Genomic DNA, 44,821 nt, shown 5'->3' on the forward strand with positions numbered 1-44,821 from the left:
ACCATAATTCTTCTCTCAATGGAATGATCCTTACAGTCCTACCTGGGGAGTTACGAATTGCTGGCAAAAGATAATTTAGACAAAAAACTGGAGAAAGAACCTGCCCTCAGAAGTGAATTTGAACATGCACTTTTTGTAGCAATTAACGCTGCTTACCAAAATGATTCTGGTGATGATGCGGCTCATAGCTTTCTCCAACGTATACTCTACCGAATAAATCGCCTAAATTTATTTTGGTATGACGATTTACGGCACTATACGAATGAGCGATCGCTCTATTTATCTCAGGTACGGAATCAAATAGAGACTGCTTGGCAAAAATGGGAACTCGACCAAATCGACGTTGTAGAATTGCAAAAATTGGATGTCAAGCAAGCACTCATAGATCATGCTGCTGAAGATTTAGATCCACCACTGTCTCCAGAAAGCCGTTATCTGCGTGAACAAATGAGCGAGGCTGGCTATCGGCATTTGCTAGCTATTGCTTCCTTTGATGGCTTAGTTGAAGGTAGTCGCCTTTCCCGCATTCTTGGTGGTACAGCGAATGAAGTCCAATGTACACTCATACGGGTACTACTAGAAGAATACGGCAATGGTCGCTTCTCTCGCAAGCATTCGACATTTTTTGCTCAAATGCTCAACGAATTCGGCATGAACACCGAACCAGAAGGATATTTTGACTTAGTACCTTGGCAAGTATTAGCTTGTGCCAACCACAACTTTTTGATGACAGAATGCAAGCGTCATTATTTGCGTTACGGTGGCGGACTAACATACTTTGAAGTGGCTGGCCCTGCGGCTTACAAAAATTATCTTGCAGCAGCGCAACGATTGGGATTATCGGATGCAGCAATGGGTTATTGGGAGTTGCATATCCGTGAGGATGAACGTCATGGTCGTTGGATGTTAGATGATGTGGCTTTACCTTTAGTAGATATGTACCGTGATTTGGCGTGGGAAATAGTTTTGGGGTACGACCAAGAAAAAATCATGAGCGATCGCGCTGCTAAAGCTGTGGTGCAAGCTATACGTCAAGCAGAACAAACCGATTCTTAAAATTCATCTCTGCAAGACGCTCAATACTTTTATTTACATTTTGCAAGCAAGTAGGTAAAGCATATGCCTTACCTACAAATATTCTATTTTCCCTAATTTCACATACCAATGAAAGACATATTTTTTTGTCCAGAAGAATCTAACTTCTATTCAAATTGTTTAGAAAATTTTGCTCTCAGAAATTGCAAAAAATCTGAATGTATAGTCGAGTTCGGCTCAGGAGATGGTAGTCCAATCATCAATTCTCTATTGAGAAATAAATTTGATGGCATGATCCAAGGTTTTGAATTAAATACCTCTGCTTGGAAAGTTGCAAATTCAACAATTGACGAATACAATCTAGCTCATAAATACGTCATTCACAACTCATCTTTTTTTGAGTCGTCTCAGCCAGAAGCAGAATATTTAGTTGCCAATCCACCTTATATTCCTGCACCAGATAATGATATTTACATGCCACTCTTATTTGGGGGTATAGATGGAGCCGCAGTTACGAATGAACTTTTGTCACTTGACTATGAAAATGTTGTACTTTTAATTTCTAGCTTTTCCAATCCTAAAAGTACAGTAGACCATGCCACAGCAAATGGTTATTGTGTGAGTAGTTTTCTGATTTTACCCTTGCAATTTGGCTACTATAGCTCTGAACCCAAAGTCAAAAAACACATCGAAGAATTACGCAAGCAAAAAATGGCCTTTTATTCGGACAATTATTACTTCTTGGCTGGTGTTTTATTCAAAAAATGTCAAGAAGTTAAAGTTGATTTATCTGATGAATTAATTCAAGCAATGACAAGTTTGTAAAATACTATAGCCATCCCATTTCCCATTTGATGTTTGAATTACTAAGATTCCTAAATCAATCTTGAATAAAAAGACCTCCGACTAATTAAAGAAGTCGGAGATCTAAATCTCTCAATTTTTACGAGACGTGATCATTCCTATCGACTTAACCCGCTACAGGTTCCAACAACTGAATGTTAGAAAAGATAAATTCTTGAGTTGAAGGTTGGTTTTTGGTATCAGTACTGATGAACCGACGATTCATAATAAAGTAATTGCCAACTTTTTCATATTGATCGTCAAATTCACTTCTACCACCTTTTTGTTCACCTGTTTGCGGGTCGTGGTATACGGAATCATAAGTGTGAGGTAAGTAGCCTTCCCCAGTTTCATGAACGCTAAAGGTGTGAATTGTGACAACAACACCGTGGATATGACGATGAACGAGGCTAACTATGTTATTGCGGACTTTGTATTTGTCGCCTGTAGACTTACCAGCAACTATAATTTCAACCGCCCCTGTTTCATCAGTGTCACCATAGCTAAAATTATTTGCACTGTGGGTTTCTTCAAAGGTGCGACGGACACGATGAATAGCAATTTCCCAAGCTTGATTATTAATCGCCTGCTTGGCTTGCTCATCTTCTACCTCAAGCACTTCCGCTTTGAGATTAGCGCTAACGCGAATTTTGCCTGTAAACACCTGATCATCTTGTTTGTAAGTGATATCTGCGGTGTAGCCAGGAAATTTTTTATCCCAAGTGTATCGGTTTTCGTAGGCAGCCCGGAAGAGTTCTTGAGCAGATACTTGTGTTGCAGTCATTGGTTTCTCCTATATTTTGTTAGTCTATGTTAGTTTTTTAGCTTTGCTGCTATTAGTTAGCATAGAAGTAATTCTCAAGACCGCCTAGTCCCCAAGTGGGTACACTCTATGGTTAGTTCTCTCCACAGTTTACTTGATGCGATCGCCAAAACTAATAATGAACAAGAACTACAACTTGCTGTCAAGAACACAGTCGGTAAGCATTTTGGTGTCGAACGTTGGGGTCTATATCTCTGTGATGACCTGTCTACAGGAGAAAACGTTGAACTGCAAAAAATTCCAGAGGTCTGTTTAGAAGGAAATCCGATTGGGCGCTATGTCGTTGAACGCCATGCACCAGCCCATGAACAATTGATTTTAGCGCCAGGAGATTGGCAAGATATTTGCCCACGCCATGATCACGCCCACGTCATGAGTGGGCCGATTGTCTGTGACGGGCGTTTGGTGGGAACACTCAATCTCGCTCGCGCTGATGGTTATCCTCCCTTTGACGCCAACGATTTAGCTGATTTGAGTGCTTTGTGTTTACATTTGTCGGCTAAACTTGCGACTTTGAGGGTGAAACCAAAAACCTTCAATTCCCCGTTAGTTGGTCGCCTGACACCACGAGAGTTAGAAATTGCTGAGTTAGTAGCGCAAGGGCTAACCAATGGGGAAATTGGGGAAAAGCTTTTTATTACCCAAAATTCAGTGAAGCAAGCGTTGAAGAGGATGTTTCGTAAGTTGGGGGTTTCGGCGCGAGCGGAGATGGTCGCGAAGTTACAAGATGTGATGGGGTGAACTACCCAACACCATACCCGGTAGGGTTGGTGTGGGCTTCCAACTTCACGGAGGAATGCCGCATCACAGGCTTACGCCCACGATTTGGTCTTACTTCCTCTCCATTGGCGTTAGCCTCCCCTGTCCCAGAGGAGGACAGCATTCTGATTCCTTCTGCCCTAATATTCATAGCAGCATTACCATCTCTGTCGTGATGTGTCCCGCAACTTGGACAAGTCCAAGTCCTGATATCTAGCGGTAACTCGTTGATTTGATAATGGCAATCAGAGCAAAGCTTGGAACTAGGAAACCATCGATTTATTTCTATCAACTTCCCGCCACTACGCTCTAATTTGCAGCTCAAGAAGTTGACGAAGGCTCCCCATCCAGTATCAGATATAGATGCAGCTAGTTTGTGGTTACGTACCATGCCCTTGACGTTTAAGTTTTCGACTACAACTACTTGATTGTTATCAACTATCTTTCTAGATAGCTTGTGTAAGTAATCTTGACGGACATTGCTAACCTGTTCGTATACCCTAGCTACAATCTTTGTTGCCTTTCTACGGCGATTACTGCCTTTTACTTTACGTGCAGCAATACGCTGTTTTTTGGCTAATTTCTTTTCATATTTGGCTAAGTGTTTCGGGTTTGGATATTTGGAAACTTTTTCACCGTCATAAGTAATCGCAAAATCTTTTATTCCTAGGTCAACACCAACAATCTTATCTTTATCGTTTGATGTTGAGTAATCACCCACCAACGGACAGCGCCGCTCCGCGTCTACATATTCCATCAACACAGAAGCGTAGTACTTACCAGAAGGACACCTACTGACGGTAACAGTCTTGATAGTCCCATCAAGTAGACGATGTATTTTAGCCTTTACAACACCTAGCTTTCCAGGAAATTTCAAACAATCGTTGACTTGTTTTACCTTCTGTGGATACTGAATTGACTGTCGATGATGTCTTGACTTGAACTTAGGATATTGCGCTCTACCTTCAAAAAAGTTTTGATATGCACGGCTAAGGTTGAGACTAACAGATTGCAAAACTTGCGAGTAACATTCTCCTAGCCATTCCGTCTCTTCGTCTTTTTTGAGTGCCGGCAACAAAGAATTTAGACCAGACTGAGACAAGCCTTTTCCGGTTGCTTTATAAGTTTCAATACATTTGTTCAACCCATAATTCCACCACCACCGAGCGCATCCAAAATGCTGTGCAAGTATTTCAACTTGTTGTTTTGTGGGGTACAACCTGACTTTGACAGCTTGTCGTCTCATCTAAACTTCTCCAAATATCGACCTGTTACTATTATATACATTTTTTAGTAATAGCGTTCCGGGAAAATTGACAATTCCTCATACATCTTTTTCCTCTCTTAGCATCCATGTAGGAATAAGTTGGTCAACCTTGGCAGCGCCGTACCCGGCGCTGCCCCCTCTACTCGAGAACTTGAATGAGCCGAATAAATATAAGGTTGACCAACTTATTTTTACATAACCCCTTACGAGGCAAATCTTAGAAAAAGAGGGGAGGCTTAAAGCCCCTTTATTAATAAATGGGCCAATTGGATCTCTCAATCTTATGCCTCCCCTCTTTTACACTCACGCCAAATGCGTGACCTGCGGTAAGAATTGGTCAAAGATGCAATCGTCATTGTCCGCCTTATATCCCGACACTAAACGGACTACCGTTATAGTGCGGGACGAGGGCGCGAATTAGTTAACAAGAAACAGTAACGAATCTTAAGTTACTTAAACAGAATACGATCGCATCCTCACACCAAGACGCGATCGCTCTATTTTATCGTTTGTCTTAGGTTATTACATAAGCACCAGAAAAGACTTTTGCTTGCTTTGGTTTCACATAGACGCGTTGACCCTCTTGTAAATCAAGTTGACGAAACTGTTCTCGACTGAGGAATGCATTGATTCTTTCACCAGATTGCAAAGCTAACTCAGCTCGAATCTCCCAACCTAGATGAATGATGCGGTCAACAATCACAGAGGTAGTATCATCACTTGCTTCTATTGCAATTAATACATCATGTGGTCGTAAAAATACTTTATCGGTGGGAGAAACTGTACCTCTGTTGGGTGCAATACCTGCATTACCTGGTAGAACATTCACCGGGCCAATAAAGCTCATCACAAAGGGTGTGGCTGGGTTGTCGTAGATGTAAGCTGGGCTACCAACTTGTTCGACTCGTCCCTGATTCATCACCACGATTTCGTCTGCAACTTCCATTGCTTCTTCTTGGTCATGGGTGACAAATACAGTGGTGACATGGACTTCGGAATGCAGATTACGTAACCAGGTGCGTAAATCCTTGCGGACTTTGGCGTCTAAAGCTCCAAAAGGTTCATCCAAGAGTAAGATGCGTGGTTGCACAGCTAGCGCCCGTGCTAAAGCTACCCGTTGTCGTTGACCCCCAGAAAGCTGAGAAGGATAGCGATCGCCAAATCCCGTTAACTGCACCAATTCCAAAAGTTCCTCGACTCGTTGGCGAGTACGGTGTTTGTTAGCTTTGCGGAGTTCCATTGCAAAGGCGATATTCTCTCGCACTGTCAGGTGTTTAAACAGCGCGTAATGTTGAAAAACAAAACCAATGTTACGTTCCTGGACGCTGCGATGAGTAGCATTTTCGCCCACTAACCAAATTTGACCTGCATCTGGTATTTCCAAACCAGCAATCATTCGTAGTAAGGTGGATTTACCGGAACCAGAAGGCCCTAGTAATGCTACTAAAGATCCAGTTTTAATTTCCAAACTTACATCGTCAACTGCATGGAAACTCCCATAGTGCTTGGAGACATTTTCTACTGCAATGCCCATAATTAATCAATTTTGCTTAAGTATCTGTATACGTAATCTTAACTACTATTTGCCTACCAATATTTAGTATTTTTATAAAAATCTCAAGTTTACTGTATTGATTGATACAAAAAAACTAAAATAAATATTTTGTAAGATATATTGCATAATTAGGTATATTATGCATTAGTTTTGCGGATACCAGGAAAAGTCAGATTGTTAAACAAGTGCTGACTAAAATAGATGCGATACAATTGACGACTAATGGTTATTCCATCCATTTGAAACTTCACCAATCCCATACTTTCTAATTGATGAGCGATCGTAGGTTCTAGAGAAATACTACGTTCTGAATCAATTAAACTTTCAAAAGCCTCTGCGAGGTTAGCGTTTTCTTGTAGTGTTACCAGAAGTCGCCGCAAATGAGTACGATATATCCCTAAGTCTGTAGCTGCTTCGCGCAAAAGTTCCGATAATGTTATTTTTTGACGGCAAAGGTAGTAAAGAGCAATCCGCACCAAAGCTGGATGTCCACCAACCATTTCCATCATGTGTTCAACTTCCCTGTTTTGCTGCCAATTGAGTCCATGACGTACTGCTAATTCCTCGATTTGTGAACGAGTAAACTCAGGTAAATGCAATGGTAGCCCTACGTTCCATGGAGATTGACACAGATTTAGGGGTATGTAAAACTCTGTAGAGTAAGTCATGATTAGGCGTAGTTTTTGCCAAGTCTCCTCTTGTTGAGCTTCCTCATTCCAGGAACGTAACAAGGACACAAATTCTTGAGCTAGTTCAGAATGTTCAAAAATCCGGTTTAGTTCATTGAATGCCAAAACCACAGGAGTTTCAACAGACTCTAACAGATAATTTTTGAAGTATGAGCTACAGCTTACCTTGCTACCAGTTTCTTGATCCCAGTATTCATCTAGCTTGGGTTCTAAATTTAATTGCACAGATACACTTTTACAGAACCACCGCAAGAATTTATCAAGATTTCTCAGAATAGCGACATCAACTTGATTGAAATCTAAACTGACAATCCGATAGCTCAAAGCTTTAGAGCGTGCCAAAATTCTGAACATTAGGGAGGTTTTTCCCATTTCTTTGGGAGCTTTGATGCGAATAACGCATCCTGGTAGAGTGATTTCTCGATAAGCCAACTCTTCAATTGGAGGGCGAGGAATGTAATATATTGAATCCAGAGGTACAGGACCACTAGGATATTTCAGAACAGTAGATAGAGATGAGTAAACACAAGAATTTTTGGTTGAATTGTGTATTTGTCGTCGTTCTATTTCAACCACATGATCCTGATCAGAATCAATATCTATGATCTCTTGGTTATCTAACAGATGAATATAGTCAAATCCTCGATAAAATTCGCCACTTTTGTCGCAACAGGTGTAATCTTCTTTTCTTAAATCGAGATTAAAAGCACTGAAGCAAAATTTCAGAGTACGTTGATCTAGTCCAGTAGTGACAGACCATAGGCGGCTGATACTTTTAGTAGATACTTTCATTCGCTCACTGAGTTTTTCTTGAGTAAAACGCTCTCCATTGTTTTCTTGTATTTCTGCTAACTCAATCGCAGCTTGTAAACGCTTCAGTCCTATAGCAGTTAAGATGACACCCCGAATACGTTTTGTTTTTTGGTTTTCCATATATCTGTAGATAGATGTTTATCTACTTAACTTGAAATAAATCCTGAAATTAATTGAGTTTTCAGTACACACTCATTTTAATTTCAAGCGACCTTAGTAAATAATTTTAAAACTAAAAAAATAAAAAGTTTAGAGATGATTAAAATCATCAGATGATGATTTTATAAAATTCGTTATATATTCAACTACATGTGATTCATTTGAGTATCTTAAATGAATCACATGGCTATCATTTTTATACAAAAAAACAGAAATATTTTTGCGATTACATGTCAATACGGTTCAGATAAGATAATTTACTACCGATAACCTTTTTAGAGACGTTGCACTGCAACGTCTCTACACATCGGAAAACCTACCAATAACCTTAACTGAATCGTATTGGATTACATGTAAATTAAATCAACAAGTAATTAAATATATTTATTCCCAGAGACTTTGTTATTATTTATATGTTTTGCTAAAGTAAGTATTTTAATTAATTATTTTGTTGTGATATGTGGTGGATAAATTATCTTATCAGCAAGCATATTCATTTATAGTTAATGTTAGCGACTTCCTACGAAAGCGCTAGTAATAACAAGATATTTTGGATTAAGTATTCATCCGCTCGTAAATAGCAGAAGCAGAAGGCGAAAAGCGTGTTAAATAGCTAAAAATCCAAAACTTAATACAGGAATCTATGATAACGGGGACTGTAGCGATAAACATTTTAATAACTGCTTCATTCTCTGGAAGTCCAAAATGATGAGTAAAGCTTTGCAACAGCACATTCCATCCCTCCGCAGAGTGAAATCCTACAAACATATCGGTAATTAAGATGAAGAGAAACACCTTAGTAGGATCACCCAAACTCAGAAAAGTACGATTGGAAAAACTTCTGATTGTTGTGAGTTTGGTTCGATTAAAGTAAACAAGCGCAGTGAAAGCAACTAAAGCTATACCATCAGCTAGAAGATTTTTAAGTCCATTCTGAGCTTCATTGCGTGACTCTCGCCAGAGATCGATTGCTTTTTCCTCAAGCATTTTATGTTGTTCATCTGGAGTCATTGGTGGTGCTAACCCAAGCAATTGTTCAATTTCCAGGCTCTCTTTAATACCAACAAATTCTCTGACAAAATTTTGTTTAATTTCTTGACTTAGTTCAACTTTAGTCGGATTTTTATTACTGTAATTACCAAGCATTGGTTCAAAAATCAAATTTTTAGTAATGATTTGAACTAATAGAGGTACTATTAATAATATTAATAACCAGCGAATGGCCATTCTATCTTGTTTACGGCGCAGTCTGATTTCTCTGACTACTTGTTGCTCATATTCTGGATTAAGTTCCTGATTTAAGGAAAATCCTCCCAAAAAAAAGCCAGAACGTTTTCGTTTATTAGGAACTGAATCAGCTTCAACAGTTGGGGTATCAATTGTTCTGCTAAACGCTTGTTGACTGACTTCTTGATTAGAATCAGAAGGTAGTTCAGGGTCAGTGGTAGTTGACTTCGGAACTGTAGGATTGATTGTATTAATTTCCTCTTTGATATCTGCTTCTTCTCGATATTTGCTCACAACTGAATCAATATAATTCAGCTTTTCAAAAATTACAGACTCTACACTATTGTTTGGATGGCGAGATTGTTGCTCTTCGCCACTTGAGGTGATTACAAGAGTTTGTTCTAAATGATTGGGCCTAGAATCTTGATGTCTAGATTGATGGCGCCAAAAATAGCTACCCAGACGAAATTGAGCTAAATTATAACGGACTCTCCAGAGTTGGCGATCGCGTAAACTTTTGATGTAATCAAAAACTGTTTTACTTTGGTCGAGCGTATATACAATCTTATTTCCGTTATAATATTTATCTTCTATCGCCTTAATCTTTTGCGCTCCTTGATAAGCTTCTTCGAGTAAATCCAACTGTCGCTGATTAAACCAATTATTTAATCGATGAAAATTTAGTCTATTAAAATTTAAATTCATATCTTTGAGATACTTTTACCTGTTTACAGAATTTTCTAATAGCCGTAATAAAAGTATTAATAACACATTAACTAATAGCAGCACATTTGATGAGAAAAATGATTATATATTTTGATAAACCTGTCTGTAAAATGGCTATAAGGGTTTAGGAGTGTAAGTATGTATGTAGGAGAAGTGATATTTTCATCCATTATTGGCATATACAGTTCATGATGGCTACTAAATGCAAAAATCTAGAGCTTTAACATAATTATTTAGCTATAACAATAGTTAATTCCATACCAGATAAGCCAGTTAAGGCAGTTAATGATTTACTTAAGATTAATTAATATACATAAGGCGGATTTAAACATTTGGGATGCTCTTATACCCAATCCCCAATCCCATTTGTGATTTTAATTACAGCGATTTGTTACAAAAAAGTATTCTAACGAGAGATTCACGATTGGAGGATTTATTAGATAAATTGCTAAGGAGTTGTTTTAATTCCTTGTAAGTGAAGGTTAGTCCTTCGTGAAAATCCTATTAGTTGAAGACGATCTATCTATATGTGAATTTCTCTCTGGTACACTAACCGCCTATCGATACACAGTAGATATTGCAACGGACGGTAAACTTGGTTTGGAATTAGCTCTTCAAGGAGAATATTGTGTCATTTTGCTTGATGTTATGCTTCCCAGACTCGATGGGTTGAGCATATGTCGTCAATTACGCGATCATAAATGCCAAACTCCAATCCTCATGCTGACAGCAAAAGACTCAGCTGAGGATATTGTCATGGGTCTGGATGTGGGAGCAGATGATTATGTGACGAAGCCTTGTGAATCTTCTCAACTAATAGCGCGAATTCGTGCTTTGTCGCGTCGTCAGGTAAGTGCAATGTCTTATTCAGTATTGATATGGGGAAATTTGTGTTTCGATCCAAACTTAATACAAGTAACCTATAAACAACAACTCATTGCTCTTAGCCCCAAGGAATATAGCTTACTGGAGCTTTTTTTACGGCATCCTCAACGGATCTTCAGCCGTAGCAACATTATTGATCATCTCTGGTCAATTGATGAATCCCCTACAGATGCTGCGGTGACAAACTTGATTAAAGACCTGCGACGTAAACTCAAGAGTGCAGGGATGGTGGAGGAGCTAATTGAGACGGTGTATCGCTTGGGATATCGGTTAAAGGTAGCGCTACAGAAAGAAAAACAGAAGGAAGCAGAAACAAAACAGCAAAAGCCAAGTGATCCAGAGCAAGAAGGCTTAGTATTAATTGAGGAAGCTACACAGGATTTTCAGGCTTCCTTACCAGAACGAATTAAAGTTTTGGAAACAGCCGCGCGATCGCTCCAAGTTGATTATTTCGATTCTACACAACGAGAGCGTGCTAAAGAAGAAGCACACCGATTGGCAGGTGCTTTAGGGACGTTTGGATATGCCAAAGGGTCAGAGTTAGCACGAGCGATCGAACACTTATTTAGTGATCAATCTAAGTTGGGAGAGCAGCAATTTACCCAATTTCTGCAATTGCTAACACAGTTGCAGCAGGAAATCGCCAAGCCACCTGTTTCTCCCATCATCCCAAGCCTACCAACAGTTGCTATACCTTTGGTGTTGGTCATTGATGATGATGATGATCATTCTTTCACAGAGTCATTGTGCCAAGCTGCACCAGTGCGAGGACTACAAGTAGAGGTGATTGCTGAGGAGTCAATTGCATTGGAGCAAGTGGCGAGTCATCCTCCTAGTATAATTTTACTCAGTCTGAATCCTGCTTCCATGCCAGGCAAGCTAACTCTATTGGAAAAGTTAAAATTACACTTTCCTGGGATTCCAGTGCTGACTTTGGCTGAACAAGATTGTTTAGATACTCGAATTAGTATTGCGAGTTTGGGAAGTGAGAGTTATCTTCTCAAATCCATTACAACAGAAGAAATATTTGAGGCGATCGCTCAATTTATCCCACCAACCACCCCACCGAGTCCCAGAGTCATGGTTGTTGATGATGACCCAGTGCAGCTGAAAACACTAGCACTTATGTTACAACCTTGGGGGCTTGAGGTGACATCTGTTGGCAATCCGGAGCAGTTTTGGCAAGTGCTAACTTTTACTGAGCCGGATTTGTTGCTGTTAGACTTGGAAATGCCTATATTCAATGGAATTGAATTATGTCGTGTGGTGCGGCAAGATTTAAAATACGCAGATTTACCGATAATTATTGTCACTGCTCATACTGGTGTTGACTCTATTCAACAAGTGTTTGCAGCCGGAGCAGATGAATTTATTAATAAGCCGATTGTTGGTCCAGAACTCGTAACTCGTGTGTTGAGTAGGATTGAAGGAGCTTCGCGAGTACAAGGCGCAAGACTAACGCATATGCAGCAACAACTGCTGCGATGTCAGCAACAGCAATTGCAAATATCTCAACGAGAAGCCAAGATTGATTCATTAACTCAAGTTGCAACTCGTTACCATTGTGATGAATTCCTCGAACGGGAATGGCAACGCCTGATCTCTAAACAAACTTCACTTTGTTTAATAATTTGTGATATTGATCATTTCCAGACTTATAACGATCGCTACGGCTATCAAGCTGGAAACAATTGTTTGCAACAAGTAGCTAATACAATTCGCCAATGCATTGACTCTAGTCATCATTTAGTGGCACGATCAGGTGGAGATGAATTTATGATTGTTTTATCGGATACAAGCTTAGTAGGGGCGTTGCAGGTCGTAGAGCGAATTCAGCAAGCGATCGCCACTCTCCAAATTCCTCATCAATCCCCTTCTACCAATGGCTACATCACATTGAGTTTGGGGATCACAGGTTCTGTAACAAGTCAAGATAATTCTCATAAAGATTTGATTGCGATCGCCAAGCAAGCTCTTTATACAGCAAAAGCAAGAGGATTTAATAGCTACTGTTTATACTCGTTGTAAATAAGTCGGCAGAAATAAATATAATTATGTTACGAAAAGTAAACATGTACCAAACCCTGACAAATGACAAATGACTTGATTTGTGCCGACTTCCTTAAAGTTTCCCTATTTGATATGGCTATAACAACCAAATTCTACGAAAGCGCCAATTTTCTTGTGTATCGAATAGTAAGTGAAAATGATCATATTCCTATCACACTTAATTGTTGAAGCAGAGAAAGCGCGAGTTCTGGGCCAAGTAATTGCAGCAGAAGAATATTATGAGCAAGCGATTGACACAGCGAAAGCAAATGATTCTTTAGAAGAAGAGGCTTTCGCGTATGAATTAGCCGCTCAGTATTATCTAGAACGCGGTAGACTAAGATTTGCTCGGAATTACATGAAAGAGGCACACTATGCTTACACACGCTTGAATGCAACAGCAAAGGTAAAGGAGTTAGAAACAAAATATCCACAGCTACTATTAGGATTATCAGTCAACAGCAACAATTATACGCACTCAACCAGCCCAAAACTCAGTAGTAGCTCATCAGAAGAAGCTTTGGAATTACTAGAGGCTGTCATTAGAGCAAATCTAGCTATTTCGAGCGAAATTGAACTAGAACGGCTACTGAAAGTTTTGATGAAAATCCTGATTGAGAATGCTGACGCACAAACAGGATATTTAATTTTGCCTTCCCCAAAAACGTTAGAAAATGGGGAAGAATGGCAAATTTTAGCATCTGGCACCGTAGATACTGAAGCTAGCGAAGATGCTTTAGGAAAACCTGTCATCAAAATTAGTGTACAGTCTCTTCCCATTGATTATTATATCCCAATATCAGTGATTAATGATGTAATCCACACTTTAAAAAATGTAGTTGTGGATGATGCTAGCTGGGAGGGTAAATTTATTCATGATCCTTATATTAGACAACATCAAACTAAATCGATATTGTGTGCGCCACTGCTCAATCAAGGACAACTGGTTGGGATAGTATATCTGGAAAATAATCTTACTAATGGAGTATTTACAAACAAGCGATTAGATGTATTGAAATTATTATTTGCACAAGCAGCAATTTCGATTTCTCATGCCAAAATATATAGCCAATTGCGTGAGAGTGAAAAGCAATTACGCGCCAAGGAAAGGCGAGTAAATCAGATTCTTGATGCCATTCCGATTGCGGTAACTGCACATGACCCCACTGGAAGATTCATTTATAACAATCTAAAGGCACAGCAACTACTTGGGATTAAAATTCCACTAGAAATTAAAACAGAGCAATTGCCAGAGGTTTTTCAAGCATATCAAGCGGGAACTGACCAACTTTATCCCATCGATAAACTTCCGCTTGTACGCACTTTTGCAGGTGAATCGGTGAAGATTGATGATATGGAATTGCGTCAAGCCGATCAAACTATTCCTCTGGAAGTTTTGACAGTTCCAATTTTTGATGAAACAAGCGCAATTATTTATGCGATCGCGGCTTTTAGGGATATCACCGAACACAAACAATCAGAGAAACTCTTAGCCGAATACAATCAAACTCTCGAAACTCAAATTGCAGAACGGACAGAAAAATTACAGCAGCAAAACGAAATTTTACAAGCTCTGTTTGACCACATTCCTGTAATGTTAAAACTTCGTGATCAAGCAGATCAAACGTTAGTAATTAACCGAGAATATGAGCGTGTTCTCGGTTGGACTTTAGACGAACTGCGAGACGTTGATTGGTTGGCAAAGTGCTATCCCGATACAAAACAACGTCAACAGACAAGGGAACATATTCAAGCGGCGACAGGAAAATGGTTGGATTTTAGAACTAGGTGTCGGAATGGTCGCTATGTAGACACGACCTGGGCAAATATTCGCCTCAGTACAGGTCAAATCATTGGGATTGGACAAGATATAAGCGATCGCAAACAACTAGAAAAGGCTTTGCAAGCATCACAAGCAAAACTTAACGATATTCTTAACTCCGCAGGTGCTTCAATTACCAGTTTCCGCGTTTACCCTGACTGCACTTGGGAGAATGAGTATCACTCCCTGGGTTGTGAAACCGTTTTTGGTTATACTCCCCAAGAATTAACTTCGGAACTTTGGTTATCACGAGTTCCTTCAGAAGATTTGGCAGCCATTACTAAACAAGCTTTCGCAGCGATCGCCCAAGAACAAGCAACTACAGTGGAGTATCGCTTTTATCATAAAAATTGCTCTCTGCGCTGGATTGCACACACCTTAACCTCTCGCTGGGATCAAGCAGGAGATTGCTGGATAGTCACTATGGTTGGAGTTGACATCACTGCTCGCAAACTAGCTGAAACGGCCTTGCGAGAAAGTGAAGAGCGATTTCGTGAGATTGCCGAAAATATCAATCAAATTTTCTTTGTCTGGTCTGCTGATTCTGAGCAGTTTCTTTATATCAGTCCTGGATATGAAAAAATTTATGGATTGAGTTGTGAGAGCCTCTATCAAAATCCCAAATCTTGGCTAAATGCAATACATCCAGATGACCGTAAATCAGTATGGCAATCTCTTAATGAACAGTCTCAAGGTAAATCTGCTTGGCGTGAATATCGGATTATTAAATCCGATGGCACAATTCGTTGGATGTTTGCCGAAGTGTTTCCAATTTTTGATCCAGATGGAAACCTTTTACGCTATATCGGATTAACAGAAGATATCACTGAGCGTAAACGCGCAGAACAAGCCTTGCGAGAAAGCGAACTGTTTTTACGGAGTATATATGAAGGCACGGCTGCTGCGATTTTTATCGTTGATGTGCAAGAAGATGGTGGCTTTCGTTATGTTGACATTAACCCCGCCCATGAGTGGATGTCTGGACTTTTCTCATCAGAAATGGCTGGAAAAACCCCTGAGCAGGTTTTTCCACCAGAGGATGCACAGGTGATGAGTGCGAGATTTCAGGCTTGCACCACAACCGGAAAACGAATCACTTATGAAGAACGTCTGGTAATCAGAGATAAAGAAACTTGGTGGATTAATGTCTTAACTCCTATTTACAGAGAAAATGGACAAATTTATCGTTTGATAGGTAGTTGCTTCAACATCACAAGACGCAAGAAGTTGGAGCAATCTTTGCGATCGCAAGCAGATCACGAAAGCTTGCTCGCTACCATTACCCAGCACATCCGCCAATCACTGGATTTGGAACAAATTCTGGCAACTACAGTGGTTGAGGTACAAAAAACTCTCCAGGCTGATCGAGTATTGATTTTCCGTTTAAATCAGGATGGTTCGGGAGAGATTATTAAGGAAGCTGTTCTTCCAGAGTATCTGATCACAAATCAGATGCGTTGGACTGATGAATGTTTCCCAAATGACTGCTACGACTACTATCGCCAGGGAAATCCCCGCATTTTACCAGACGTGGCAAAAGATGAGTGGGCAGAGTGTCTGGTTGAATTTATGGAACAAGTCGGCGTCAAATCAAAAGTGGTTGCGCCCATTGTTCAAACCTTGGAAGACTCCTCAACCAGGGTTTGGGGATTGCTTATAGTTCACGCCTGCTCCGATTATCGCCAGTGGCGAGCATCTGAAGCAGAGTTTTTGCAGCAAATCAGCAATCAGTTAGCGATCGCCCTTCATCAAGCAAATCTCTACCATCAGTTGCAAATTGAACTAGCTGAACGCAAACAAACTGAAAAAGCTTTGCGCCAAAATCAAGTTCATTTGGCCATGGCTCAAAAAGTTTCCCAAATCGGTAGTTGGGAATTTGATTTGAACAGCCAGAAGATTAGTTGCTCACAAACAACATTTCATCACTGGGGAATAGAACCAGTCAAAGGTGAACCAAGCTTTGCTCAACTGCTTGAAAGAGTTCATCCTGAAGATCGAGAAGTTCTACAACAATACGTTGAACAAGCGATCACAAAAGGAATTACCTACACTTTTGATCTACGAATTGTGTGGCCGGATGGTTCAATTCGTTACCTGGATTCTCGTGCAGAACCTGTATTTAATACACAAGGGCAAGTGATTCAGTTAATTGGCACATCACTTGACATCACCAAACGCAAGCAAACAGAGGATTTTTTGCGTGAGAGCGAAGAACGCTTCCGCAAGGCTTTTGATGCTGCACCAATTGGTGTAGCACTAGTTTCACCCCAAGGAAAATTCCTGATGGTGAATCGTTCCCTATGCGAAATTGTCGGATACACCGAAGCAGAAATGCTCAATCTCACCATGATAGAGATCACCCATCCTGATGATTTAGAGGCTGATTTAGAACTCATGCAAAAATTATTGGCAAATGAGATTCGTGTGTTTCAGGTGGAGAAACGATATTTGCACAACCGAGGAGATACGATCCATACTCTTTTAAATGTATCGCTCGTCAAAGATCAACACAGACAACCCCTGTATTTTATTGCTCAAATTCAAGATATTAGCGATCGCTACGAAGTTGACCGCATCAAAAATGAATTTATTTCGATTGTGAGTCACGAACTCCGCACCCCATTAACTGCTATTCGCGGTTCTGTGGGAATTTTAGAAACGGGTGTCTTTGATAATGAACCCAAACAAGCCAAAGAAATGTTGCAAATAGCTTTTAATAATAGCGATCGCCTCGTGCGTTTGGTGAACGACATTCTTGATCTCGAACGACTAGAGTCTGGCAAAATTCAGCTTGTGATGGAAACATGCGAGATTGCTAATTTAGTACAACAAGCAATTGAGACTGTGCAGGCGATCGCTAACGAAGCTGAGATTAAACTTTCCGTAATGGTTCCAAATATGCAAATTTCGGCAGCAGCAGACTCGATTATTCAAACATTAATCAATTTGTTAAGTAATGCGATTAAATTCTCGCCTGTGGGTGGTACTGTTTGGTTGAGTGCAGAGTTGATGAGTCCAGAAGAGGACGCGGGGATGAGACGAAGTGGAGGAAGTGGAGGAAATGGAGAACAAATTGCTCCCGTGTCCCCTTTGTCTCCCCTACCTTCCAAGATCCTATTTAAAGTCCGCGATCAAGGACGTGGTATTCCTCCAGAAAAGCTGGAAAGCATTTTTGGACGCTTTCAGCAAGTTGATGTCTCTGATCGTCGTCAAAAAAGGGGAACTGGGCTAGGATTAGCCATCTGTAAGAACATTGTTCAGCAACACGGTGGACATATTTGGGTTGAGAGTGTGTTGGGAGAAGGGAGTACGTTTTATTTCACATTGCCAATCATGAAAGAGGAGGATTGTCAACTGGCATGAACAAACGTATTCTGGTTGTAGACGACGAAAAGGACATTCGTAGAGTGGTTCAAATCTCGCTGGAAAATTTTGCAGGCTGGAAAGCAGTCCTAGCTGAGTCAGGAGAGGAAGGGTTACTGAAAGTAAAAACTAACAAACCCATAGATGCTATTCTCTTAGATGTGTCGATGCCAGAGATGGATGGATTTCAGGTTTTTGATTGCCTTCGCTCAAATGTAGCAACGCAATCCATTCCTGTGATACTGCTTACAGCTAAAGTGTTACCAAGCGATCGCCAACGCTTTGCCAAGATGGGAGTTGCTGGTGTCATCACCAAACCGTTTGATCCCATGAGTGTTTGGAAACAAGTTGCTGAAATTTTGGGCTGGTAGAATAAGAGGGACAAGCGGTGAGGATCTGTATAAAGAATTTTGTAGAATTGTATAACCAAACCATAGGTTTTATTCAATATTAATCATAGACTCTATGTAATAATAAAGATTAGATACTCTTATAGATTGCTTATAAGTGTCTTACTTTTCGGTTTTATGCTCTGTCTTGAGTGAGTTTAATCTTGGAAAAGCCTAGTGTCAGAGTGTAATCTATCTTCCAAATATACCTTTGGGTGCGCTTTTGAACGCCCCAAAATTAATTTAGTCATGTCCCGTAAGCTGATTTTGCTCATCGATCACGAAGCTTCTATCCGAGCGATTTTACAAGTTTGCTTAAGCCGTCTTGGTGGTTGGGATGTGCTATCAGTTTCTTCTCTCAATCAAGGGTTGGAAGTTTTAACTATTAAAGAAGCATTATTGCTCAGAAAACCTGATGCTATTGTTCTAGATGTGCCGATGCTGGAAACAGATTGTCTTGGGATTGTTCAAGAATTCATACAACATCCACTCATTGATGATATTCCAATTCTTTTGATCACCACAAAAGCAAGTTGGTTTTCGCGTCAACAGCTGCAAGAGATGAATATTGTTGGAGCGATCGCCAAGCCTTTTAACCCAACCCAACTACCAGAACAAATAGCTGAACTCTTGAAATGGAAATCTAAGCAAACTTAAAATATCTTGATTATGATTTCAGAATAATCCTATTTTTGACTCTTTTTTTATTAATTGCTTATTTTCTGCTTATTTTTTGCTGCTAAATTATTCATAGATTTGACATGTTCATCTTTTTAAACAGTCTCTTGGTTAATTGATTTACTAGGTATAATTAACCTGATTTATGACAGTTTAGAGATGGCTATTTTTTCATGCAAAATCAGAAATACTTTTAATACATTACTTTTGATTAGAGATATCTGCAATGAACAAGCTAATATCATCTTTTAACAAACTAACTGGAAAATTGCTTTGTAACAGTGACGAGACGCAAATGCAATTTCTGCATAACTCTTTAGACAAAGAAAATATTAATGACTGCGATTACTATGCTCAACAGGTAACGGTTGATCTTATTCAAGAATATGAAGATGATGCTGAGTTACTAAGCATTTTCCAGCAAGCGGTGCTTATGCGAATACGCAAAACAAACAAGACTGCTGGTAAAGCCAATATTCGCCAGTTAAAACAATAAGGGGACTGGGAATCGGGGTGATAGAGATATAGGGAAAATTTTGATGGATTCTCCTCTTTACATCCTCACACCGATTTTCAATACAGGGCTTTTTATCAGGTTACTAAAATGTTAATTATTTTGTCATTAACTCTAAGCTAGTTCAACATTATCTCAATATCAAGTATCATGTATTTGCTGGATTAAATTGCAATCAAGTTTGCAACTAAATACCTCAATAATTAAAAAGTTAAGTTGAATATAAAAATAGTGATCTTCACTAGTAAATTTTTTTCTAATCAGAGATACTTTTTTGAGAAGTAAATTGAAATTGTTTAGCAAACTCCAAAACTAAAATCAGTTTGAAGTAAAACCTACGAGACAAGCTAACAGATTGACGATATTACAGATTGGCGTTAGTATTAATGCTTTCATAAGAAAAACCCCAGTGATACTGGGGCTGGGTTGAACGTTTCCTATGTCACTATAGTCACGTAGTGATTATTCCGAAACAGTGAATTTCACCCATAAAGATGGGTAAAAATTAACCCCGGTCACACCGGGGTTAATTGTGAATCTAGTGCTAAAAAGAGTTACGAGCAAAGGATATAACGGTATTTAGCAGCCAAGAGTTGAAGTGTATAAGATATTTTTTTGTCATTTTTCAATAAAATCTCAACACGAAAAAATGACAAACCATAGCATATGGTTATCAAACACTGCCGATACAGCTGCGAAATCAACAAAGGCAGATGAATCAAAGTGTGGGAGTGTTGTAGAGGTGTAGAGGTGTAGAGGTGTGGGAGTGTAGGGGTGTAACAACGGGAGTATCCCAAATGTCCAAAAAACCCACCTGCTCATAGCTCAAGTCTGCTTAAGTAGACTGCTTGATTTTTTTGAGTCGTCTGAAGACGACTTGTGCTATTAGCTTAACTAATAGCTAACGGTTTAAACCGTTAGCGGTATATTGGGGAGCATCCCAATTTTTGAAAAAACAAGAGCGACTAGAAGTCGCCGTTAGAAAAACATAGGCGCCTGTAGAACGGGCTTCCCATTTGCCATCAGGCTACCCTACGCAGGCTACAATTAGCCCGCTCAGGAGACTTAGTTTGTCTAGTCCCAGACTTCCAGTCTGTGGGGATTTTAAACATTTGGAATGCTCTCTGATGCGATCGCAGCTTCAAGACAGAGTAATCCAAAATCCTGTTAGGGACTTGCAATTTAATAATGTACCAATCATTTATGACTTTTCTGCTTTATATCAATTACCTGACTGGTATTTTATTTTCACGCAAGTCCCTTAGCTCGACTTTATCCATTTTTACTAAACCCAAAACCTGACCCTGAAACCATTGTGGGACGGTAGTTTTAGTTTTTGAAATTTATCGAGAATCAGTGATATGGAAAAAGTATTTGCCAAAAAGCTAGGGTTTTTGCCGAATAAAGAAAGCTAGAAAGCTGAATTCTTAATTTTGGATAAAGTCGAGTTCAGAGAATGACGGAATACTACATAGCTATATGCTTTTTTCTAAAAGTGAAAAATCTTAACTGAAGCATATTGAGATTTAACGAAGAAAATTTTTGATTTTTATTAATAAAGTCATGATCATGAGAAACTTTTTCTCAGTTGTAGGGTGATACCCCTCATCAATTTACAAATACTTTCATAATATTAACCAAATACTTCTCACTCAAAACGTTCTAGTTTTTAACAGTAATATTAGGTTATTTTGTTCTTATAAATTTATTATTTGCATCTTATTTTTATAAGCTAGGATTAAACCTAACAATAAAGAATAAATGTAGTTTAATCTACATTTAATTTAGAAACAAGGAGTCTTATTAATGACAACTATTAGAAAAGTTTATGGCTATGAAACCCTAAGCAATGAAAAAAGACAAATGACGATGATGCTACAGAGTAAGCAGATTTATCAGTGGAGCCAATCCACAATCGTTCGACTGAGCGTTTCGCACTGAGCTTTCCGAAGTGCCGAAATGTCACGATGAAATCCAAAATCTAAAATTATTTGGTCCTATCTCTATCTTGATTACTATGCTCTATCAAAAATCAGTTTTAAATCCTAATTCAAAGGTTTTGTGTGTTAAAGCGAATCATGATAAGTTACACACGCAATTTCTCTATGCAGCCAAAGTGATAGCAGTAATAATCATTTTTTTGTTGTCAAATTTCTTTGGCAATAGTGTTGCCCTAGCAGCTAATTCCTCGTCCTATGGTTACTATAAATCAGTTAATCCAACACCTGGAGAAACTAAATTACCTACAGCAACCCCAACGCCTTTAGGAGTACCAAAGCAGCCTGAACATCCTAATATTTTGGTGATCATGGGCGATGATATTGGCTGGTTTAACACTAGCGCTTACAACCGAGGCATCATGGGCTACCAAACACCTAATATTGACCGTATAGCCAAGGAAGGTGTGATGTTCACTGACTACTATGGTGAAAATAGCTGTACCGCAGGTCGAGCAGCTTTTATCACTGGTCAAAGCCCCTTCCGCACGGGATTGACAAAAGTGGGATTACCTGGTGCAGACTTAGGAATTCGTCCAGAAGATCCAACTATTGCAGAATTACTCAAGCCACTGGGTTACACCACCGGACAATTTGGCAAGAACCACCTGGGCGATCGCGATGAGTTTCTACCCACCAATCACGGATTTGATGAGTTTTTCGGCAATCTCTATCACCTAAACGCAGAAGAAGAACCAGAAAACCCCGACTACCCTAAAAATCCAGAATTCCGTAAAAAGTATGGTCCTCGTGGAGTGCTTCACAGTTATGCTGATGGACGAATTGAGGATACTGGACCCCTAAACACCAAGCGTATGGAAACCATCGATCAGGAGTTTATGGACGCCACTACAAACTTCATTGATCAATCCCATGAACAAGGTAAGCCCTTCTTTGTCTGGTTTAATTCCACACGAATGCACGTCTTTACTCACCTGAAGCCAGAGTCTCAAGGCGTCACGGGTCAGGGTGTTGAAGCCGATGGCATGGTAGAACATGACGGTCATGTAGGACAATTACTGAAAAAACTCGATGACTTGGGTATCACAAATAATACACTTGTTGTCTACACTACTGATAATGGAGCCGAAGTGTTCACCTGGCCCGATGGTGGTATGACTCCGTTCCACGGTGAAAAAGATACAAACTGGGAAGGTGGCTTTCGTGTTCCTGCAATGGTGCGCTGGCCTGGTCATATTCCGGCGGGTGTAGTGTCCAATGAAATTATGTCCGCTCAAGACTGGTTTCCCACGCTTTTAGCTGTAGCTGGTGTACCTGATATTAAGGAGAAACTTCTCAAAGGCTACCGTGTTGACAAAAAAGTATTCAAAAATCATCTTGATGGCTACAACTTCCTGACATACCTTACAACTCAAGAAAAAGAAAGTCCTCGCAAAGAGTTCTTTTATTTCAGTGACGATGGTGACTTGGCTGCACTTCGATATCAAGATTGGAAAGCTTTGTTCCTAGAACAACGAGCCACAGGTTTTGATGTCTGGAGTGAGCCGTTAGTCAAGCTGCGAGTACCAAAACTTTACAACTTACGACGTGACCCATTTGAGAAAGCCAGCTATGAAGCAAACAACTATGCTGACTGGTTATTCAGACATATTTTTCTACTAGTACCAGCTCAGGGTTATGTTGGCGATTTCTTACAAAGCTTTAAAGACTTCCCACCACGTCAAAAAGCAGCTTCTTTTACTGTGGATCAGGTACTAGAGAAGCTACAGACAAAACCAGTAAAAGATTAATCTCGGTTGTTGAGGACTAGATATTTAGTATCAGTACTAACATCCCTTTAGAGCAATTAAACCTGTCAATCAACACTAATCAACACTATTAGATGCGGTCATACGTTATGAAAAATGTTGCTGAAAATCCTATTAACCTAATTGTTGCTAGATTTGCAAATCAAGAACAGGCTGTTGAAGTGCTTGAGGAGCTAAAGCATCTCAAAAAGGAAAAAATGATCGGGCTTTGGAATGCAGCAGTCATAACTAAGGATGAAAACGGTAAGCTATTCTTCAAACAGACAGTTCAGACAGTAGGAATCAAACGAAGTGTAGGTATTTGTGGGATATTAGGGGCTATTATCGGTATTTTGGCTGGTGGACCGATTGCAGGTATTGTGCTGGGTAGCACATCTGGCACTCTCTCCGGAAAATTCATGGATCTGGGGTTTGACAAACAAGAATTTAGGGAAATTGGTTACTCTCTGGGTGCTGATAGTTCTGCCATCATTGCCATTATTGAACACAAGTGGGTCAGAGAACTGGTTGATACTCTCACCGAATTAGGAGCCAAGATTACTTGTCAGCGTCTAAAGGATGAAGTAGCTGTGGCGATCGCTATTGATGCTGATTTTGAGAACGTAAATAGATTAAACCACGAGTACATGGTTTGCAAATATGGGCATCCATAATCAGAAACATCATGATTGGCTGATATCAGCATTAATCTGCATGTTCGCGATCGCTGTTTTGTCAATCACCCCAGTTGCAATTGCAGCTACAACGAGAACAGCAAACTCATCATTAACAGAATTCTCTTGTCCAGAGAAGATGGTGTTTATTCCTGGAGGAAGTTTCCACATCGGTTCGGATAATTCGGGTTTTGTCGAAGAGCAATCAGCCCAGGATGTAGTTGTCAGTAGCTTCTGCATCGACAAATACGAAATAACAAACGCCCAGTTTACTGAGTTTGTTAAAGCAACAGGATATATGACAGTTGCGGAGCGTCCCTTGTCTCAAGCACAGTTTCCCGACTTACCCGATGAACAGCGCGCTCCTGGTTCTCTAGTCTTTCAGCCACCAGATGAGAATACCAAGCAAGTAGCTTACCTAAGTTGGTGGCACTGGGTTCCGGGTGCAAATTGGCAGCATCCCTTTGGCTCCAACAGCAATATCAAAGGTAAAGAAAAATACCCAGTAGTTCACATTGCCTACGAAGATGCGATCGCCTACGCTCAATGGGCTGGTAAATCACTACCTACGGAAGCTCAGTGGGAATATGCTGCTCTTGGCAACTTAGATAACAAGAATTATATTCGTAGCAAACAGTATTCTGCAAAAAATGCCAACACCTGGCAGGGAATCTTCCCGTTTTTCAACACAAAAGCGGATGGTTATATAGGTACAGCTCCGGTCGGCTCTTTTCCACGCAATAGTTATGGATTATACGACATGACGGGCAACGTCTGGGAATGGACTTCCGACTGGTATAGTTTAGGACACGCTAACAAAGCCCACAGTATCAATCCTACAGGTCCAGCACAGAATCAGAGCTTTGATCCGAAGAAACCTCAAGAAGGTGCATTGCATGTTGTCAAAGGCGGTTCTTACCTGTGTGCAAAAAACTATTGCAGTCGCTACCGTCCAGCAGCACGGGAATCTCAAGCCCCCGATACTGGAACCACACATATTGGATTTCGCTTGGTCAAAGGAATCGGGGATCTGGAATTGGGAAGTTGACACTCCCTTTAACCTTCTTCCTTGCATTTCCCTCGACTAATGCTACTAAGTCTATTAACTATATAAATATTAAGTGATGCACGCAACTTTATTACTCAAACTCAATGCAATGCTGAGGAGATTAATCCTCTTCATACTCAGCATTTTGTTTGTATTATTGGCGATCGCACCTTTTGCATCCGCCACTGAACTTCTACCCCAACCCGATCCTAAATTTGATGGGAAGATTGGAATTACTTACCAGACTGCCAAACCAGATCCGTCTGTCCTCAAAGCACCTGAAGCCAAACAAGACGCACCCAACATTCTTCTAGTATTGTTAGATGATGTTGGCTTTGGAGCCGCCAAAACCTTTGGTGGTTCGATTGAAACCCCTACCCTAGATCGATTAGCAGCCAATGGTTTACGCTATAACCGCTTTCACACCACGGCACTTTGCTCACCCACTCGTGCAGCACTGCTTACAGGTCGCAATCATCACTCTGTTGGCTCAGGAACAATTCAGGAACTAGCAACAGCGTATCCAGGCTATACAGGTTTGATTCCCAAGAGTACCGCAACAATTGGACAAATCTTACAGCAAAACGGTTACAGCACCGCTTGGTTTGGTAAAAATCACAATGTTCCAGATAACCAAACCAGTGGGGTAGGCCCATTTGATCGCTGGCCCAATGGCTTGGGTTTTGACTATTTCTACGGTTTTATTGGTGGTGAAACCGACCAGTGGTATCCCACGCTATATGAGAACCAGAACCCTGTTAACCAACCCGCTTCACCAGAAGAAGGCTATAATCTGACCCACGACCTAGCAGACAAAGCCATTGCCTGGATTAACTACGAACAAGCGATCGCACCTGATCGCCCTTTCTTCGCTTATTTTGCACCAGGAGCCACCCACGCACCTCACCAACCACCACCAAAATATCCAGAAAAGTACAGAGGTAAGTTTGACCACGGTTGGGACAAACAAAGAGAAATTATTTTTGAACGCCAGAAGAAGCTCGGTGTAATTCCTAACGATGCCCAACTTACACCACGACCGGAACAAATGCCTGCTTGGGATAGCTTCAGCCCAGAGGAGCAAACAATCTTGGCACGGGAGATGGAAACCTATGCGGGTTATTTGGAATATGCTGATCGCGAAGTTGGACGAGTAGTAGATGCGATCAAAGACCTCGAAAAACTGGACAATACATTGATTATTTACATCGTAGGCGATAACGGCGCTAGTGCCGAAGGTAGTCTGATTGGTTCCTGTAACGAGCTTCTCAATCTCAACGGATTGAATCTGACAATGGCAGATAATCTGAAATGTTATGACATCTGGGGCAGTCCCGAAACCTCACCGCACTATGCTGTAAGTTGGGCTTGGGCAATGGACACGCCATTTCGCTGGACAAAGCAAGTAGCTTCCCATTTTGGCGGCACTCGTAATGCGATGGTGATTTCTTGGCCAAAGCAGATTAAAGATAAAAATGGACTGCGACAACAATTCCACCATGTAATTGATATTGCACCAACTCTGTTAGAAGTCGCTGGCATCGAAGAGCCAAGATTCTTTGACGGGATTGCTCAAAAGCCTATCGAAGGAGTGAGCTTGACTTACACCTTTGATAAAGGAGCTAATAAGGCAGATGAACAACACGATACTCAATATTTCGAGATGTTTGGGCATCGGGCAATTTACGACGATGGCTGGATGGCATCGGCATTCCATAACCGCATGCCTTGGATTAATGCTGGTACAGTTCCCTTTGACCAAGATAAGTGGGAATTGTTCAACCTGAATGAGGATTTCACCCAAGCTAATGACTTGTCAGCAAAAAATCCTGAAAAATTAAAGGAAATGCAAGCGCTTTTTCTCCTAGAAGGTGAGAAGTACAACGTATTTCCTCTAGATGATCGTTTTGCTGAAAGGCTAGATGTCAACTTACGTCCCAGCTTTACAACGGGTCGTAACCACTTTGATTTATATCAGGGGATGACCCGTCTGTCAGAAGGAATCGCACCGAATATGAAAAATAAATCCCACAGCATCACAGCTGATTTGGTAATTCCAGACAAAGGTGCTGAAGGAGTTATTTTGGCATTGGGGGGAACTACAGGCGGTTACACCCTTTATATCAAAGATGGCAAACTCACCTACGACTACAACTGGTTTGACCTTGATCGCACCTCCATTACCTCGTCAACTTCTGTACCTACTGGTAAGGTCAAGGTGCGCTTTGACTTTGACTACGATGGCGGCGGTGCTGGTAAAGGCGGTACTGGCAAGTTGTTTATTAACGGTCGCCAAGTCGGTCAGGGTCGAATAGAAAAGACTGTTCCGGGACGATTTGGTGTAGATAGTCAGGATGTGGGGATGGATTTGCAAGCTCCTGTTAGCAACGCATATAAACCACCCTTCGCCTTTACTGGCTCGATTGAAAAAGTCAGCATTGATCTGAAGTCGTGATTATAGGTAGAAAAAATTTTTGAGGCTGCAATTATAAACTCAAAAAATCCAGATTTTTCAGCGAGAAATCTCAAAAAATGAGCAATTTAGGGGTAATTAACGTATGTTAAGAATCCGTTCAATTGTTTCGCAGGGGATGATAATCACAAGGACGATCGCTATATCTTTGTTAGTTGCTTTCTTTGTCAGCATCAACTTTTTTCCCTTACCTGCCTTGGCACAGGAACTTATTCCTCATCCCGACAAACCCTTCACTGGTAAAATCGGTTTAACTTACAAAGACTCTGAACCAGTAAAATCCCAACTGAAGTTGCCATCTACCTATGATCTGAAAAATCCGCCCAATATCTTGCTAGTGTTGCTTGATGATGTTGGCTATGGACAGATGGGTACTTTTGGCGGCGCTGTTTCCACCCCAACTCTGGATAAATTGGCGAAAAATGGATTGCGGTACACCCAGTTCCACACAACGGCTCTGTGTTCACCTACTCGTGCGGCGTTGTTGACTGGGCGTAACCACCACTCTGTTGGTACAGGCATCATTGAAGAACTAGGAACTGGCTTTCCTGGCTATAGTGGGGAGATTCCTCAAAGCGCAGGCACATTTGCCAAAGTTCTCCAGGATTACGGTTACGCCACAGCTTGGTTTGGTAAGAATCACAACGTTCCCGACTGGGAAACCAGCATGGCTGGCCCGTTCGACCATTGGCCCAATAAACTTGGATTTGATTACTTCTACGGATTTGTAGGCGGTGATACAGACCAGTTCACCCCAGCCCTTGTTGAAAATACCACCCGCCTCGAACCACCCAAAACCAATGCAGATGGCTCACCTTATCACCTAACTACCGATCTCGCAGACCACGCCATCAACTATATCCGTCAGATAAACGCCATATCACCGGAAAAACCCTTCTTTGTCTACTTGGCAACGGGTGCAACCCATGCACCCCACCAGGTTCCCAAAGAGTGGATTGACAAGTTCAAGGGTCAGTTTGATATGGGTTGGGATAAATACCGCGAAGAAACCTTCGAGCGACAAAAAAAACTGGGGGTGATTCCGATGGATGCGAAATTGACGCCACGCCCGGAGGCCCTACCCGCCTGGGATTCTCTGTCACCAGAGGAGCAAAATGTCTATGCCCACATGATGGATGTATTTGCTGGTTTTACTGCTCATACAGATCATGAAGTGGGTCGGGTGCTGGATGCGATCGACGACCTCAACAAGCTGAATAACACTCTGGTTTTTTATATTGCAGGCGACAATGGCTCCAGTGCGGAAGGTGGTTTAGAAGGCTTATTGAATGAAAATACCATGTTTAATGCCATCCCTGAACCTTTAGAAACCAAACTGGCAGCCGTTGATCAACTAGGTGGCCCTTTGTATTTCAACCACTTTCCGGCGGGATGGGCATGGGCAATGGATACACCCTTCCAGTGGACAAAGCAGATTGCGTCGCACTTTGGCGGCACCCGTAATGGTATGGTGGTTTCCTGGCCTAACCGTATAAAAGATAAGGGAAGTGTGCGTGATCAGTTTAGTCACGTCATCGATATTGCTCCTACTATTTTGGAAGCTTTGAATATTCCCGCACCAGTTGAGGTCAATGGTATTGGACAAAAACCCATTGAAGGTGTCAGCTTTGTTTACACCTTTGACAATCCCAAGACGCCAACTCGTCATCAAACTCAGTATTTTGAGATGTTTGGAAACCAGGGAATCTATCATGATGGTTGGATGGCCAGTGCTTTGCGATCAATTCCTTGGGATGCTTACCCAAAGCCAGCTGATCTACTGAACTTGAAATGGGAACTTTACAATATTAATAATGACTTTACCCAAGTAGACGACCTCGCCGAGCAAAATCCGCAAAAACTGCAACAGATGAAAGATCTCTTCTATGCTGAGACTGCTAAATATAATGTGCTACCTCTGGATGATCGCCGCACTGAACGCTTCCGCGTCGAAAATCGACCAAGCCTAACCCAAGGGCGTAACACCTTCAGCTACCCCGATCATATACGCGTAACTGAAGGAGCCGCTCCTGATCTCAAGCATAAGAATCACACAATTACAGCTGATGTTGTGATTCCGGCTCAAGGTGCAGAAGGGATGCTGTTGACACATGGTGGTCGCTTTGGTGGCTACGGTTTATTTGTGCAGGACGGTAAGCTGGTGTATCACTACAACCTGGCTAATGTCGATCGCTTTAATATAACTTCTGACCAGATGTTACCTACAGGTAATGTAATATTAAAAGCTGTATACAAGACAAAAGCTGATCAAGCAGGTGCTGGCGGTACTGTCACCCTTTATGCCAATAACAAGAAAATTGGCGAAGGACAGGTAGGAAAAACTTTACCCAACCGCATTTCTCTTGACGAAACTCTCGACGTTGGTTTTGACACAGGTACACCTGTTGCTGAAACTTACGAAACACCATTTGCGTTCACTGGTAATGTGAAGAAAGTCAACGTTGATTTAAAGTAAAAGTACTGTCAGCTAGAAATTTCCTGTCTGAAGACTGCTGAAGTGACAATTTGGTCTTAACCAACTAAATAATCGGAGTGACAATCAAACAAAAATATAGAAAGATTAAAAGTTAGTTAGGTTAGATAAAAGGGAGAAAATAAAGGGAGAATTTTCTTTTCCTTTTTCTCCCTCTTTTCAATATATTTTGGCATTATATAGGATTACTATTTGATTCTTGTGAAGGTAGGTAAAATTTCTCTTCCCTGTTCCCTGTTAAGAGTTACCCGTGTTCATCGTAGGTTTATAAATCAAACCAGATTCCAATAAATAAATCTTACTAGAAAATACTTGCTGCAAATATGCTATGTAACTTAGTAAGAAGAAAAAATCAGCCGTTTTTGACAGTTATTTTGTCTACTATTGTAGCATTGCTGATTGTAATTAATCCCTTATCTGCTGCTTCTCAAAGCCCTTCTCCTGATGACATACTTATAAATCAAGCACCTATCAAGTTGGGAGATCAAACACTATTTTTTATTCAAGACAAGTTTTTTTCACCTTCACTAAATGAGCGTGCAGAGAGAATTTCGTCCAGAATTCAGCAAGTGGCTAACAATTATGCCATTCCAGTTGATGCGTTGAGAACTAGTGATGTTGAAGCTGAAGCAACTACAATCATTTATGCTCAAGACGTTGCGATTTTGTCAGTTTCTGATACGGATGCCAAAGTTGTAAAATTAACTCGGCAAGCACTTGCTAATCAATATTTGCAAATTATTAAAAATGCCATTACTCAGTATCGAGAGGAGCGCAGTGCTATCTACTTAATCCGTGCTACAATTTTGGCTTTTGTTAGCACAATTATATTAATTATAATGTTGTGTGTGCTTGGGAATGTGATGCCACATTTCTATCATTGGTTAGATGTGCTGCATGAGCGATGGATTCCTAATATTCGCATTCAAAATTTTTATTTGTTATCGTCTCAACAAATTTCTGCAATTTTACAGGGATTCGTAAGAATTATTAACCTAATTTTTGTAATGAATTTGCTTTTTTTCTATTTATATTTTGTTTTGAGTTTTTTTCCCCAGACAAAGCACTTAGCAGACAACTTATTCACATCTTTAACAACCCTATTATTAACAGTATGGAAAGAACTTTTAGGGTATATACCAAATCTATTTATTATTACTTTAATCATCCTCTTGACTCGCTATTTCCTGAGTTTTTTAAAATTTATTTTTCAAAATATAGAGGGTAGAACACTCTCAATACAAGGGTTTTATCCAGAGTGGGCAGAACCAACCTACCAGTTGCTGAAGTTTCTTACCATCGCCCTAGCGGCTATCATTGCTTTTCCTAATTTACCTGGTTCTAATTCCCCCGCTTTTCAAGCTATTTTCATTGTTATAGGGGCGTTAATATCCCTGAGTTCAGGAAAATTATTCGCAAATATTATTGCTAGTTGGCTTTTGTTATACGCCCGTACATTTCAGATTGGCGATCGCCTTCAGGTTGAAGATCTCATGGGTTTTGTGGAGGACAAAGATCTGCTAGTAACTCGAATTCGCACGCTGAACAATGTTTTAGTATCAATTCCCAACTCTGTTTTGTTGTCGAGCAAAGTCACCAATTACAGTATGTTGTTACGAGAGAAGCAAACCCCAATTATTGTCCATACAACAGTAACTTTGGGCTATGATGCCCCTTGGCGAACTGTGCATGAAACCCTGATTGCAGCAGCTCTTGCGACTACTGATATTTTGTCGCAACCCTATCCCTTTGTCTGGCAAACTGCACTCAACGACTTCTACGTAAGTTATGAACTCAGAGCCTACACAAACCATCCAATAATACTAGAGAGAATTTATTCAGAATTACACCAAAATATTCAAGATAAGTGTAATGAAGCAAACATTGAAATCTGCTCACCCCATTACTCTGCTATTCGTGACGGTAATCAAACTACCATTCCCAGTGAGTATGTTTCTGGTGATTACACTGCTCCAGGTATTCGAGTGAATCCGCTTTTACCTTTGATCAACTTGATTAATCCAACTTCACCTTCGACAAATTCTCAATCGTCTACAGAGCGAAGAGCCTCAGACTAGTGGTCATTTTGACGAATGAAGACTGACGCGAAGATTTTTATCCTAGCAAAGCTGCTTTGGTTGACCAGTAAAAACAAACTAATCTCTTTGCAGGAGGAGAATTCCATGCAACAGCCAGCACAATTAATGAAAAAAGATGCAGTCTTGATGGTAAATGAAACAAGGAAGCAAGATAGCAATTTCTCCTCCTGTCTTCTACAATGGACACCGCGATGGATAGGTGTAGTTGGGATTGCACTTGTAGCAATCTGGCTTAACTTTGCTGAACCTGCACTCGGGTCTAGCAACTTCAGTGCGGTAAGTTGTGCCAAGTTTGGTCTCACAGCAAATCAATCAGTATGCGATCGCCAGATAGTTGCCCAGGTTTCTGATACAACTCCGATATTAATCCCAAAGCAACAAGTTGCTAAAGAAATTGCTAATACCCCTTTACAGTCCAAGTTTGGATATTTCAACTTGTTTATTATCTTTTTTGTCACACTTGGGCCACTTAAGGTGATTCCGGTATTTGTGCAACTAACTGAAAAGGCAGATCAAAAGCTGCGTCGGGAACTGTCTTTTCGTAGTTCTTTGATCTCAACAATCACTATTGTTTTGGTTGCCATTATCGGTCAAAATCTGCTGAATATCTGGAGAATTGAATTACCAGCATTAATGATTGCAGGCGGGATTTTGCTGTTCTTGGTAGCTTTGGAAATTGTGATGGCTCAATATGCGTCTGCTAGCAAAGTTGAGATTGCTGAAGAACCTTCCTTAAAAGAGGCGATCGCTCCCCTGGCTTTTCCCACGATTTTGACTCCTTTTGGTATTGCCATTGCTTTGATGATGATGGTGATGGCCCGTATAATCGGTATCAATCAAGGCTTTGTTCTGCTATTACTGTTGCTGGTCATGGGTTTGAATCTAGTTTGCATGTTGGCAGCTAGACCAATTCTGACTTTTATCAAACCCGTCACCTTACGTGTATCAGGGTTTGTCCTTGGGGTGATGCAGCTAGCGCTGGGAATTGAACTGATTTTATCTGCAATTGAAATAGAAGTCCTTGTCATACAGCGTCTTTTAAGGTTTTAGTACAGCTTTGCGTAAGACTTGTGAGTAATGCAGAGTTTCTCTATGAATTTAGGTAATTTAGCGTTTAGGTAGCTTCAGATGAGGGAGAATCTCAAAAATGACAACAATTGCAACCGCCCAACCACCGTCTTTTGAGCAACGCCTGGATGCATCCAAGATCACCCGTGTCATGTGGTTACTCTGGGCATTGTCCGCCGGATTGATTGCTTTGGATGGTTTTGACTTTTTTATCATTGGTGTCGCCCTTCCTTTTCTAAAGCGGGACTTTGGGCTGAGTTCTGTGGAAATCGGATCTGTCGCTGTGGCTTCGGTGGCGGGATCATTGTTGGGGTCGCTAATTTTAGGCCCGATTACTGATAAAATCGGGCGTCAGGTAATGCTTATAGTGGATGTTGCGATTTTTGTGATCGCTACCGCAGGGACTGCACTTGCTTGGAATGCAGCCTCACTGATTGCATTTCGTTTCCTGGTTGGTGTAGGTATTGGCGCTGATTATCCCATCAGTGTGTCTTACATTACCGAAAATGTCCCTTCTCGATTGCGGGGTCGAATGGTGATTGGAGCTTTTACTTTCCAGGCTGTTGGCGCTCTTTTGGGTGCGGTGACTGGGATAGTAGTAATTCATCTATTCCAGACCCTTTATCCAGAATCGACTGTACTTGCAATTCAGTATGCTTGGCGCTGGATGCTTGGGGTAGGGTTAGTGTTAGCGATCGCAGTTGGGATTTTACGTTTTAGTTTTTTGCTGGAAAGTCCCCGTTATTACATTGCTCAAGGTGATTATGAAGCTGCTTCTAAGGCAGCATCTACACTACTGGAGGAACCAGTTAATATTACCCCACAGACAGACCCCCCAGAGCGTGAACCAAGCTTGTCATACGGAGCATTATTTTCTCCTCAGTACCGCAGGCACACAATTTTAGCTTCAGTTCCTTGGTTTCTACAAGATATTGCTACTTACGGAATTGGGATTTTCACACCCACTATTATTGGTCTTTTGGCTTTTACCAGCAAAGAGAGTTTTATAGCCAAGGAAATGGCTTCTGCGAAAGGCTCTGCATTTGTGGATTTGTTTTTGATTGTGGGTTTCTTGATTGCGGTGCTGTTAATTGACCGATTCGGACGCATCAAGCTGCAAATTGCTGGCTTTTTGGGGATGGCGGTTGGACTTTTAATTCTGGCAGCGGCCAGTGTTTTAGCCTTGAGTAAAGAACCCAACGTTGCTCTTGTCTTCATGGGATTCTTAGTTTTCAACCTGATGATGAATGCTGGTCCCAACTCCACTACATTTTTATTATCGGGAGAAGTGTTCCCAACTTCAATTCGAGCCAGTGGTGCAGGGTTTGCTGCCGCCTTTGCGAAAGCCGGAGCGGTATTTGGCACGTTTGGATTGCCAGTTCTGCAAAAATCGCTGGGAGCGCCTATTGTGCTGTCGCTGCTGTCTCTAAGTTGCGTAGTAGCAGGTGTGATTACATACATATTTCGAGTCGAGACGACAGGGCGATCGCTTGAAGAAGTGGGTGTTGACTAATACTATTTTAGTATATCACGATGCTCCGTCACGTCAGTTGATCGCAGATTATGAGCGGTATTTGACCATCATAACTATTTAGTTAGTATCCTAATAACCAATTTTTCGTTACTGAGACTTATCGAGAATACAAGTGTTTAAGCAAACATGATATGAGTGAAGCTTTTGAAATACCTTCTAATTCCAATGCAGAAGCAACTGAGAAATTTACTCAAAATACTTCACAGTTTGCTGGTTTAGGTAACACCGAACTATCAATTGTCCGCACTGATTTAGCTGAAATACGGACAGATCTTGCTAGGGAGCGTAATCGCATGGCAGCAGAACGAACTCTCATGGCATGGATTCGGACATCGCTATCAATGATTACCTTTGGATTCGGTATTGATCGCTTCTTCCATTATTTGAAAATAGTGAAAACGGACGCTTCTGTTGATCAACTCAGCGAAGAACGAATTCTCGGTCTCAGTCTGATTACTTTGGGAGTTTTCGCCCTAGCAGCAGCAATGGTAAGTCATTGGCGGACGTTGAAAAAGATTGAACAACGCAATTTCAGATACATTTCTAGCTGGTCTTTAGGGATCACAGTGGCAATTGTACTGGTGTTTATTGGATTGGCTAGCTATATTCCACTCCTGATACAGGACGTCAAGCTCATGGATTTTATTAATTTAGATAGTCAAATTATTCAGAACCTTGCATCATTAACTGTGTTCTCAATTATGCTGACTCTGGGTGTAGAACTACCTTTTAAGGAATTGCTTGATTTCTGGAAAAAACCAGGTTTGTTGGCGCGATCGCTCTTGGCTGTGATTGTGATACCTGCAATTGTGATTACATTGGTATTGTTAGTTTTTCATCTGCCTAAAACTTTTGCGATCGCGCTGGTGCTACTCATCGCTTCACCAGGCCCTGCACTGCTAACGAAACGTGCCTCAATGGCAGGAGCAAGCTTTCATTACGTACTTAGCCTACAGGTAACATTAGCTCTTTTGGCTATTATGGTGACACCTTTAATGTTGAAGTTATTTAGTATTTTGCTACCATATACTAATGAAAATGTCAATGTTTTACTGGTAGCAAAGCAAGTTGCCTTGGTGCAGTTTTTGCCTCTCAGCATTGGGTTAGCTATTCGGACAATTTGGCTTGAGTTAGCAGAGGAGATTAACAATTTCCTCAAAGCGATCGCCAATACACTATTTATTGTGTTATCGATTTTTGCTTTGGTCGTTGGTTTGAATCTGATTCCTGGATTGGGTATAGTTCCGCTCCTGGTTGCTATTTTTATAACTTTGCTGGGACTAATGGTTGGACATGTGTTAGCTAGTGGCTATGAGGCAGATATTCAGTCTGGTTTGGCGGTTACAACCATTGCTCGCAATGTGGGGTTGGCAATTTTCATTGCTACTAAAAACGGCCAGGCTCAGTTAGTTCCAATTATTGTCGCCCTTTTGATTGTGGGTATTGTGGCTGGACTTCCTTACTCGGTGTGGATGAAGCAAAAAATTGCTCAATCGCAAGCAAAACCAATTGAAGCATCATCTGTATCTTTTTAAGAAAATGAATGACTTTATTCCTGCTCGCAAAACATCTAATATTCAAGCCGAACTTGCCAAAGAGCGCAACCGAGCTGCGGCCGAACGCACTCTCATGGCATGGATTCGCACCAGTCTTACTCTGATCAGCTTTGGTTTTGGGATTGATGTCATCGTCAGTGCTATCCGTAGCTTTCAAGTTGTTCAAGACATCAATCCTGCGCGTCTTTCTCGGATTCTCGGTCTTGCTTTTATTGGTCTGGGTATTTATGCGATGATTGTGGCAATGATCCAACACCAGCAAGAACTGTATCATATCCGACGCGACCAGGAATATCTCTACACTCCCCGTCACTCTTTAGCATTGACAGTTGCGATCGCCTTAGTTTGCATTGCTGTTTTTGCCTTTATTAGTATTTTGGTAAGTGCATTCACTCACCAAAATAGCATGTAGGCTATGAGTCCTTCTCAAAAACCGACTAATACTACCAACGAATTGGCAAAAGAGCGTAATCGCGCTGCTGCTGAACGGACATTGACAAGTTGGATTCAGAATTGCTTATCTTTGATTGGTTTTGGTATTGCCTTTGATCGCATTTTTAATGCACTGAATGAGTCGATTTCTCAGCATAATCCACGCATTGCTATGCAACTGACTCACATTATTGGCTTGAGTGCGATCGCTTTAGGCATTTTTCTATTGATTTTGGCGATGATTGGATACCTAATCAAAGTCAAATCATTAGAGCAACAGGAATACTCACATAAATCGACTTATATTGTTAATCTATCTGTCTTTGTCGTTTCTGTCATTTTATTTGGTTTAGTTACACTAGTTGCTGTTTTTACTTTAACTCCCTCGCAATAATACGCATTATTAAGTGTCCTTTAGCAGATATATTGCAAAAAATAGAACAATAAATCAACTAAACAGTAGACGGATTCACAAAACGATTGGCAAATTTCAGAACTTCGCCCAAATCTGTGTGGCGATCGCTATCTAAAAACGCACTTAAGATCGAATTTGAGCCTTGAACACCAGGTTTAGTAGCGCCCATATTTAGCAGATTCATCACTGCCGAAGTAAGGGTTGGCAAAGCAGCCTGAATGGTGTTGGGACTTAGTCCTGTCCTTTGCGATACTGTTTGAACGATTTGCTGGTGCAACTGAGGTGATAACATAGATTGTTGTCCAGATGTACTTGCACCAGTAGCAACTGCTTGACCAATGAGATTCTGTAATTGACTGCTACCTAGACTTGAGTGCTGTTTCTGAAGTGCAGGACGAAGCATATTACCCACTACTGACATCGCTTGTTGTATTTGAGATGGCTGAATTCCTCGACTTGTTGCCAATTCCTGAATCGAGTTGGTGATTGACTCTAGTTGAGCAACATTTCCCTGCTGATTGGGATTGTTAATTGCACTGAGAATATCAAAAAATAATCCCATAAAGAATATCCTTACTCAAAATTGATCTTAAAAGAATTGGTGATGTGCTAGCGCGAAGTGGTATCTGCTGGCACGTGAACATGAAGCGAACGAATTATCCCCAGCCAATGATTATCATCTGTGTAGTAACCCAATTCTGCGATGTAGTCGCGATCGCTGACTGGAATTAAAACATGCTTGTCTTGATCATGCTCATCACATGTATACTGCTGGGTGCTGTGTGCTGGCTGACGATCAATGTCAAGATTTGTCACATCATGAACTCGGAGTACAAACCTACGTCCGCCTTGCTGTCGTTTAGCTGCTTTGTAGTCATCTGAAACTTCCCAATAGGCGTAAGCATCTTGAGAGTTGTGAGGTACTAAGATAATCCGGCAATCATTTTTCATGGTTGACGAATCATCTGTTGTGCGATCGCTATCAGGAGAGGACTTTTCTCTCTCCAGGTATGATCGAGCTGTTGCTTCCATTCTTGCAATTGTTTTATTGACTGTATTTGTTACATCTCCAGTAAGATTAGTTGTTGTTGTTTGAGATGGACTTTCAACTTGTTCGCAAATAAGTCCTGCTAAGGTTGTGACAACATCGGATGAGGGTTTGACTGTACTTTCCACCGAAGTAGTAGATGGAAATTTTACAGGAGTTGAACGAGCTAGTTTGAGCCAGCGATTATCGTTGGTAAGGTAGCCTAATTCTGCTACATAGTCGCGATCGCTCTGGTTAATAGGAATATGCAAATCAGATGTTTGCTGATCACAATCAAACTCCCAAAGACTATGAGGAGTTTGTCGCTCTAAATCAATGTTTGTTGTGTCATAAATACGTAGCGCCAGTTTCTGTCCACCTTGTCGTCGCAGTTCTGCTTTGTGTGTTTCTGGAATTTCCCAGTAAGCATAGGCATTCTTAGAGTTCCGAGGTACTAGTATGACGCGACTTTCATCTTGTGTAACTACTGGGCGATCGCTCACCAAAATATGATTATCTGCCTTTGTTGTATGGATATTATCAACTCCTGTACAGGCAGGAACTCGCACGTGAGCTGAACGAGCAATTGTCAGCCAATGACCGTTGGATGTAGTATAGCCAAGCTCAACTATGTAATCACGATTGTCTACTGTGATCGGAATGTGTAAATCTTGTTCTCCTGGATTACAATCAAATTCTTTGACGCTGTGTGGTCTTTTACTATTCATCTCTATATTGGTGACATCGTAGAGATGCAACTTCAAATTATGTCCACCTTGTCTTTGCAAATCTGCTTTCACCTGATCTGGAACTTCCCAATAAGCATAAGCATTCCTACAATTTCTGGGTGTTAGGATAATACGACTTTCAGGGATACTAACTGATGCTGGAACGGGAGCAGCAACAGTTTTAGCTTGCGAACCCCTATTTCTCTGCAACAACCAGGCAAATCCACCCAGAAACGGAAGTAATAATAACCACCACCAAGGAGATCCCCGCCAAGATTCAGTTGCAACTGTATTTGTTATACCAGGTGAAGTTTTTGCTCCAGGTGAGGATGTGTTTTGAGGAGATGCATTTTGATTTTGTGCGGCGATTTCACTACCTGTTGTGGCAACTGTGGCTTTTTCTATGATTTGCTTGTTTTGGGCAGCTGTTGCATAGCCCAAAAATGCAACTGTTGCGGGACTAGGATTAGATCTGCGATAAGCATACAGCAAAGGTTGGGAGAATGGATAACGAGGATCGGTGGGAAGAACCTCATGCATGGGGATCATTCGCACATTTGGGTTATTGATTACTTGATCTGCGATCGCATATCCAATACCATCTGTTCCTAGTTGTTTAATTACTGCTTGTGTACTGTCTTGCGAAAGTTTGACAGCATTTGCACCCGTTTGAAATGGGGCTTTCTGAAAAACGAGATAATTCTCAAACGCTTGACGCACATCACTATTTCCTGGACGATCTACCAAGCGAATTGCTTGGGAAGAACCGCCAATTTGTGACCAGTTAGTAATCTCACCTCGAAAAATTTGGGCAAATTGTTCGGAAGTTAAGCTACCCTTAAACGAATTGTCCTTTGCGACAATTACAGCAATTTTATTACGGGTTAAAGGAATTGTGACAAGCCCTTGCGCTTTCTCCACCTCTGTTAGTGGACGACCAATAGCAGCCAAATCAATTTTTCCATTTGGTAATGCTTTTAAAGATGCATCCGTTCCGTCGTAAGCTATTTTGACCTCTGTACCAGGAAACCTCGCTTTGAAGCTCTGCGCCAATGTCTGATTAATCTTTTCCATGCTAGTAGTACCATTGATCTGAACTTGTGTACCACTAGGAACAGATTGTGGCATAGGAAAAGAAGGGAAAGAAGTACTAACATCCGATGACTGAGCAAGCAAAGGACGAACAATCAAAGAGACTACTAAAGGAGTAGAAACAGCACTACATGCAAATAGTATGACTAATGAATTTAGTGATTTTGTTTGACTAAGCATCTTAATTCATCCTATTTTCAAATGTTTTTCTCGATCTTTTTTGTTAATTAATGACATTATTGAATTTTTTGAAATTATTAAATTTCAGAAATTTTTATGCAATATATTCAGCATTAAAAGCATGGCTACAATCTTTCTGTTAAGAGCCTTACGAACTCGATATTTGCTACAATTGTAATGAAATAATTCAGGAATATAGATTCAGAGTTCACACTTTAATCCAGTGATATTTTCGAGATTTGATATCAAATCCTTCATGTCATTCCATTGGAAATATCTTAGATATCCGGCTTCTAGCAAAAGAGAAATCTGTTCTTTAAGCTTTTGTTCATGCCAACGACCATTGTGTAAATGATCAAATACTTGATCAAGATATTCCAGATATTTTTCATCGATAGATGTACTCATAGCAAATGCACCCCACTACCTTTATCCGTCCACACTACTAACTAAGTTTTTTTACTTGGAGAACAGCTTCCATTGTTTAAACCTGCTCTCCTAAGCAGTTCACAAACTATCGTCGCGAATAACCCCCTTTCTCCACATCTCGTCGTGAAAATTCAGGTTCTGCCTCACCTAAAAAGCCAATTCCCAATTCATTTATTTTTGCATTAGGAAATGCCACAGCAAAAACTGAACTGCCACATCCACCAATAACTAGCACAAATGTACCAACAAATTCTGCAAGGCATCGCGTAAAAAGTGACACCATAATTAGCTCCTTGCTTAATCAACAAATTGAAAGTGTTATGAGTCAAGCGCTGAGAAAATTTTTGCGGTTTGTTAGCTTGTATTTGAGTGCTAACTATCGTTAAATTTGTCAATTTACACAGTTAGTTTCAATGACAGTTAAGCCAGTTAAGTAGATTATTCAAAAAACATTTGACAGTATGACAGGTTAAGACATATTCTGACGCATATCAACTGCTTATTTGATACATGATTTGACTTTGAACATAAATCTTATGCTGAATTGTTTCTGAAATAAATAAGTTTTTTGCTTTCTTGATAAGAGCGATTGTTTACAAGATTGTTTAGAAAATCAAAAATGCTTATCCAATTTATAGTATTGATAGTTTAATCTGGTTAAATTCAGCCTAAGCTCAAAAAATAAGAATAAAATAATAATAAAATAACAATTAAATAAACATTTTTATATAAGATTCCTAAATCATTCGCTCCAGACAAGATTCCCAACTTAGCAGGAGTTGTCTGAGAGCTAAGCTCTGCAATTCTCACAAAGCATAATGGTAAATTATTAGTCACGCATACATCCTTAAAGATGAGTTACATTTTGGCATTAGATTTAGGTACAACAGGCAACCGTGCTTTTGTGTTTGATGCTCTTGGTAAAATTGTTGGGCAAGCATACAAAGAACTAACACAGTATTATCCACAACCCGGATGGTTAGAACATGATGCCGAAGAAATTTGGCAAGATACTTGTTGGGTAATACAAACTGCGATCGCCAATGCCAAAATTATCCCTAGTGAAATTGTAGCAATGGGAGTAACCGTACAACGAGAAACCTGTTTAATTTGGGACAAAACCACTGGGAAACCTCTACATAAAGCGATTGTTTGGCAAGATCACCGCACTGCTCCTTTGTGTAATCAATTACAAACCCAAGGTTATGCTAATGAGATTTACGATCGCACTGGTTTAGTTATCGATGCGTATTTTTCTGCTACAAAGCTCAGATGGCTGTTAGATCATGTCACAGGTATTGATCTCAAAAATGTTTTAGCTGGAACAATTGATACCTGGATTTTGTGGAAACTCACAGGTGGGAAAGTTCATGCTACCGACCACAGCAACGCCAGTCGGACAATGCTGATGAATCTGACAAGCTGTGCATGGGATGAAACTTTACTGGAATTATTTAAAATACCTGCTCATATTTTGCCTCAGATTCAACCCAGCTTAGGAAAATTTGGTGTTACTCATAGCACTTTACTAGGTGTGGAAATTCCCATCACTGCTATTTTGGGAGATCAACAAGCAGCTTTATTTGGTCATGGGTGCGATCGCCCTGGTTTAATGAAATGTACTTATGGTACTGGTAGCTTTTTAGTTGCTCACACTGGCTCAGAAATTGTCCGTTCGCAAAATCGCCTCATCTCTACAGTCGCATGGACGCAAATTCGTAACGGTAGTTTAGATGTTGGCTATGCCTTGGAAGGTAGCATGTTTATCAGTGGGGCGTGTATCCAATGGTTGCGGGATAGCATGAAGCTGATTCAAACAGCTGCGGAAACAGAAGCGATCGCCAATCAAGTTACAGATAACGGCGGTGTATATTTTGTCCCAGCATTTAGTGGACTGGGCGCTCCTCACTGGGATATGAGCGCTAGAGGAGCCTTTTTTGGCATTACCGCCGCCGTTCAACCACAGCATTTAGTCAGGGCTGTCTTAGAAGCGATCGCCTATCAAGTCAAAGAAGTTGTGGTAGCCATCAGTGGATCTTACAGCGCAGCAGTAAAGAAATTAATAGTAGATGGTGGAGCCTGTGAAAACAACTTCCTCATGCAGTTCCAGGCAGATGTGTTAAATATATCAGTTGAACGTCCAGCAATGCGTGATACTACTGTGCAGGGTATTGCCATGGCCGCTGGTTTGGCGGTGGGATTTTGGCATAGTTATGAAACCTTGGTTCAGAAACGACAAATTGATCGTTGCTTTTCGCCTGGTGTGGGGAGTGAATATGCAACAGCCAATTTCGTTACTTGGCAAAAGGCGGTGGAACGGGCGAAATATTGGGCAAAGTAAAATTTAAGATACGAGCAAAATTTGGTTAATAATCCCGAAAACTCCACAATGAAGCTTGTATCAGAATCAATGACATTTCAAAGAAAAAACAAAAACAATGTCTAAAACCAAAATTTTAATACCTGCTGTTGGCGCTGCTGTAGTTGTAGTGGGAAGCGTAGCCGCTTACATTTATTTGAAGGGTGGGCCTGCTGGAGACATTTCAGGTGCTGCTGGAAGTGCCAAAGTTGTACCAGAACAAGCATTTATGGCAACATATATTTCTACAGATCCTAAAGTGTGGGCAAAGTTGGAGCAGTTTGGCACTCCAGAAGCGCAAAAGATAGTTGCAAAAGGTCTGGAGGACTTTAACAAAGATGTGTTAACTGATAGTAATATTTCCTACGAAAAAGACTTAAAACCTTGGGTTGGTGGTGTGATGATTGCCATGTTACCACCAACTTCAACAAAACCTGCTCAGTTAAGATTACCTTCAGCAAATCCCAATTCGCCAGCAGTTACCACCCAGGAACCAAACTTATTGGTGGTGGTAGGAATCAAGGATAAAATCAACGCCTTGAATTTTGCAAACAAATTAAAAGGTCAAAAAGGCGTCACAACTAAGGAAATTGACTACAAAGGTCTGAAAATAACAGAAACTTCCTCTGGGAGTCAACCCACATATAGTGCTGTGTTGAATAATTATCTGGTGTTTGCTCCCGAAAAGCAAACTGTAGAACAAACGATTGACACCTTTAAAGGACAGCCTTCTTTTGCCAATAAACAAAGTGCAAACACTATTCTCAGCAAAAGTGCAGTAGAAAACACAGTGGCACAAATTTATGTACCTGACTATGCAGGTATGGTACAGCAATTGATCAATTTAAATCCGCAAGCACAGCAAATTCCGCCGCAAACTCTAGCACAGTTAAAGCAAGTGAAATCAATGGTAGCGGGTGTGGGAATTGATGACGCGGGAGTGCGGATGAAAGCGATCGCCAACTTAGATCCCCAACTCGTGAAATTTGAGTATAAAAATAGCCCTAGTAAAGTAATATCGCAATTACCTGCTCAAACAATGGCTCTGGTTAACGGTCAAGGTATTAGCACCTGGTGGTCAACATTAGTAGAACAGTCTCAAGATTATCCCGAATTTAAACAAGCCATTGAGCAAGCGCGCGCCCAATTCAAATTTGCAAATCTCGATTTGGATAAAGAAATTTTTGGGTGGATGGATGGAGAATTTGGTGTCGCTGCGATTCCATTGAATCAAGGTTTGTTCGCACAGCTTGGTTTTGGAGGAGCATTTATATTTCATACAAGCGATCGCAAGACAGCCGAAACCACCTTAACAAAATTGGATACCTTAGCCAAAACACAGCAAGTTAACATTGCTCAAAGAAATATCGGTAATAAAGATGTTACCGAATGGCAAATTCCCGGACAAGGCGCTTTATTTGCACATGGTTGGCTCGATCAAGATACAGTTTTTTTCGCTATGGGTGGGCCAATAACTGATGCGATCGCGACTCCTAATGGTAAATCTCTCAACGACAGCGAAAACTTCAAAACAGTTACAGGTTCTCTACAGAAACCAAATGGCGGTTACTTCTACCTGGATATGGACAAAACCGCGTCCGTAATAAATCGTTTTGCAACCTATAATCGATCCTTACCGCCTGAAGTCAGTGCCATCATGAATTCTATTCATGGCGTTAGTCTGACTGCTACCAGTCCAGATAAATCTACCACTCACATGGAGATGTTGTTAGCTCTCAAACCAAAAACAAGTAAATAATCCAAGTTGCGATCGCATTTTGATTCAAATAAAAACAGTGGGATAGCTCCAAGGGAGACAGTATGCGATCGCATTGTAAATTCAGAACGTAGTATGCAAAAATTATATTTTTG

The 44,821-nt window shown here is 40.8% G+C and carries 29 protein-coding genes and 1 pseudogene; 21 read left to right on the forward strand and 9 right to left on the reverse strand.

The features are described 5' to 3' along the window. Positions 1–54: 54 nt before the first annotated feature. A pseudogene (locus tag AC5JMK_RS13190) lies at positions 55–1,056 on the forward strand (iron-containing redox enzyme family protein); the annotation flags it as partial. A gap of 108 nt (positions 1,057–1,164) precedes the next feature. Next, positions 1,165–1,860: a class I SAM-dependent methyltransferase gene (locus AC5JMK_RS13195; protein ID WP_096673214.1), complete on the forward strand. Its 696-nt coding sequence runs from the start codon at positions 1,165–1,167 to the stop codon at positions 1,858–1,860. Between the two features lie 145 nt (positions 1,861–2,005). Here AC5JMK_RS13195 and AC5JMK_RS13200 read toward each other — a convergent pair whose 3' ends face one another. Next, complete coding sequence (locus tag AC5JMK_RS13200; RefSeq protein WP_096673212.1) at positions 2,006–2,662, reverse strand: DUF3386 domain-containing protein; 657 nt, start codon at positions 2,660–2,662, stop codon at positions 2,006–2,008. Between the two features lie 108 nt (positions 2,663–2,770). Here AC5JMK_RS13200 and AC5JMK_RS13205 point away from each other — a divergent pair, with 108 nt between their 5' ends. Next, on the forward strand, positions 2,771–3,442 hold the full coding sequence (locus AC5JMK_RS13205) for a helix-turn-helix transcriptional regulator (RefSeq protein ID WP_096673210.1): 672 nt from the start codon (positions 2,771–2,773) through the stop codon (positions 3,440–3,442). 1 nt (position 3,443) lies between these two features. Here the strand turns inward: AC5JMK_RS13205 and AC5JMK_RS13210 are convergent, their stop codons facing one another. From AC5JMK_RS13210 to AC5JMK_RS13225, 4 genes are all read right to left on the reverse strand, one after another. Next, positions 3,444–4,706 (reverse strand): RNA-guided endonuclease InsQ/TnpB family protein, encoded by a 1,263-nt coding sequence (locus AC5JMK_RS13210; RefSeq protein ID WP_495910294.1) that lies wholly within the window; start codon positions 4,704–4,706, stop codon positions 3,444–3,446. Positions 4,707–5,241: 535 nt separating this feature from the next. Continuing rightward, positions 5,242–6,261, reverse strand: a complete 1,020-nt coding sequence (locus tag AC5JMK_RS13215; protein ID WP_096673206.1) for a sulfate/molybdate ABC transporter ATP-binding protein — start codon at positions 6,259–6,261, stop codon at positions 5,242–5,244. Between the two features lie 158 nt (positions 6,262–6,419). Continuing rightward, on the reverse strand, positions 6,420–7,904 hold the full coding sequence (locus tag AC5JMK_RS13220) for an AAA-like domain-containing protein (protein ID WP_096673204.1): 1,485 nt from the start codon (positions 7,902–7,904) through the stop codon (positions 6,420–6,422). 594 nt (positions 7,905–8,498) lie between these two features. Further along, positions 8,499–9,875 carry a hypothetical protein gene (locus AC5JMK_RS13225; protein WP_495910295.1) on the reverse strand — a complete coding sequence of 459 codons (1,377 nt, stop codon included), beginning with the start codon at positions 9,873–9,875 and terminating at the stop codon, positions 8,499–8,501. A 513-nt stretch (positions 9,876–10,388) separates the two neighbouring features. Between AC5JMK_RS13225 and AC5JMK_RS13230 the strand changes: the two genes are divergently transcribed. The 16 genes from AC5JMK_RS13230 (at position 10,389) to AC5JMK_RS13305 (ending at position 37,113) form a co-directional block, all read left to right on the forward strand. Then, a complete protein-coding gene (locus tag AC5JMK_RS13230; protein WP_096673200.1) occupies positions 10,389–12,809 on the forward strand; it encodes a response regulator in 2,421 nt (806 codons plus the stop codon). Between the two features lie 178 nt (positions 12,810–12,987). Beyond that, positions 12,988–18,015: a PAS domain S-box protein gene (locus AC5JMK_RS13235; RefSeq protein ID WP_495910296.1), complete on the forward strand. Its 5,028-nt coding sequence runs from the start codon at positions 12,988–12,990 to the stop codon at positions 18,013–18,015. Then, positions 18,012–18,386, forward strand: coding sequence for a response regulator (locus AC5JMK_RS13240; RefSeq protein ID WP_096673196.1), 375 nt, complete (start codon positions 18,012–18,014; stop codon positions 18,384–18,386). The genes AC5JMK_RS13235 and AC5JMK_RS13240 overlap by 4 nt, the downstream gene beginning before the upstream one ends. 267 nt (positions 18,387–18,653) lie before the next feature. Further along, a complete protein-coding gene (locus AC5JMK_RS13245; RefSeq protein WP_096678674.1) occupies positions 18,654–19,061 on the forward strand; it encodes a response regulator in 408 nt (135 codons plus the stop codon). 247 nt (positions 19,062–19,308) lie between these two features. Then, positions 19,309–19,578, forward strand: coding sequence for a hypothetical protein (locus AC5JMK_RS13250; protein WP_495910297.1), 270 nt, complete (start codon positions 19,309–19,311; stop codon positions 19,576–19,578). Between the two features lie 2,035 nt (positions 19,579–21,613). After that, a complete protein-coding gene (locus AC5JMK_RS13255; RefSeq protein ID WP_495910298.1) occupies positions 21,614–23,344 on the forward strand; it encodes an arylsulfatase in 1,731 nt (576 codons plus the stop codon). 107 nt (positions 23,345–23,451) lie between these two features. Beyond that, positions 23,452–24,015 (forward strand): DUF1269 domain-containing protein, encoded by a 564-nt coding sequence (locus tag AC5JMK_RS13260; protein ID WP_096673190.1) that lies wholly within the window; start codon positions 23,452–23,454, stop codon positions 24,013–24,015. After that, the gene (locus tag AC5JMK_RS13265) at positions 24,002–25,063 is read left to right on the forward strand and encodes a formylglycine-generating enzyme family protein (protein WP_495910299.1); all 1,062 of its coding nucleotides are present in this window, start codon (positions 24,002–24,004) and stop codon (positions 25,061–25,063) included. Before AC5JMK_RS13260 ends, AC5JMK_RS13265 begins: the two co-directional genes overlap by 14 nt. A gap of 76 nt (positions 25,064–25,139) precedes the next feature. Next, positions 25,140–27,518 (forward strand): arylsulfatase, encoded by a 2,379-nt coding sequence (locus AC5JMK_RS13270; protein ID WP_495910300.1) that lies wholly within the window; start codon positions 25,140–25,142, stop codon positions 27,516–27,518. Between the two features lie 136 nt (positions 27,519–27,654). Further along, complete coding sequence (locus AC5JMK_RS13275) at positions 27,655–30,012, forward strand: arylsulfatase (protein WP_495910301.1); 2,358 nt, start codon at positions 27,655–27,657, stop codon at positions 30,010–30,012. Positions 30,013–30,404: 392 nt separating this feature from the next. Beyond that, entirely contained in the window at positions 30,405–32,108 is a 1,704-nt protein-coding gene (locus AC5JMK_RS13280) for a mechanosensitive ion channel family protein (RefSeq protein WP_495910302.1), read from the forward strand. Between the two features lie 105 nt (positions 32,109–32,213). Then, positions 32,214–33,179 carry a MarC family protein gene (locus AC5JMK_RS13285; protein ID WP_495910303.1) on the forward strand — a complete coding sequence of 322 codons (966 nt, stop codon included), beginning with the start codon at positions 32,214–32,216 and terminating at the stop codon, positions 33,177–33,179. Between the two features lie 97 nt (positions 33,180–33,276). Continuing rightward, the gene (locus AC5JMK_RS13290) at positions 33,277–34,710 is read left to right on the forward strand and encodes an MFS transporter (RefSeq protein WP_096673178.1); all 1,434 of its coding nucleotides are present in this window, start codon (positions 33,277–33,279) and stop codon (positions 34,708–34,710) included. A 152-nt stretch (positions 34,711–34,862) separates the two neighbouring features. Then, positions 34,863–36,266, forward strand: a complete 1,404-nt coding sequence (locus AC5JMK_RS13295) for a DUF202 domain-containing protein (RefSeq protein ID WP_096673176.1) — start codon at positions 34,863–34,865, stop codon at positions 36,264–36,266. A 4-nt stretch (positions 36,267–36,270) separates the two neighbouring features. After that, positions 36,271–36,699 (forward strand): YidH family protein, encoded by a 429-nt coding sequence (locus AC5JMK_RS13300; protein WP_495910304.1) that lies wholly within the window; start codon positions 36,271–36,273, stop codon positions 36,697–36,699. A 3-nt stretch (positions 36,700–36,702) separates the two neighbouring features. Beyond that, positions 36,703–37,113, forward strand: a complete 411-nt coding sequence (locus AC5JMK_RS13305) for a YidH family protein (RefSeq protein ID WP_096673172.1) — start codon at positions 36,703–36,705, stop codon at positions 37,111–37,113. A 58-nt stretch (positions 37,114–37,171) separates the two neighbouring features. On the opposite strand, the gene AC5JMK_RS13310 is transcribed toward AC5JMK_RS13305, so the two are convergent. From AC5JMK_RS13310 to AC5JMK_RS13325, 4 genes are all read right to left on the reverse strand, one after another. Continuing rightward, a complete protein-coding gene (locus tag AC5JMK_RS13310; RefSeq protein WP_495910305.1) occupies positions 37,172–37,696 on the reverse strand; it encodes a DUF937 domain-containing protein in 525 nt (174 codons plus the stop codon). Positions 37,697–37,743: 47 nt separating this feature from the next. After that, a complete protein-coding gene (locus AC5JMK_RS13315) occupies positions 37,744–40,161 on the reverse strand; it encodes a DUF4912 domain-containing protein (protein WP_096673168.1) in 2,418 nt (805 codons plus the stop codon). 201 nt (positions 40,162–40,362) lie between these two features. Continuing rightward, on the reverse strand, positions 40,363–40,569 hold the full coding sequence (locus AC5JMK_RS13320) for a hypothetical protein (protein WP_096673166.1): 207 nt from the start codon (positions 40,567–40,569) through the stop codon (positions 40,363–40,365). Positions 40,570–40,675: 106 nt separating this feature from the next. Continuing rightward, positions 40,676–40,873 (reverse strand): hypothetical protein, encoded by a 198-nt coding sequence (locus AC5JMK_RS13325; RefSeq protein ID WP_495910306.1) that lies wholly within the window; start codon positions 40,871–40,873, stop codon positions 40,676–40,678. Between the two features lie 570 nt (positions 40,874–41,443). On the opposite strand from AC5JMK_RS13325, the gene glpK reads away from it, so the two are divergent. Both glpK and AC5JMK_RS13335 read left to right on the forward strand, forming a co-directional pair. Then, on the forward strand, positions 41,444–42,931 hold the full coding sequence (gene glpK, locus AC5JMK_RS13330) for a glycerol kinase GlpK (RefSeq protein WP_495910307.1): 1,488 nt from the start codon (positions 41,444–41,446) through the stop codon (positions 42,929–42,931). A 97-nt stretch (positions 42,932–43,028) separates the two neighbouring features. After that, positions 43,029–44,708 (forward strand): DUF3352 domain-containing protein, encoded by a 1,680-nt coding sequence (locus tag AC5JMK_RS13335; RefSeq protein WP_495910308.1) that lies wholly within the window; start codon positions 43,029–43,031, stop codon positions 44,706–44,708. Positions 44,709–44,821 lie beyond the last annotated feature (113 nt).

This window comes from Pelatocladus sp. (genome assembly GCF_059505505.1).

What these genes read in the sequence shown, in the direction of transcription:
- AC5JMK_RS13295 (WP_096673176.1), top strand. Translation starts at nt 34,863, where the DNA reads ATGAGTGAAGCTTTTGAAATACCTTCTAATTCCAATGCAGAAGCAACT.
- AC5JMK_RS13225 (WP_495910295.1), bottom strand. Translation starts at nt 9,875, where the DNA reads ATGAATTTAAATTTTAATAGACTAAATTTTCATCGATTAAATAATTGG.
- AC5JMK_RS13220 (WP_096673204.1), bottom strand. Translation starts at nt 7,904, where the DNA reads ATGGAAAACCAAAAAACAAAACGTATTCGGGGTGTCATCTTAACTGCT.
- AC5JMK_RS13285 (WP_495910303.1), top strand. Translation starts at nt 32,214, where the DNA reads ATGCAACAGCCAGCACAATTAATGAAAAAAGATGCAGTCTTGATGGTA.
- AC5JMK_RS13315 (WP_096673168.1), bottom strand. Translation starts at nt 40,161, where the DNA reads ATGCTTAGTCAAACAAAATCACTAAATTCATTAGTCATACTATTTGCA.
- AC5JMK_RS13250 (WP_495910297.1), top strand. Translation starts at nt 19,309, where the DNA reads ATGAACAAGCTAATATCATCTTTTAACAAACTAACTGGAAAATTGCTT.
- AC5JMK_RS13215 (WP_096673206.1), bottom strand. Translation starts at nt 6,261, where the DNA reads ATGGGCATTGCAGTAGAAAATGTCTCCAAGCACTATGGGAGTTTCCAT.
- AC5JMK_RS13335 (WP_495910308.1), top strand. Translation starts at nt 43,029, where the DNA reads ATGTCTAAAACCAAAATTTTAATACCTGCTGTTGGCGCTGCTGTAGTT.
- AC5JMK_RS13245 (WP_096678674.1), top strand. Translation starts at nt 18,654, where the DNA reads ATGTCCCGTAAGCTGATTTTGCTCATCGATCACGAAGCTTCTATCCGA.
- AC5JMK_RS13290 (WP_096673178.1), top strand. Translation starts at nt 33,277, where the DNA reads ATGACAACAATTGCAACCGCCCAACCACCGTCTTTTGAGCAACGCCTG.
- AC5JMK_RS13235 (WP_495910296.1), top strand. Translation starts at nt 12,988, where the DNA reads ATGATCATATTCCTATCACACTTAATTGTTGAAGCAGAGAAAGCGCGA.
- AC5JMK_RS13210 (WP_495910294.1), bottom strand. Translation starts at nt 4,706, where the DNA reads ATGAGACGACAAGCTGTCAAAGTCAGGTTGTACCCCACAAAACAACAA.
- AC5JMK_RS13265 (WP_495910299.1), top strand. Translation starts at nt 24,002, where the DNA reads ATGGGCATCCATAATCAGAAACATCATGATTGGCTGATATCAGCATTA.
- AC5JMK_RS13305 (WP_096673172.1), top strand. Translation starts at nt 36,703, where the DNA reads ATGAGTCCTTCTCAAAAACCGACTAATACTACCAACGAATTGGCAAAA.
- AC5JMK_RS13240 (WP_096673196.1), top strand. Translation starts at nt 18,012, where the DNA reads ATGAACAAACGTATTCTGGTTGTAGACGACGAAAAGGACATTCGTAGA.
- AC5JMK_RS13260 (WP_096673190.1), top strand. Translation starts at nt 23,452, where the DNA reads ATGAAAAATGTTGCTGAAAATCCTATTAACCTAATTGTTGCTAGATTT.
- glpK (WP_495910307.1), top strand. Translation starts at nt 41,444, where the DNA reads ATGAGTTACATTTTGGCATTAGATTTAGGTACAACAGGCAACCGTGCT.
- AC5JMK_RS13205 (WP_096673210.1), top strand. Translation starts at nt 2,771, where the DNA reads ATGGTTAGTTCTCTCCACAGTTTACTTGATGCGATCGCCAAAACTAAT.
- AC5JMK_RS13300 (WP_495910304.1), top strand. Translation starts at nt 36,271, where the DNA reads ATGAATGACTTTATTCCTGCTCGCAAAACATCTAATATTCAAGCCGAA.
- AC5JMK_RS13310 (WP_495910305.1), bottom strand. Translation starts at nt 37,696, where the DNA reads ATGGGATTATTTTTTGATATTCTCAGTGCAATTAACAATCCCAATCAG.
- AC5JMK_RS13275 (WP_495910301.1), top strand. Translation starts at nt 27,655, where the DNA reads ATGATAATCACAAGGACGATCGCTATATCTTTGTTAGTTGCTTTCTTT.
- AC5JMK_RS13320 (WP_096673166.1), bottom strand. Translation starts at nt 40,569, where the DNA reads ATGAGTACATCTATCGATGAAAAATATCTGGAATATCTTGATCAAGTA.
- AC5JMK_RS13270 (WP_495910300.1), top strand. Translation starts at nt 25,140, where the DNA reads ATGCACGCAACTTTATTACTCAAACTCAATGCAATGCTGAGGAGATTA.
- AC5JMK_RS13255 (WP_495910298.1), top strand. Translation starts at nt 21,614, where the DNA reads ATGCTCTATCAAAAATCAGTTTTAAATCCTAATTCAAAGGTTTTGTGT.
- AC5JMK_RS13200 (WP_096673212.1), bottom strand. Translation starts at nt 2,662, where the DNA reads ATGACTGCAACACAAGTATCTGCTCAAGAACTCTTCCGGGCTGCCTAC.
- AC5JMK_RS13325 (WP_495910306.1), bottom strand. Translation starts at nt 40,873, where the DNA reads ATGGTGTCACTTTTTACGCGATGCCTTGCAGAATTTGTTGGTACATTT.
- AC5JMK_RS13195 (WP_096673214.1), top strand. Translation starts at nt 1,165, where the DNA reads ATGAAAGACATATTTTTTTGTCCAGAAGAATCTAACTTCTATTCAAAT.